Source organism: Vibrio sp. 10N.222.54.E6, assembly GCF_041473955.1.
Lineage (GTDB): Bacteria > Pseudomonadota > Gammaproteobacteria > Enterobacterales > Vibrionaceae > Vibrio > Vibrio tasmaniensis_A.
The window spans coordinates 1-41,259 of the sequence record NZ_JBFRTD010000050.1; the positions used below are offsets into that span (position 1 = coordinate 1).

29 protein-coding genes and 5 pseudogenes are annotated in these 41,259 nt (G+C 42.5%); 20 read left to right on the top strand and 14 right to left on the bottom strand.

What is annotated here, in order from left to right; genetic code table 11:
* A pseudogene (locus AB4513_RS23145) lies at positions 1-611 on the top strand (IS5 family transposase); the annotation flags it as partial.
* A gap of 99 nt (positions 612-710) precedes the next feature.
* Here AB4513_RS23145 and AB4513_RS23150 read toward each other — a convergent pair.
* The 6 genes from AB4513_RS23150 to AB4513_RS23175 are packed head-to-tail and all read right to left on the bottom strand — an operon-like array spanning position 711 to position 6,575.
* Positions 711-1,556, bottom strand: coding sequence for a DMT family transporter (locus tag AB4513_RS23150; protein WP_016800130.1), 846 nt, complete (start codon positions 1,554-1,556; stop codon positions 711-713).
* An 11-nt stretch (positions 1,557-1,567) separates the two neighbouring features.
* Positions 1,568-2,842, bottom strand: coding sequence for an opine metallophore biosynthesis dehydrogenase (locus AB4513_RS23155; RefSeq protein WP_017100974.1), 1,275 nt, complete (start codon positions 2,840-2,842; stop codon positions 1,568-1,570).
* Positions 2,839-3,618, bottom strand: coding sequence for a hypothetical protein (locus tag AB4513_RS23160; protein ID WP_016800128.1), 780 nt, complete (start codon positions 3,616-3,618; stop codon positions 2,839-2,841). Before AB4513_RS23160 ends, AB4513_RS23155 begins: the two co-directional genes overlap by 4 nt.
* 8 nt (positions 3,619-3,626) lie before the next feature.
* On the bottom strand, positions 3,627-4,394 hold the full coding sequence (locus AB4513_RS23165; RefSeq protein ID WP_017100973.1) for an ABC transporter ATP-binding protein: 768 nt from the start codon (positions 4,392-4,394) through the stop codon (positions 3,627-3,629).
* The gene (locus AB4513_RS23170) at positions 4,394-5,458 is read right to left on the bottom strand and encodes an iron ABC transporter permease (RefSeq protein ID WP_016800126.1); all 1,065 of its coding nucleotides are present in this window, start codon (positions 5,456-5,458) and stop codon (positions 4,394-4,396) included. The genes AB4513_RS23165 and AB4513_RS23170 overlap by 1 nt, the downstream gene beginning before the upstream one ends.
* Positions 5,451-6,575, bottom strand: a complete 1,125-nt coding sequence (locus AB4513_RS23175; protein WP_016800125.1) for an ABC transporter substrate-binding protein — start codon at positions 6,573-6,575, stop codon at positions 5,451-5,453. Before AB4513_RS23175 ends, AB4513_RS23170 begins: the two co-directional genes overlap by 8 nt.
* A 193-nt stretch (positions 6,576-6,768) precedes the next feature.
* On the opposite strand from AB4513_RS23175, the pseudogene AB4513_RS23180 reads away from it, so the two are divergent.
* The 12 genes and pseudogenes from AB4513_RS23180 to AB4513_RS23235 all read left to right on the top strand — a co-directional run bounded on the left by AB4513_RS23180 (position 6,769) and on the right by AB4513_RS23235 (position 19,922).
* A pseudogene (locus AB4513_RS23180) lies at positions 6,769-7,337 on the top strand (transposase).
* Between the two features lie 1,178 nt (positions 7,338-8,515).
* The gene (locus AB4513_RS23185; protein ID WP_102258042.1) at positions 8,516-8,947 is read left to right on the top strand and encodes a hypothetical protein; all 432 of its coding nucleotides are present in this window, start codon (positions 8,516-8,518) and stop codon (positions 8,945-8,947) included.
* Between the two features lie 51 nt (positions 8,948-8,998).
* Positions 8,999-9,484 (top strand): DNA repair protein RadC, encoded by a 486-nt coding sequence (radC, locus tag AB4513_RS23190; protein WP_016800123.1) that lies wholly within the window; start codon positions 8,999-9,001, stop codon positions 9,482-9,484.
* A 99-nt stretch (positions 9,485-9,583) separates the two neighbouring features.
* Entirely contained in the window at positions 9,584-9,847 is a 264-nt protein-coding gene (locus AB4513_RS23195) for a DUF1640 domain-containing protein (protein ID WP_102258136.1), read from the top strand.
* A gap of 472 nt (positions 9,848-10,319) precedes the next feature.
* The gene (locus tag AB4513_RS23200; protein WP_240798315.1) at positions 10,320-11,186 is read left to right on the top strand and encodes an IS5 family transposase; all 867 of its coding nucleotides are present in this window, start codon (positions 10,320-10,322) and stop codon (positions 11,184-11,186) included.
* A 719-nt stretch (positions 11,187-11,905) separates the two neighbouring features.
* Positions 11,906-13,597: a 2-isopropylmalate synthase gene (leuA, locus tag AB4513_RS23205; protein WP_048666152.1), complete on the top strand. Its 1,692-nt coding sequence runs from the start codon at positions 11,906-11,908 to the stop codon at positions 13,595-13,597.
* Between the two features lie 39 nt (positions 13,598-13,636).
* Positions 13,637-13,987, top strand: coding sequence for a cupin (locus AB4513_RS23210; RefSeq protein WP_048666151.1), 351 nt, complete (start codon positions 13,637-13,639; stop codon positions 13,985-13,987).
* A gap of 38 nt (positions 13,988-14,025) precedes the next feature.
* Positions 14,026-14,943 carry a diiron oxygenase gene (locus AB4513_RS23215; RefSeq protein WP_102258137.1) on the top strand — a complete coding sequence of 306 codons (918 nt, stop codon included), beginning with the start codon at positions 14,026-14,028 and terminating at the stop codon, positions 14,941-14,943.
* A 14-nt stretch (positions 14,944-14,957) separates the two neighbouring features.
* Positions 14,958-18,404, top strand: coding sequence for an amino acid adenylation domain-containing protein (locus tag AB4513_RS23220; RefSeq protein ID WP_102258138.1), 3,447 nt, complete (start codon positions 14,958-14,960; stop codon positions 18,402-18,404).
* A gap of 59 nt (positions 18,405-18,463) precedes the next feature.
* A complete protein-coding gene (locus tag AB4513_RS23225) occupies positions 18,464-18,946 on the top strand; it encodes an SRPBCC family protein (RefSeq protein ID WP_080968033.1) in 483 nt (160 codons plus the stop codon).
* Positions 18,947-19,002: 56 nt separating this feature from the next.
* Complete coding sequence (locus AB4513_RS23230; protein ID WP_048666148.1) at positions 19,003-19,491, top strand: SRPBCC family protein; 489 nt, start codon at positions 19,003-19,005, stop codon at positions 19,489-19,491.
* Positions 19,488-19,922, top strand: a complete 435-nt coding sequence (locus tag AB4513_RS23235) for a 2Fe-2S iron-sulfur cluster binding domain-containing protein (RefSeq protein WP_057620393.1) — start codon at positions 19,488-19,490, stop codon at positions 19,920-19,922. Before AB4513_RS23230 ends, AB4513_RS23235 begins: the two co-directional genes overlap by 4 nt.
* Here the strand turns inward: AB4513_RS23235 and AB4513_RS23240 are convergent.
* Positions 19,874-20,686, bottom strand: a complete 813-nt coding sequence (locus tag AB4513_RS23240; RefSeq protein ID WP_080968032.1) for a helix-turn-helix transcriptional regulator — start codon at positions 20,684-20,686, stop codon at positions 19,874-19,876. The genes AB4513_RS23235 and AB4513_RS23240 overlap by 49 nt on opposite strands.
* A gap of 100 nt (positions 20,687-20,786) precedes the next feature.
* Between AB4513_RS23240 and AB4513_RS23245 the strand changes: the two genes are divergently transcribed.
* On the top strand, positions 20,787-21,506 hold the full coding sequence (locus AB4513_RS23245; protein WP_048666147.1) for a 4'-phosphopantetheinyl transferase: 720 nt from the start codon (positions 20,787-20,789) through the stop codon (positions 21,504-21,506).
* A 567-nt stretch (positions 21,507-22,073) separates the two neighbouring features.
* Here AB4513_RS23245 and AB4513_RS23250 read toward each other — a convergent pair.
* A pseudogene (locus AB4513_RS23250) lies at positions 22,074-22,299 on the bottom strand (ISL3 family transposase); the annotation flags it as partial.
* A gap of 1,046 nt (positions 22,300-23,345) precedes the next feature.
* Between AB4513_RS23250 and AB4513_RS23255 the strand changes: the two are divergent.
* Positions 23,346-23,705 (top strand): hypothetical protein, encoded by a 360-nt coding sequence (locus AB4513_RS23255; protein ID WP_016800120.1) that lies wholly within the window; start codon positions 23,346-23,348, stop codon positions 23,703-23,705.
* A 17-nt stretch (positions 23,706-23,722) separates the two neighbouring features.
* On the opposite strand, the gene traI is transcribed toward AB4513_RS23255, so the two are convergent.
* Positions 23,723-29,392 (bottom strand): conjugative transfer relaxase/helicase TraI, encoded by a 5,670-nt coding sequence (gene traI, locus AB4513_RS23260; protein WP_372193423.1) that lies wholly within the window; start codon positions 29,390-29,392, stop codon positions 23,723-23,725.
* A 72-nt stretch (positions 29,393-29,464) separates the two neighbouring features.
* Entirely contained in the window at positions 29,465-30,988 is a 1,524-nt protein-coding gene (locus AB4513_RS23265; protein ID WP_102257494.1) for a hypothetical protein, read from the bottom strand.
* A 405-nt stretch (positions 30,989-31,393) separates the two neighbouring features.
* Between AB4513_RS23265 and tnpA the strand changes: the two are divergent.
* Positions 31,394-31,596: pseudogene (gene tnpA, locus AB4513_RS23270) on the top strand (IS200/IS605 family transposase); the annotation flags it as partial.
* 139 nt (positions 31,597-31,735) lie between these two features.
* On the opposite strand, the gene AB4513_RS23275 reads toward tnpA, so the two are convergent.
* Both AB4513_RS23275 and traD read right to left on the bottom strand, forming a co-directional pair.
* Positions 31,736-33,994 carry an endo-beta-N-acetylglucosaminidase gene (locus AB4513_RS23275; RefSeq protein ID WP_102257495.1) on the bottom strand — a complete coding sequence of 753 codons (2,259 nt, stop codon included), beginning with the start codon at positions 33,992-33,994 and terminating at the stop codon, positions 31,736-31,738.
* A gap of 189 nt (positions 33,995-34,183) precedes the next feature.
* Positions 34,184-36,283 (bottom strand): type IV conjugative transfer system coupling protein TraD, encoded by a 2,100-nt coding sequence (traD, locus tag AB4513_RS23280; protein ID WP_102257496.1) that lies wholly within the window; start codon positions 36,281-36,283, stop codon positions 34,184-34,186.
* Between the two features lie 560 nt (positions 36,284-36,843).
* Here traD and AB4513_RS23285 point away from each other — a divergent pair.
* The 4 genes from AB4513_RS23285 (at position 36,844) to AB4513_RS23300 (ending at position 39,538) form a co-directional block, all read left to right on the top strand.
* The gene (locus tag AB4513_RS23285) at positions 36,844-37,101 is read left to right on the top strand and encodes a helix-turn-helix domain-containing protein (RefSeq protein WP_016800114.1); all 258 of its coding nucleotides are present in this window, start codon (positions 36,844-36,846) and stop codon (positions 37,099-37,101) included.
* 426 nt (positions 37,102-37,527) lie between these two features.
* Positions 37,528-38,115, top strand: coding sequence for a hypothetical protein (locus tag AB4513_RS23290; RefSeq protein ID WP_229648121.1), 588 nt, complete (start codon positions 37,528-37,530; stop codon positions 38,113-38,115).
* A gap of 401 nt (positions 38,116-38,516) precedes the next feature.
* Positions 38,517-38,969: a helix-turn-helix domain-containing protein gene (locus AB4513_RS23295; RefSeq protein ID WP_017098630.1), complete on the top strand. Its 453-nt coding sequence runs from the start codon at positions 38,517-38,519 to the stop codon at positions 38,967-38,969.
* Positions 38,969-39,538, top strand: a complete 570-nt coding sequence (locus AB4513_RS23300) for a PIN domain-containing protein (protein ID WP_017098631.1) — start codon at positions 38,969-38,971, stop codon at positions 39,536-39,538. Before AB4513_RS23295 ends, AB4513_RS23300 begins: the two co-directional genes overlap by 1 nt.
* 375 nt (positions 39,539-39,913) lie before the next feature.
* On the opposite strand, the pseudogene AB4513_RS23305 reads toward AB4513_RS23300, so the two are convergent.
* A pseudogene (locus AB4513_RS23305) lies at positions 39,914-40,240 on the bottom strand (glyoxalase/bleomycin resistance/dioxygenase family protein).
* A gap of 27 nt (positions 40,241-40,267) precedes the next feature.
* A complete protein-coding gene (locus AB4513_RS23310) occupies positions 40,268-40,732 on the bottom strand; it encodes a cupin domain-containing protein (RefSeq protein ID WP_102257497.1) in 465 nt (154 codons plus the stop codon).
* Positions 40,733-41,259: the final 527 nt, after the last annotated feature.

The following is a 41,259-nucleotide window of genomic DNA, read 5'->3' on the forward strand; positions in this document are numbered from 1 at the left end:
CTCATTTAAGACAAAAACGAAAGGAGCGATACAGCACCTAGCCATTGATGCGACTGGCCTAAAGGTTTATGGCGAAGGTGAATGGAAAGTCAAAAAACACGGGACAGATGGCAAGCGTAGAGTCTGGCGAAAGCTTCATATTGCCGTCGATACAAGCACTCATGTAATTATTGCAGCCGAGCTAAGTTTATCGACGGTTAGAGATGGGGAAGTACTCTCGAACTTACTGAAACAAACACGCCGAAGTATCCTTGAGGTGTCTGGTGATGGTACTTACGACACGAGAGCATGTCACGCTGCTATTAAGATTAAGCGAGCCGTTGCGCTTATTCCCCCAAGAGAAGGGGGCTGCCTTCTTGGAGCGTGGTCATCCTCGAAATCTCGCAGTGGGTTGCCAGAAGTTATACGGCTCAAATAAGTATTGGAAAGAGCGGTATGGATACCACAAACGTTCACTCTCAGAAACAGCGATGTATCGAGTTAAACAGTTGCTAGGAGGGCAACTGAGCTTAAGAAATTACAATTCACAGGTAGGTGAAACTTACGCGATGATAAAAGCGTTGAACAAGCTTACTGGGTTAGGTATGCCTGAAACTTGTCGTATTGACTAAAAAGTATGCGAAACGGGGTGCATCTATCTCTAAATTTAATTACGCAACAAAGCCTTCCCTACTCTCTTTGATTAGTTTGTTTTCTAGGTGGTACTCAGATCATTGAATAATATTTTTTTTCTTTAGCGAGAGGGAAATAGATGTTGTTATTATTATAAGAACGCCACATGTGCTCATCCAACTAGGGATTTCATACCAAAAAATAACCCCCCAAAGTATATTGAAGACCAAGCCGATATAGCGGGTGACTGCAACTACAGCGGCGTTTTCATGACTGAATGCCTTTGTTAGGAAAATTTGCCCAATGAGCGAAACAAGACCAATGGCAATTAGATAAATCCACGCAATTCCCTGTGGAACCACAAACTCATCCCTCATCAAGTAACCGGATACCAACATCGAAGTGAAAAGAAAATAAAACACAATCTCGTAAATATGGTGCCTCTTACTCAGGTGGCGAATAGTGATAGAGGCAGCCGCCGCAAAAAAAGCACTCGCCACCCCTGAGAGGGCATACAAATTAAATGTATCGAAGCTAAATGGATTTACAATTAAGGTAACTCCAACCAAAGTGAGCGGAAAAAGGAATGCTACTTTTTTAGGGGCTTTTTCTCCCAAAATTAGGTTGGAAAGTAATATAACGAAGAACGGGGACAGGTAAGCCAAAATCACGGCGTCCGCTAGCGGCATGTGGGTAATCGCGTACACAAAAGCGAGCAGATAAAACGCCCCAAACAGGCCACGAAGCAAAAGCATTGGTATGCCCGTGGTAGAAAACCTGATACTCGCTTTCCACATTAAACCTAAAATCAGAACGGTTCCTATTGCGCTTCGGAAGAAGACAATTTCAGAGCTTGGAATCGTCAAACTGGCCGCTTTAATAAGTGCGTTCATGACACTAAAAATGAACGCAGAAAATATAGTTAACGCTACACCGTTGTTCATGATGGGTTTCTTTAAAGGTCGTATGATAGACGCACCCAACCAAGGTATTGGTGCGCTTGAGTGCGGGACTCTTCAATCAAATGGTGAGGGAGTTGAGAGCTACTTAACCAAGATTCGAATATACCTAGCACACGGTTAACGCTCGGTAATGCAATCCCATGCGCTCTGCCTAAGACTTGAAGCCAGTAAAGATTCTGTATATCTTCTTTAGGTATTCGAGGTAAAGACAACTTGCCTTTTTCCACCTTACCTTTGGCATAGGGCACGGCAGAGAAGTTGAAGTAGCACCCATTTTCATCCGGCTTAGAAAAAGGATCGATCAGAATCGCGCTGTATCGTACGTAAACCAAATATTCCTGCGCTATTGGAGTGAGCGACATAAACTGCTCAATTTGACGACGACGAATGGTTTCTGGATGCACAGGGTAGTTGTCATCATTGAGAAATTGTAACAAGTTAAATGGTGTTCCGTTAAAGTGAAGTATCAATCTTGATATATCGCGCCATAGCTCAACCAAAATGTGGATGGTTTCGGTTGTGATCGGTCCCTCAGGGAAAAGTTTGTACATGTACTTAACTTCTCTCGTCTCACTTAAGATATGATTGAGCGAGAAAGGGGTCATAAAAAATGCGGGATGAACGAAAGAGGTAATGTTTCGTCCTTCTACGCTAAACCCATTTTCCAACTCGACAACTTCAACACCGATATCCGCTAAAGTTTGAGTCAGTAGCTCTAGGACAGGGCATTTTTCTTTACTTGAGTAAGCATAAATACGTTTTTTAACCGCTTTGGTAAGGACACGAACGCCAGCTTGTTCCGTTATAAATTTAGTGGCCGCAAAGTAATTGGAAAATATCAGTACGTTGGGGGTTAAATTCAGTTCTGAAAACAAGCCTTTTACAATCCGGTGCCCACCAAATAAGGATGAAATGAGGACTACTATTTTTGTGGAACTCAAACACGATTTAGGTAAAGCCAATAGAACCGCTGAATAAGCATGAGATGGGGTGCCCAGAACCAACGTATCCCATTGTCCGCTTACATCGCGTAAATCTTCAAAAACCGCATCAAATATCACCTGCCCAGCCATTCGCTTCAAAGAGGATTTGGCAGCGAAAATATGCGCAATACGTTCGTTGTGTAAGCTTTCGAACATCGGCTGCCAGCGCTCTGATGAGCGGTTTACTAACCCAAGTTGCTCGCACTGGTTTCTGATGATTTTTGCTGTCTGAAATGCGGCTGGCCCTGTGCCAACGATTAACACTTTTCCTAATGAAAGAGTCATTTTGCGCGCTCCATCAAGACGGTGTCATATATCGCTGCATCGTTATGGATCTGTTGTGTTTCCCACCCATCCATTAGGTTTGGGTTGAAAGGGTAATTGAAGGCGGACTTTAAACCATTACCGAATCGAACTAATACTCGGTGAGAGTGGTTAAGATGAGGTCTAAGCTGTCTGAGTTGTTCCCATTTATGTTCCACTAAAGAGGCTACTACAACATGAGTTGGCCGGAAAGAGGCAAACTCAGTGATTAGATCTTTGCAGCTAAAAGTGGTTGACAAGTTGAGTTGGTTGGCCATTTTCACTGCCTGCTCATCAAGATCTATACCGTGCACGAGAGCGCCTGTGCTCTGAGATATAGTGAAAGCAGAAACCGGATAGGACCCTGAGCCAATAAACAGGACTCGAGAGTTGCTTTCAATTCCTGCTTTTTTTAGTTCAATTTTTGTGTTTTCAGAAAGTTGGTATAAATATTCGCTGATGTCGATTTGATGCTCTCTGGCACACTGAGACTGATGTTTTTCCAATAAACACAGAGCTTTTACAGCAGTTTCACGAAGCTGCTTGATTAAACGATCGTACTCAGGGGTCATATCAAAATCATCGCTAATGGTTTTAAAATTTTCTTGCAAAATCCAAGCGCAAAACTCATCAATTTTTTCTTGCAAAAGGACAAAACATTCACAATTTTCAAGGCTGTAATGAGTCAGGGTTTGAATTTGAGATTCAAACGTGGATAGAGAAACTAATAAGTGATATTGCCTTTTATTCATTGCCATAAGAATGCCTAATCTGTTTTAAGGGCTCGAACTGGGGTGACGTGGGTATGTCCATGAACGCAACAACCTACGTCCACATGAATCTGATAGATTTTCCCCAGCCTTTCAGAATCGAGCACGTCTTCTGGTTTACCGCAATATTGAACTTCACCATCATTCATTAAGAGAAGATGGTCGCAGTATCGAGCAGCGAGAGAGAGGTCGTGTAGGACCGCAATTGTGATGATATTTTTGGCTCGGGTATATTGACGAACAAGGTCTAAAATTTGGACTTGATGCTTGAGATCTAAGGCGCTTGTTGGTTCATCTAAGAGCAATACCTTGGGCTCAGCAACAAGAGATTGCGCCAGTGAAACCAGCTGTTGCTGACCACCGCTTAGTTGAGAAAACTGTCTAAGGGCGAGATTTCTCAAACCTAGATAATCAAGGATGGCGTCTGCTTTTTGTTCTTGTTCACATGTGATGTTCCAGCTCAGTTGATGAACCAAGCCCAGTAAGACAAACTCAATAACCGTTAATTGACAGGGAGATTTGTTGAGTTGACATAGGTACGAGAAGGATTGTAGCGGTAATCTCAGCCCGTCCTCCCCACTTGAATTAATCTTCCCATCAGAAGGAATGATGCCCATGATAGCTTTGAGCAATGTCGTTTTTCCTGCGCCATTGGGCCCTAAAATGGCGGTAAATTTGCCACCCAAAAAGTGGGCATCTACCTTCTTTAAAACGAGTTTTCTTCCAATTGGAACGGCAAGATTTTCTATTGAAAGCGACGTCATTAGATAAACCTCCTGCTTATCAGAAAATAAAGAAGGATCGGCACACCGACTAAGGAGGTGACGATACCAATTGGTATGATAGTGCCTGGGACAATCAACTTAGCAACAAGAGACGAGGTACATAAAAGCAACGCTCCCATTAATGCCGCCAAAGGTAAGTAGAAACGCTGATCTTCGCCTATTAGCATTCTTGCTAGGTGAGGAGCAACCAAACCAATGAAACCAATGGTTCCGACAAACGACACTGCTCCTGCAGTTAATAAGGAACACAGTAAAAACATCTGTAGTCTTAACTTGCTGGTCTTTATTCCCAAGGCGAGTGCACGCTCTTCGCCTAAAGTGAGGGCGGTGAGTGCCCATACCTTAGATAACGCAAAGACCAAACCGAACAGGAAAACGGCTCCTGAAACAAAGAAGGACAACCAACTCGCCTTCAGTAGACTGCCAAATAACCAAAAAACAATTTGCTGCAGCACTTCTGGTGATGCCAAATATTGAATTAATGACTGTAAAGCCTGGAAAAAGAAGAGAACGACAATACCTGCCAAAATCAGGATTTTTGCGTCCATATGTCGGCTGCGACCAATTATATAGATCGCCATACTCGCTAATCCAGATGTCAAGAAAGCGGCAAACGGCACGCCTAACCAATGCAAACCAAATACTGAAAAACCGGTTAAAAAAGCTATGGCTGCACCAAATCCAGCAGCAGCAGAGATACCAAGGGTATACGGACTGGCAAGTGGGTTGGCTAAGAGGGTTTGCATTAGACCGCCAGCGAGGCCGAGTGAGGCGCCAACCATAAGACAGGTGAGAGTGATGGGTAACCGAAGTTGCCAGACAATAAGTGTTGATAAGCTGTCACCAGAGGGACCACCTAGGAGGGCTTCAACAACTTGTTCAATGCCTAGCCACGATGAGCCAGTACCAAGATCGAATAAAGCGGAAAAACTCGTTGCCAGAAAAGCGCCTAGCAAAATCTTAATTCTTTGCTTCTGCATTCTTTGATAAATAGCGCCGCTGGAATGATTCAGGTCAGACGATGCTTTCATGCTTTCATTCATGAGTTACGCCCACCTGAATCATGAAAGTGCCTTTGAGCGCTTGCGGCATGTAGTTCCTAAAAAATTCTTGGTGCAATTTCTTAGGTTCAATATCTTTAAATGCTTCTGGGTAAATAGACTTTGCTAGATACAACAAGAAAACGTGGTCGTAAATAGTACGTGTTCCTGAGTGGTATATACCGTAGACGTCACCATTTTTAACTGCCGTCAGTTGATTCCAGCCAGCACGATTTAGGTAGGGGCGGTATCTAGTTTGCGCTTCTTCCATTGTGCTGTTGAAACCAAGCAGGGCGCTGTCGTTATGTTTAACCCAGTGAGCACCGGATATAAAGATCACTTCTGGATCTTGACTCAAGATATATTCAGGCGTTAGGTGGGCAGAACCTTCAAACATCCCATGGGCAAGGTTATCGGCCCCCGCCATTGTCAAAAGGTTGCCCCACATTGTCGTCGAGTAAGATTTACCGTATTCATTTGGTCCACCTGTACCTGCTTCCACATACACACGGCGTGCCGTGTGGTTTTCCAGATGCCTCGTAACACGTTGTTTAACCATGTTTACTGTGTTTTCGTATTCCGTTGCAATCGATGAAGCGCGTCCTTCTGTCCCCATTACTCTGCCTATAACACGTGTGCTAATGACGTGTTTTTCAAGCGTTTGAGCATTGAAGTCTACAACGACAACTCTGATACCATTCTTTTCAAGTATTTCAACTTTTTCACCAAGGGATTGATATTGCCACGCCGCAAGAAGTGCAACATCAGGTTTAGTTAACAAGAGTTTTTCGAAATCAAAAGTACCTGTATAAAGAGAACCTGAATCAATAATCGTTTCTAACTCAGGAATGATTTTTTTATAGGTGGTCCATTGAGATTGACGGTAATCTTTCCAAGAGTGTCTTGGGAAAATAGCCACTTTTTTGTAAGCATCTGGTCCAGCGATCGCTAGGTAATCCTCAAAATAAAAACCTAGGAAAATTTTTTCTGCCGGCTTTTCTAAAGAGATGTTTCTACCGAGCACGTCTTTGAACTGAAGAGCTGTAGAAGCAGAGGCCATGTCACCCAAAGCCAAAGTTGCCAAAAAAAGTGCTTTTACTTTTAAAAGGTGTCCTTTCATTCCCTCGACCTCAAATAGAACACTAATTGTTATAATGTAACAATGGTTCTAGGGTTGAAAAGATATATATTTATTATTTATATCTATTAAATATAAATAATAAAGCTAGGTGGATTTGTTGTTGCGTAATTCAATGGAACTAAATCAAGAACCTACGATATGAGCAGCTACGTCCACTCTCTCTCGTAGCTCTATGTCTAAACCTCGTTACAAAACAACCAACAGGAAGCAATACAACCAATCGCTCATTAACCGTGGCTCTCTGACTTTTTGGATTGATGAAGAGGCAATAAGCGGTTGGGCGCAAAGCAAACAGAATAAGCGCGGTAGGCCACGTCGATTCAGTGATTTAGCTATCACGACAGCACTCATGAAAAGTCAAAAAACACGAGACGGATGGCAAGCGTAGAGTCTGGCGATGGCGCGTACGACACGAGAGTGTGCCACGCTGCTATTAAGATTAAGCGAGCCGTTGCGCTTATTCCCCCAAGAGAAGGAGCAGCCTTCTGGGAGCGTGGTCACCCTCGAAATCTCGCCGTGGGTTGCCAGAAGTTATACGGCTCAAATAAGTATTTGAAAGAGCGGTATGGATACCACAGACGTTCACTATCAGAAACAGTGATGTATCGAGTAAAACAGTTGTTAGGAGGGCGATTGAGCTTAAGAAATTACAATTCACAGGTGGGTGAAACTTACGCGATGATAAAACCGTTGAACAAGCTTACTGGGTTAGGTATGCCTGAAACTTGTCGTATTGACTAAAAAGCATGAGAAACGGGGAGACTCTGTTTCTAAACTGAATTACGCAACAAAGCCAATAATTATTGCGAAGGTGTAAATAATTTCTTGGCTTAATTAAAATTGATTTACGCTAGAAAGGCATTGTGTCATTAACGCACTATAACTAAATATCTTGATATAACTACTCTAAGTGGCAAAGGGTAGAGCACACATATGAATAATTTAATAAAGCACCGCACGGTTTTCATCACCGTTTGATTTGGATTTACATGGCTCGCACCACGTATAAAGGATTTTGATATTTCTTTGTTGCGTAAATCAGTTGAACTAAGTTATCGGGACCGATTAAGAGAAACGGATGTGCTATTTGGAGAAATAGTACATCACAGCGCTGAAGTGATGACTAAGGTGAGGTCTCAAAAAAGTGAGGTAAGGACGATATCTGTTTTTATTCCTACTGGAAAATACGACAAGTGTTTGCCTTACTTATAGACGTATATACATTAACTTAGAAACTGGCTTGACTGATTTGGGGCTAACTCTAACAAGTTAGAGCTTAATCGAGCGCTTGAGACCATTAATGCTCGTTTTGAAAAAGGGACGCTGACCTTTGGCTCTCAAAAGGGAGTTACAGTGAGCAAGGTGGCAGTATCGATATACCCATTCTAGTGACTTACTGACGGGTAAATGTATTTAAATAATCCTCATTCTTGGCTTCTTATCTCTTAGCTTATTGCTTCTTAGTTTTTTACGTGGGGTGAGAAATAATGAGGTGCTCTTTCCTTAGGCGTGATCCTTCGGGCAAGGCTTTCTCTTGGAGCTTTCATCTATGGCCTAGATTGGCATCACCCTAGTGAGCCACTGCGTGCCGCACCAGAAGGTGCTTCTCTACAAGCTCCTATCGTACAACCCTAAACGCCTGCGCCTCGTCAGTCTTCCTCGTTGCTGTTCGTCGTACCTCCTCACTCATTTCACTGACCTCCATTAAGTTCGAGTAAGGGCTTGTTGCCTTATGTGCCGATTTCCCTTTCGACTTGCATCATTTGATGGGGCTCGCAGGCTGTTTACCGTGCTCGCTCAGAGCCCCAATAACAAGGGTATATGAACGCTTCGCGCCCTTGTTATTGAGAACCATGAGCGCTTGCCGGACAGCCAAGCGGCTCCATAAAAGTGATACTCAAACAAAAAGGAAACTCCTCATGGCACAACGAAACTCAAGCCCAACTCTCTCTAAATCGATGTTCAGCGACCAGCGTTTCGCCGCTGGGCACGAAAGCTCACCAAAAAATGATATCTCCTGCCAGGTCGTTGAACGTGCAGTGCGTTCGACCGTTTCCGCGACTGTTTCAAAGGGACTTATTTGGGTGAATTCAACGGACTTTAATTCGAGCGTTCGAGCGGTTAAAGTGCATGAGATTTTACTTAATGAGTTTGGTTATACCGACTCTTTGATCTTGGAGGAAGGAAATAAAGGAAAAGGGGTGAGTATTGGCGTATGTGATAGAGCTACGACTGTGAAACAGATGCGAGAAGATTACGCCTATGCGAAAAAAGAAGAGAGAAACGTTGAAACGACCGCTAAGCATCAAGCGAGAGCGAAAGATCTTCTGACTATCTTGTATGGCCAATAACACGGACTGAGCGCCGCCCATCACGACTTTAAATATTAAAAGGGATCTATTATGTCTGTACTTGCTAACTACTCTAATCACAGCCTTTTCTCTGTAGAAGAAAAAGATATCTTGCACCATGCCGCGAGCATTTTAAAATCTAAGTTGTTTGTGTCAGAGCAGACGCCACTCAATTCCCCTGAATTGGTGAAGTCATTTTGTCAGGCTTCACTTGCTTCCAATGAAAGCGAAGTGTTTGGGGTGATCTTTCTTGATAGTCAGCATCGAGTTTTACGCACAAAAGAGATGTTTAACGGCACCATTGACACCGCATCCGTTTACCCGCGTGAAGTGGTCAAAGAGTCACTGGCCACAAATGCAAGCGCGGTCATTTTTTATCATAACCATCCCAGCGGTGATGCCACACCCAGTCAAGCCGATCGACGTATTACTCGACGACTGACCGACGCGTTAGCCTTGGTTGATATTCGAGTTCTCGATCATTTCGTGGTGTCTTTTGAAGATGTGGTGTCGTTTGTGGAGCGTGGTTGGATATAGCCATTAGTGAAACATGTCTCTCATTTACGCCTATTCTGGCGTGAATGACTTCCTCATCATAATGCTATAAACTGTAAGCAATTAAATAAGGTTTCTACTATGTCTGAATCAAGCAAAGTCACATTAAGCGTTGAAGAGCTGATCAACCTAACCGCTCATGCTGCCACTCAAGAGCAGTTAAATGATACGCGTAAAGAACTCGATCAGAAGATCGAAGCGGTTCGTCATGAGCTTTCAGATAAAATCGACACAGTTCGTAATGAAGTGAGTTCCCTTAAAAATCTCATTATTGCAACAGCCTTCGCTATGATTGCGACGGTAGCCGGTGCCGCGTTTTGGGTTGGCAGTCATATCAACGTTTAATATTCAAATATGTTTTCTTAAATGCCTCTTATCCTAGAGGCATTTTTTTTGTCCGAACGCTTCAACGCTCGCGCTAAAAGAATTTGAGCCAAAGGCTCGACCGCAAGCGGTCGCCAATACCGCTCTCAGTACCACAGTACGCCTATTTGCTCGATGTTTGATTCTATTGCTTTTTCATGGTGTCACTTTGTGGGTTTGTGGCTGATAGGTGGCTTTTTATGATGAAACCATTACTTTACCTTTCTTTGCTATCGCCGTGTTTCGGTTGGGCTTTTTGCTTTGATGAGGCAGGGAGATTTTATAATGTCGATCCACAGCTTTTAAAATCCATTGCAACGGGGCTTTGTTGCGTAATTCAATGGAACTAAATCAAGAACCTACGATCTGATCAGCTACCACCACTCTCTCTCGTAGCCTTATGCCTAAACCTTGTTACAAAACAACCAACTGGAAGCAATACAACCAATAGCTCATTAACCGTGGTTCTCTGACCTTCTGGATCGATGAAGAAGCAATAAGTGGGTGGGCGCAAAGCAAACAGAATAAGCGCGGGAGGCCACGTCGGTTCAGTGATTTAGCTATTACGACAGCACTCATGGTGAAACGAGTTTTTTCTATGCCACTGAGAGCGCTGCAAGGATTTATCGACTCGATATTTAGGTTAGCCCATGTGCCGTTAAGTTGTCCGCATTACACCTGCATCAGTCGTAGAGCCAAGCAAGTTGAGGTCTCATTTAAGACTAAAGCGAGAGGAGCGATACAACACCTAGCCATTGATGCAACTGGCCTTAAGGTTTATGGCGAAGGTGAATGGAAAGTCAAAAAACACGGGACGGATGGCAAGCGGAGAGTCTGGCGAAAGCTGCATATTGCAGTTGATACAAGCACTCATGAGATCATTGCCGCCGAGCTAAGTTTATCAACGGTTACAGATGGTGAAGTACTCCCGAACCTACTGAAACAAACACGTCGAAGCATCCTTGAGGTGTCTGGTGATGGCGCTTACGACACGAGAGCGTGTCGCGCTGCTATTAAGATGAAGCGAGCCGTTGCGCTTATTCCCCCAAGAGAAGGGGCAGCCTTCTGGGAGCGTGGTCATCCTCGAAATCTCGCCGTGGGTTGCCAGAAATTATACGGCTCAAATAAGTATTGGAAAGAGCGGTATGGATACTACAAACGTTCATTGTCAGAAACAGCGATGTATCGAGTTAAACAGTTGCTAGGAGGACGATTGAGCTTAAGAAATTACAATGCCCAGGTGGGTGAAACTTACGCGATGATAAAAGCGTTGAACAAGCTTACTGGCTTAGGTATGCCTGAAACTTGTCGTATTGATTAAGAAATACGCGAAACGGGGTTGTTCTATCTTTAAATTTAATTACGCAACAAAGCCGTTTATTAGTTAAAACTACTGAAACCCAAAATCGCCGAACGTTAACTGTCTCATTAAGCAATTTGTTAGCGGCTGATTCTGGGATATTAGACCAGCCAACCCATACGTGAGCCTTGGGTTGAAAATATCGTCATTATACATGTTAGTTGGCTTGAGTTTGAATTTTACCGTCGAAGGTTCATCTGGATCCTATGCTTGACTGTTCTATATAAACTAAGAAAGGTAGCTAACTCTTGCTTGGGTATAGTTATTTTAAATAATTTATCTATTAATAATTTAAGGTATTACCTCCTGTCTGAGAATATTTTTACTGACAGGGAGCATGGCTAGCTCCAACAATTAAGGTTAAATCAATGCGATAAGTGGGTATAAAAGGAATTTCGATAATGGCCAAGAAAAATATTTTAATGGTTACCATCTAAAGCATAACCCTCTATTAACGCAAAGATTAGGATAACGCAAAGATTAGGATGGTTAGCTATTGGATTATATTGTTTAGCGACTGCTGTGTCATCCGTTTGGGTTAACTATTCATTCTCGACTTTTAATTCAGAGGCATTAATATTTTTTACTGTATTGGTTGCTCAGCTTTCATTCTTTACATTAGCGAAAGAAAATTCAGTTCTCAACTTTAAAATGAAATGAACTAACGCGAGGTAGCAAACATGATTTCTGAACCATCTCAAAAATATACACCAGCATCTATTGTATCTAATCCGGAACGAGTATGGCCTAGCAAGCGACTTGAATCAGCACCTCGTTGGTGCTCAACCGACCTACGGGATGGAAATCAGGCCCTAGCTAACCCTATGGATCACGATAGAAAACTTATGTATTTCGACCATCTTGTGCAATGTGGTTTCAAAGAAATCGAAGTCGCGTTTCCTTCTGCGTCAGATGCTGAGTTTCAATTCGTCCGTAAGCTAATAGAAAAGGACCACATACCTGATGATGTTTGGGTTCAAGTAATTACTCAGGCACGTCCGGATCTGATTCGAATGACGATGGATTCTTTGAGAGGAGCAAAACAGGCAATTGTTCATGTCTACAATGCCACCGCTCCCGTATTTAGGGATGTGGTTTTTCGAAATTCAAAAGAAAAAACCATTCATCTTGCTTTAGACGCTGTTGAATTGATTAAGCAGTTATGTGAGGAACAACCGGAAACTACATGGTGTTTGGAATACTCTCCGGAAACCTTTTGCTTTACAGAGCTTGAATTTGCCTTAGAGATCTGTGAAGCAGTAAAAGACTTATGGTGCCCTAATGAATCCAGACAATTAATACTAAACCTACCGACTACGGTTGAAGTCAACACTCCGAACGTGTTTGCCGACCAGATCGAACTATTCATTAGAAATTTTAGCGATCTCAATAATGTAACTATCAGTATCCACCCACACAATGACCGCGGTACTGGCGTTGCTACTGCTGAACTTGGTGTTCTTGGTGGCGCTCAGAGAATTGAAGGCTGTTTGTTCGGCAATGGTGAAAGAACAGGGAATGTTGATTTAGTAACACTGGCCATGAACCTATATAGCCAAGGTGTTAACCCAAACATTAAGTTTGAAAATATCAAGAAAACCGTGGAAGTAGCTGAATATTGTAATCGAATTCCGGTACATCCTAGGCACCCATATGCGGGTGAGTTGGTCTTTACGGCATTTTCAGGTTCACATCAGGATGCCATTAAAAAAGGGTTTGCAAAGCGGTTTGAAACGGGGCAAGTCACTTGGGATGTCCCATATCTACCAATTGATCCCATTGATATTGGTTGTGCTTATGAAGAGGTAATTCGGGTAAATAACCAATCAGGTAAAAGTGGTGCAGCTTGGCTCATAGAGCAGAACCACGGATTGAGGCTTCCTAGGTTACTACAAATCGACTTCAGCGAAAAGGTTAAATCATTTACTAACCACTCAGGTTGCGAAATGAACCTGAATGAAATTTGGCGGCTATTCCGAGAGTCATATGGCGTTTTAGATAAACCAGATCTTCAACTGATAGATTATGAAAGCAAGTCTGAATCGGGTGAGCTATGCATCAGTTCAACTTTAAATCACAAGGGGCGCAGAGTTGATGTTGAAGGGCTTGGTTCTGGAATCATGAGTGCTTTGGTTAATGGCATAAAACAAGCCTTCGATATCGATATAAATATCAAAGATTATTCTGAGCATACGCTGGGGCTTAGTACTGAAAGTAGAGCCGTCACTTACGTTGAGATCCAATCCAATTTACAGCTGAGTTACTTTGGCGTCTCAATTAATAGTGACTCATTAAAAGCTCTTCTGCAGGCTACTCTAAATGCGGTTTCTTCATTTTTGGATCAGGACGAATCCTTTAATCGGCTCGACTAAGCAAGGCCTTCTTTTTAATACACACTGAGTTTGGAAATTATGGAAAAAATCTTAAATATCCCTTCAGAGAATTGGACTAGCCCAACTAGTTTTGACCCTGGCATCGAACAGATCATTATCGAAGACACCCTAGATACTGAAAAGAAAACTGGGATAAGAACTCGCTTTGTTCGCTTTAACCCTGATGCTGGGACCAAGGAAGTATTTCTTCATGATTACCATGAAGAGGTATATCTGGTTTCGGGTGACCAAATTCTTCTCGATAAAGACACCTTAGAATTAAAGCATAAATACACAGCAGGTGAATACTTTATAAGACCAGCAGGTACTCATCATGGACCGTTCAAAAGCTACGACGGGTGTGTCCTTCTAGAAATTCACTATTACTAAACAAATAAACTAACAAGGCAGTTGAAAGGGAACATAAAATGGCTTATCAATCACACGCAAATTCATGGGAACAACGAGCGACAATCCGGACAAGACCAAGACGCATTATTGAGGATGATGAACTTTCATTTTACCCAAAGGAAAGACAGCCATTGTGCTTTGATCCGGTAATTGAGAAGTTGGGTTTAGAGGTACAAAATACGATTTTGCTTCAAAGCCTATACAAATATATCAATGATATTGTAATTTTTGAGACTGAAATTGTTAACAAAACGGCACTAGATATTGCTAAAGGTCGTTTTCCTTTTGAGTTTTCATTCGAGGCTAGATATGACGCAATGTCAGTTGTTATTGATGAAGACTACCACGCATTTGTTGCAATGGATTTCCAGAATAAGATGGAACAACAAACTGGTTCAAAGCCCTTTCAGGTATTTAATGAAATTGAGCTTAGTCGAGCAATCCCGAAAGCAATCGCCTCATTAGATGACGCTAACCATAAAGCCGGCGTTGAACTGATTGCTGTGGCCATCTCTGAGAACACTGTAACTTCTGACGTTGCTGCTTTTGCTAGTGACGACAGTGTTAAGCGCTCAATTAAGGGTCTTATGGCAGATCATCTTGCAGACGAAGGTCGCCACTCAAAGTTTTGGACAGAGCTAGTCAAGATTTACTGGGCCGAGATTGATGAATCATCTCGATTGGCTATTGGGTCTGCATTGCCAAAATTTCTTGAAGAATATCTTACAAATGATATCCAGAAAGAATTTGATACAGCGTTGATCAACCAACTATCCCTTCCAGGTGTCGTTAAAGCTAAAGTACTTGAAAACCTTGTTGGTGGGTACCCTATTACTGGACAGCACCCTATGGTTGCAAATATCCGCCGATTCCTAATTGCGTCAGGCATTTTTGAGCACGCACCGACCCGAAATCTTCTTGCCCAATATTCATAGATCATGGAAAGACAATGAAACTTTATTCTATTGCACTTGATAGCAAGTGTCCTTGCTCGCATGAACTAGCCAATCTTATTTACGAGCTTGGTCATAATATTATTTCATCAAAACCCGACGAAACTGTTTCTGAAACTGAAGACTCAATGAAGGTCGATTTCACTCTTAAGCGTTACCATCCTGATGACATCGATTTAGGTTCAAGGTCGTCAGTGTATATTAGCGTGGCTCATGAGAGTGATAATGAACAATACATTGTTTCTACATTAGCACCATTTGACGGGCAGTTGGTGCTAATTACTAAGTCAGTCATAAAGAACGGATTCACACATAATGGGGCAGATATTCACAAAGAAATTTGTACAGTTGTAGAACAGTGTGTTTCTTTGACGCTCACACGCTTGTCACAAGGTTTAACCAAAGATAACACAATTCCTAGTGATGAATTAGTGCACTATTCAGAGGTTGACCTTCATGAATTAAAATTTTGGCACAAGTCTAATGAGACGATCGAGAACGGAAAGTATTATCAAGGTTTATACGAAGCTTATGAAAATACGGTTATGTTGTTCCCCCAAAAGGCAGCGGTCAAATTTGGTGATACCTCGATCTCTTACAAAGAGCTGGAAGGTAAGGTTGAAAGATATGCGTCAAATATTCAAAATCTCCTGTATTCAGGTAGTTGTGCAGAACAACAAGTCATAGCAATCGCATTACCAAAGTCCATCGAATTATATGCAACGATTCTGGCAGTGTTAAAACTAAATGCTTGTTATGTGCCCATCGACCCCGAGTACCCAGAAGACCGAATTAAGAACATATTGAAAGGCTCTAAACCTCAATTATTAATTGGAGCGTTAAATTTTGAGACAGAAACGCGAGCTACTTCAATAGATGCCCTAGAGCAAAATATTGATATCGGAACAACAGCGACGTCGTTTAAATACGAAGAAAACACAAGTCAAAATGCTGTGATGATCTATACGTCAGGTTCAACGGGTGTTCCAAAAGGCGTGCAACTCACTCATCAGAATGTGGCTCATTTCTGTCACTGGTATATCACAGAAACGAATCTATCATATGATTCTCGTTGTCTTCAGTTCACAACAGTTTCCTTCGACGCATCTCTATTAGATATCTTCCCTACATTTACAACTGGGGGGACACTTATTGTACCTTCATCAGAGCAGCGACATGACTTCGAACAACTAAACAATTTAATCTTAGAAGAGTCAGTCACACACTGTTTCATACCACCAGCAATGTTATCGGCAATGCCGCAGTGTTCATGGCCATCTATGGAATACATCATCACCGGTGGCGATGTCTGTGACAGTGCAGCGATCGATCATTGGTCCGGACAGTCAAATTTGGTCAATATATATGGGCCTACTGAATGTACTGTGCTGGCTACCTTTAAACGACTAGATCAAGGCTGCAATAACAAAGTCATTGGACAGCCAATCAATAATACTCAGGTTTACCTGATTAATGAAAAAGGCGATCCTTGCCAGACTCTGGAGCAAGGTGAGCTGTATATAGCAGGGAAAGGAGTTGGGCCTGGGTATGTACGAGATATTATTCAAACTAATGAACGATTTGCCCCGATTGAATCGAACTCAAAAGCAGGCAAAACGTATCGCACGGGTGATATTTGCTTTTGGGACAATAATGGTGAAATTAACTTTATTGGTCGTCGGGACAATCAGCTTAAAATTCGAGGATTTCGAGTTGAGCTTGGTGAGATAGAAAACACGATTCTTCGATTAGACCTTTACACTGGGTGTGTAGTTATAGCCGACGATAAAAAACAGATCAGAGCTTTTGTTAAAGGTCCGAAATCTAATGTTTCTACCGACCAATTACGTGTTGAGTTGGGCGAATGCTTACCAGATTATATGATGCCAGTATTAATCAAAGAGCTCCAAGAATTTCCTTACACGGTCAACGGTAAAGTTGACCGTAAAAAACTTGCAGAATTCAAAGTGCGTTCGGTTGGTACCACCAAAGATGAAGTTTGGACTAAATTACAAACGGAATTGAGAGAAATATGGGCTGAATCACTCGACGTTGACCCTGAGGACTTATCTCTGAATTCATCGTTTTTTGATATGGGAGGTCATTCATTACTTGTATCAAAAATGCTCCTCACGGTAAGGAATACCTACGAAGGAAGCTTTACATTAGCTCGCTTCATGGAAAAACCAACGATCGAAGCACTAAGCAAACTTTTAACGTCGGACCACCTCACGAAAGGGGCGCAGATTTCAGACCGAATATATGCAGATTTGGTACTGGATCAAAAAATCGCCCCCTTTACTGAAGAGAATCTTAACGCATTTAATCCCCGTGCAGTTTTATTAACAGGGGCTACAGGATTTTTAGGTGTTCATATTTTGGAGCAATTGGTTCAAAAGACTGATGCGATTATCTATTGCCACATCCGAGCAAGCTCTCAAGAATATGCACTCAAGAAACTGGCTGAAAATTATAGAAAATTCGGGGTCAATGACTTTAATCAGAACCCTCGAATCAAAGTGGTATGTGGTGATCTAGCTGCCCCGCAGCTAGGTCTAACTGACAGCGACTACCAAATGCTATGCGGAAATGTTGATGTCATTTATCACAACGGTGCGCAAGTGAATCATATCTATGATTACACTTATCTTTACAATGCTAATGTTCGCTCGACCATCGATCTACTACGTATGGCTTGCACTGGTCAGCAGAAGCAAGTGGTCTATGTCTCAACATTAAGTGCTGCAAGTAATCTAAATGAACAAGGACACATTGTGGAAGAGGGGCCAGCAGGGCAGCTACCGGCTTTCGTAAACAATGGATATAACCTCACCAAATGGGTTTCTGAACAATTGGTTTGGCAAGCTTATGAACGAGGCGTCCCAATAACACTTGTTCGACCAGGGAACATTACTGGGCATTCTCAAACTGGCCATTGTTTCCCTGACCAGAATCGAATTTTGTTGCTATTAAAGGGGGCTGCACAAATGGGGGTCGCCCCAAATTGGGATTTACAGTTCGATCTGTGCCCCGTCGACTTTATCGCCCAAGGTCTTGTGGAAGGTTCATTAGATAAAGTTAAACATACACCTGTTCTTCACTTTCATAACCCGAAACCACTAACTTGGAAACAATATGTGGGTCGGCTAAATCATCATGGGATACCAATTAAATTTATATCGGATGATCAGTGGAGAAGCATGCTGCTAACACTAGATGAATCAAATGCTTTATATCAAGTAGTGTCATTTTATCTCGATGAAAATTCAGAGGATATTGGTGACATCTCAAATATAGATTATAAAAAAACCTTAAACCGTTTAAATCAATCTGGATTGGATTATCCGGAAAAAGACAACAAGTTGATTGACGCCAATTTAGGGTATCTCATTTCAAGCGGATTTATTGCAGAAACTGTAAACATCAAATCAGTAACTTCATAAACCCAAGTAACCTGTAATTTTCAGATATTTTTCAGTTTTAATACCTTAAGGATATATAGATGAATTATTCAGAAAAACGCTCAACACTAATTAATGTTCCAAATACAAAGACCATTAGTACCCCCGTTACTATTAAAGCATCGGCTGCTGAGGTTTGGTCAATTGTGGGAGATTTCTCAGGCTTCCATAAATTTGTTGATGGATTAGAACGAATTGAAATGACTGGCGAAGGGGCACGTTCCGTTCGTAAAAAGTTATTTGAAGATGGGCATGTCGTTATAGAGCAGCTCAATCACCGTGATGAACAAAGTATGCTAATGGACTGGAGCTTGATTTACACAAATATGGATATTGGAAATCTATGGTCATCAATGCGTGTTAATCAGATCGATAATGACCACTGTGAAGCTATCTGGGATATTGCCGGTGAACCTTACAATAACGAAACCAACCAAACTGATTTTGAATCGTTTGTCGAAGGCTTTGCCCGAAGCTGTTTGAATAACGTTAAAGAAATCGCTGAATCCACGAAAGCAGCATAACAAAAGCCAAAAATAAAAACCAGATGGGTTCTATACCCGTCTGGTAGGGAGAAAACATGGAAAATACTATATGTCATCGACACTTCTATCCTGCCATTCCTCAAACAAAAACCTTAAGAATGGAAAAGAAGATTGAGGCTCCAGCCGGTGTTGTCTGGAGTGTTGTAGGAAACTTTTCAAGATTTGACCGATTCACTGATGGGCTAAATAAATGCCAGATGATAGGTGAAGGATTAGGTCAGGTTAGGGTTAAGACATTCGATTCGGGTGATTATGTTGTTGACCAAATCTCGTTTAGAGATAACTCCAACATGAAAATGCACTTCAATATAATTTCCACTTCTCTGAACCTCAGAAACCTTTGGGAGCTCATGAGAGTTGAAGAGCTTACTGATTCGTGTTGCAAGGTAGTGTGGGAAATGGCAGGAGAGCCAAAAACAGGGGCTCAACAGGAACTGGAAGTATTTTTATCGGACTTTGCTAATGCTGCGTTAGCTAATGTCGAAAGCATTTGCAGTGAAAGGTTAAATGAGGTCAGTTCATGAGCACTTTATGGTTTTTAGCTGCCATTGGGGTGCCTTGTATTTGGGGTATCTATGTTGCTGATATGACCAGTAACCTTCTAGCTCTGAAAGTTGAGCCGAGTGACATTGCCACAGAGCATTTTTCACTTATGAGTCAAACTCCTTTGGCACAGGAAACCCAAATTAAAGTTCATCTAGATAATGAAGTGCTTTGTGATAAAGCAAATGGCGAAAAATCAATACTGGAGTTGGCCGAAGATGCTGGTGCTTACATCAACTCAGTATGTAGGAATGGTTTATGCGGCGCATGTGTGGTTAGGGTGGAAGGGAATACTCGAGGAGGATGTACCGACGTATTAGAAACGCATAGTATCGAGAAAGGGATAAGGCTCGCTTGTTGCACTTATCCAATTGATGATTGTTCTGTGTTCAGTGATACGTCACTTTCTTGAACCAGACTTGGGAAGGCAACGAATGAGTTTGGTGAAATGCTAGTACGCTTCTTAAACATTGTGCTGAAAGCACTGTGGCTATCGTAACCAACTGCTACTGCTGCATCCGTAACAGAATAGCCACTAGCCAGTAACTCCATACTTTTAAGTATCCTAAAATGTCTGAGCCATTCTCCAAAGCTCAAACCAGTCTCTAAGTGGAATTTACGGGAAATAGTTCGTGCCGACACATTCAGTGAGAGCGCAACATCGGCTAGTTCCCAGGGGCGCTCTAAATGAGCGGTCACACGTTTACAGAAAGATTTAAGTTCTTTCGATGAAGGCATGGGTACATTAAAGTCTGTGAGGTGAATTAAGCGCAACTCATCAAGAATAAGTTCGTTGATACGTTCTTCGCGTGAACCTGTTGTAAGATTATCAGAGAAATCAGAAGCTGCATTAATCAGCTCTCTAAGCAGCGGGTTAACTTGAAATATACCTAACTCATTACCAAGATCAGCACGTGCTAAGGGATCTATGAAAAGAGTTCGTACTTCAACTCGGCCTACCGCGACTAAGCTGTGAGGTACCCCTGCTGGAATCAGCAGGCCCCGAGATGGAGGAATGACCCAACAATTATCTTTGGCATAGACTCGAATTGCCCCTTCCAGTATGTGTAAAACCTGAATAACCTGATGGTCATGAACAGGCTCTTTAATACCGTTTTGGTAGGTGTACTTAATAGCCCGAATTGGTTTTTTGGGTCTGTCAGTTTGGTAAAACATACTTAATTCAATCAGAAAATAAAATTCATCTTAAAAAAGGGTTATTGATACGCAAGATGTTTTATATTCACTTTTGCTATAACTAAATCAAAGTGATGGAATGTTCAAATCTATGAAATGCACGCCCATATTTCCATTTATTACTGCTGTCGAAACGTTAGAATTCGATGGCATTCCTATTGTTTGTCTTAAATGTCATTTTGACCCTATCTATTATTCGGATACCTTAGCAGTAAAACTGTTAGGGAGGGACTTATACAAGAAAATATCAGGCTCAGTACATAATAGAAAGGCAGAATTTTTGGCTGGTAGGGGACTGGCCATTTCAATATTAAAGCAGCTCGAACATACGAATACGATAGTTGGTATTGGTAATCAAAGAGCACCTGTATGGCCTGAAAGTGTAAAAGGGTCCATAAGCCATGCCGACCAAGTAGCAGTTTGCGCTATTTGTAGAGACAGTTTGTATAAACGAATAGGCATTGATATCGAATCGCTGAATGCTGAAGTTTCGGAAAGCTTGAAACAATCAATTATAAGCCCGCCCGAAATAAATCTATTAAATAAATGTGGTTTTGTTAAGTCAACTGCATTCTCTTTAGCTTTCTCGGCCAAAGAGAGCCTATTTAAAGCCATCTTTCCTGAAGTTAATTACTATTTTGATTTTGATTCAGCAACTCTTACCTATATAAATACAAATGAAAAAACACTTAAAATATCTTTAAATGTAGATTTAAATGAAACCTTTAAAAAAGGGAAGGAATTTTATGGGAAATATATTTTTACGGGAGGATATATTCTTACATTGATAGTTGATTGATTACTATTTTAGTGAAATGAGTTTTTACGATAGCGCTAGTTATGTCACCAAAAGTCTAGTTTTTCGAGGATAATGCACAATACGTTCTAGTGTTATCCAGTAGGTTTTTAGCGTTAGTCCGGCGATCTTCTGTTAAATGGCTCTGCGAATAATATTACTGGTTTGATAAAAAAACTTATTATAAAAACTTTAGTAGAGCTTATTTAGCGAAAAGACGGGTACACTTATGCATGATTAAAATGAGGCTACAAAGCGAGAATAAGCTAATGTTTCTACCGGGCTTCTGCTGTTTCTGGCTTCGGTGGCTTAGCTATGGGTCCTTTCAATATTGATTAAATTGGGAACAGCTTAATCAAAGTAAATTAATGCTGGTTTTCATTTATCCCTGATTTCAGATAATAACTGCGACACTCATGGAAAGGCGTAGAAGAGGAAGCCAACTGCGAAAGTGGTACGCTCTTCTCGCCAAAGAAACAAGCAGTACTACCATGAATTTTCTGCTTTGCCGTCTTTGACTGAGAGTTATCTTCGACCAGAGTTTACAATACCTAAATGGCTCTTCTCCGCTTAGATGAGCTTGATTTCTGGGTAAATGGTAGAGTGAGTTTCTAGGATTGAGGTTTGTCTAATCTTCAATTTAAAGTAATCAGTATCCCTGACTCCTCGGGCTAAGGCCTATCGATACATTCCCAGCTTCCACTTGGGCATTCGTCAGCTTATATTTTGCATAATTGCAGCTCCCAACTCTTCTCTCCCAGAGCGCGTCTGCAAAGTTGATGAGAGATAAGATCTGAACCAGATTAAAGAGACAGTCGATTTTGCCATCCATGAAATTGTCCTTCATCTCGTTGATTCAGGTAATCTTTTCTACGTACCTAAGTCTTGTTTTTCCTTGGATAACGCCTTACCGCCCAACGCCATGACAACCAGAATAGTTAATGACTTACAATGACTATAGTAATTTGCCAACCTTTAAGCTTCGTCCTCATGAGAAAGTTGATTTGATACTAATTATGTTTACTTTAGGGACTGCTGCTCCTTTTCTCTTCAGTGAAAATAGTTTTATTTGTCTTTCCATGACGAATTCCATTATTGTTTTGTTACTGATTGCCAGAGTAAGTAGATAGTTACGTATTCCTAATTTATATTTGTTAAGGGTTTATAATGAAAATCATAATTAGATACTGTTCACGAAATGCCTCCAGTATATAATGGATATTTGATTGATTGATTGATTTGATTGATTTGATGCGATGGTGCGTTCTAAAATTTTTTCATTTCTAGCCTGTATTTTTGGGGTGAAAGTGCCCCTGTATAAGAGTAACTTGGCGTTAATGTAAAAACAGTGTGGTCAAATCTACACCCCAACCCCTTCCAATAGGGGCGTTTTTCATCGATAATTTAGCCTCTTAGCGAAAACAAAGACTAATTGGAAAGCGCCCCCAAGATGCCCCTGTATTTTCAATTCTTCACCACACACCACGCTAAATCGAAAACGATTTAAATGGTTGTCTGCTTTAAACATAAAGACAATACAATCAATAACTTATGATATAAATAGAAGAGTGAATATTTTGGGGGGGAAATTTTCAAAATTTCAACTAATTAGCCGCTGAAATCCAATGTAGATTTACATCATAAATGCATCAATTGTACTTAATCCCTTTTCGAGAAAGGTCTGAGAGCTTGTTTAAAGTGGAAGTGATGTACTAGTGATTTATTAGCAATTAACTCGATGTTTTTAATGATAAATAGTGAGCTTTTTTGCAAGCATGTGATTTAATTGTAATGTAGGTAAAGTGTTGTTTAGAGGGAAATCTAAGAAAGGATGGTGGGATTATGGCGAAAGCTTTTTCTGTACAGAGTTACATTCGGGGTGAATTGGAGCAAGATTTTAAGGTGTTCAGAGACAGAGAAAAGTTAGGTGATGCGGAAGCCGTCAGGCAACTTCTCACGCTGGCATTGAGGATCAAACTGAACGATAAGGAAGATGAGCGGCCGTCTAACCGCGAGTTGATGGAAGAGATGTATCGACGGATCAGGATGATCCAAGGGACGGGTAATTTAACCCACACACAAAGTTTTGATGGTGTCGCGTTCCATGAAAATAAAAAAGATGCAGTAGAAATGCGTAATTTGGTTTCCGCTGATGTGGATAAAAAAGTGGATGCTTATCTTGCAGGCGAAAAAAAAGGGTAGCAGCAGCTACCCTCTTATTATCGCTCTAACTCTCTGTCGATTTCTCTGTCTTCCCAATGTCTCTCTTTCTCTGATTGATTAAATTCCATCTCTTGTTGAGGTGAATATTCTTTTGGCTCAAAGTGGTCGAATGATTGGCTGTCGAGTTCTGTTTTCTCATTATAGTTGAAGGTGTCTAATTCCCTCTCCTGATGAGACGTGTGCGGCTCACTTAATTCAAGGTTATGTGCACTGTTATCTCGCTCTAGTTTATCAATGCACGATTTGATGTCCTCTTTAAGGTTATCATTTGACATGAATTGGATGTCTCGGCCATTAAAGTTCTCGACGATTTTTTCAATGTTGTTCGGGTTTAAATCGTGATTGCCATGATTTAATACAATAATGATGTTCTGTCTTAGTTCATCGGTAGAGATGTTTTGAATGTCGTTCTTATGATTGAGGTTAATAATATCAATCTGTCCTTGGGTTTGGTCTCGAATTAGAAACGATTGTTCAATCGATGTGCTGATGATGGTGGTGTTTAAATTCTCCCCTTGATGGAATCTTGTTAATTGTTTGGATTTCGTCCCTAGGGTTCTTGGGTTAATGTCTAGGGAGGTATCTTTATTTCCTTGAGTGTCTAAATAGGTCACTTCAATGGCTTTGGTTTCGCCTTCTTTATTGTGGATGTTGGTTAGCATTGCAGGGTGAAGGGATCTATCTTCGGATGAATAGACCGCCGGGTGGAATTTTACATGGTTGTTTTCAATGTTATTGACACCGAGCTTGTTTAAGTACGTTTGGGCCAGTGTGTTATCCATCGGTAAGCTTTGATTGATATAATCCTTAGCCCGTTCTTCAAACTGCGCAATATGCCTTGGGGTGGTGCTCAGTAATTTGTCGTGTTTACTGTTTTCCTCCAGTTGATATTTTTCCGGTTCGTTGATCATCTTGTGCGCTTCATTCATCGCGGCTTTATAATTCATTTCCTTATGACTCATGATTAGGTTAATCAATGCGCCTTTTTCGCCTGTGGTGTAGTCTTTGAAATACCCGCGATGCTCTCCAGTTAAGGTGACTTTAATGGCCGATTTTCCAATACCAAAGGTTAAATAATCCCGGTCTGATTTGGATTGATTCGGCTGGCCTAATAACTGAATGGCGAGGCTTTCGGTGTATTTTGGTAGCTGCGTATTGATGTGCTCCCTAAATGTGTTGTAGTCAAAGTCACCGCTTTTATTTTGGAACCGGACGTCCTCATGAGGGAGTGCATTACGGTTAAAGTAGGTGGTGTCTTTGGGTGGAATTTGGTTGAGGGTTTCTATCGCACTGGCTTTATGGCTCTCTTTAGAAAGCCAGCTTTTGACCAATTGTTTTGTGTTGTCGGTATAGAGCCGAATGTGCTGACTGGCACGAGTCACATCGATACCGGCGCGTCTTAAGTTGGTCAGTGCGCCTTTGCTTTGTATCGCGCTAATGACGTGTTGATAGGTGGACCCTTGCGCCATGTCTGCGGTTCGACTGTAAGCGTAGTCCCAGTGCCCGTCTTTAAGCGCATTAGGGTTAAGGTTGAGTGTTTGTCCTGTCTTAGATTGAGCGATAACACGGTCTGTAGTCGCTTGCGTGATGCGGTACTCCACGTTGGCTTTGATACTGCGCTCTTTATCGGTAAAACGGGTGATGATTTTATCGCCCGTTGAGAGTGGTTTTTCTGACGTAGAGAACAGGGTGGTGAAGCGGTGGTCACGGTTGCGCGGTAAGAATGGCCTAGTCTTACCTGTCGCTGCGTCTTGAAGTGTCACCACGCCATGCTCTGAGTCAACGTGAGTGATTGTCGCGTACTCACCGGGTCTGGTGCTCAATATCAAGCCTTTTTGATACGGCATCATGGTAGTGAGCTCTTCACCCGTGGCGCCGATTGAGCGTAGCCGGGTTGCGACGACGTTCTCTTTGCCTAACTCACTCTGTTTCATCAAACCGACACGGATGTGTTCGGTGATGGTGTCTCGCTCCTGGTTGGTGTACGCGATAATCAGTGTGTTGTCTCGCGTTTCGGGGGTGCGCTCTAAATAGTCTTTGGCGACCATGTAGGGCAGCTTCTCTGTGGCGGTGAGCTGCGCTCTGCGTCGGTCTTTGTCGTTTTCATCCAACGTGGAAATGACATGTTGACTGTTGCTTTGAGTATCAGGGGCTTGCTGCTGGAGTTTATCTAGGGCGCTGAGTGGCTGTTTATCAATGGTGTTTTGCTGTGCATTGTGCAGGGTGTCATTTTGTGGACGTACCATATCGGTCATGTAAGCGGTATCGATGCGGCCTTGGCTTATGGCCAGCTCAAAGGGTTTACCGGCACTGAGTGATAAAAGCTGCTCTTTATCGCCCAATTTGGCTGTTTTGGACTGACTGTCATTGACCAGCTTTGTGAACTCATCGGCTTGCTTGTTGCTGACCATGGAGCTTTCATCGAGAAAGAACAAGGTGTGTTGATAGTCACTGGCTTCTCGATTGCCTTGTCGGATGTCAGAGAGCAAGCTTTCCAGGGTTTGCGCTTTCACGCCTTTGCTTTCGAGCTCTGCTACCGCTGCGTGAGTGGGCGCAAGACCGATGACGCTTTGCTCTGGCTGCTGGCTGGCTTCTTTGACTAACTGGATAAGTTCAATATTGGATTCAAGCATGGTGGACTTACCTGTACCGGCTAACCCTTGGATGGCCACAAAGCTGTCCTTGGTGGTTGAGATAAGGGTGATGGCGTCCTTTTGCCCTTGGGTTAAGCGAGGCTTGGTATCGAGAAAGTCTTGCACCTGCTTAGGCGTTGCAAAAGGTTGATGTTGGCCTTTACCATCATCGATGTTTTGTAAGATGCGCTTTTCAGTCTCCAGCGCGGCTTGCGTCGTCCAGCGTGTGCCGTCACTGTACTCTGCAGAGAGGGTGTTGCTGCGTTTATTCAGCTCTGTTTCAACCTGCTCTTTGGAAATAGAGCCTCCGGCTTCTTCAAAGGCGTAACGCACCGCTTCCACTACTAAGGCTTTTTGGCTAAAAGCCGCTTCTCGCTCTGAGAGGTGGTTCAGGGCAAAGCTGACCGCTTTTTCGATGAGTGGGGCGTTTTGCGCTTTGGCTAGTGCTGACAGTGCCTGACTGACATCCTGCTTTAGCAAATCTTGGGTGGCGTCGTTTAGGTAGCGGTCGTTGACGTTTTGCGTCTGCAGTACACGCTCAATGGCTGACGGGGAGACCTGCTCTTTTTCAAGTGCGCTTTGGGCTTTTGGCTCAATATGGTGGGCGCTATGAACGTAGTCGTATTGCAGCGGCGCGTCTTTTAGGCTCTCTAAGTTGACGCGCTGCGTTTCCCCTTTGCTCTCAAGCGTGAGGCTTTCTTTGTCAATGTGAGTGACAAGGTAGCTTTGGTTCGCGTCCAAGCCAGCAGGGAAGTGTTTGCCTAGCGTTTGAAGGCGTTCGCCTTGGGCGATATTGAGACTTTGCGGTTTATTGATTTGCATCTTCATGTGCTTAAAGGCGCGACTGGACGGGTCAAAGGTGTGTGATTGTCCATCGCGTTTGCTGAGTGCGGTCATGGTGTTGCTCTCTTTGTCGATACTGGCGATGACAAAACTCTGAGGTTTGTTTTTCTCCCAATGGGTGAGTGTCATGCCTGGTTTGTAGTGTTGAACGAGGGGTTGTTGCGCTTTAGAGAGGTGGTGAGGGGTTTGAGTGAATAGGGTGGTTTCGTGTCTGGCGAGGGCGCCGGTATTTTTGAGCTGGCCCCGTATCGCTTCGGTTAACCGCCGCTGCTCGACGCTGGAAGTGGCAATCACTTGCGTGTTGGCTTTATCGGGGAGGTCGGCGTACACCCGCGCTATCCTATCGGTATCATTGTCATGCAGTTTTACGTTGGTGTTGCTGGCTCGCTTGCCAACCCAAGAATGACTCTCCACATTGCCTTTTTGATACAGCGAGATAGCGTTATTGGCTTTAAATCCCTGACGGCTTGATACGCGGTTAAGCATCACCACTTTACTGCTCGATTGTTTGGCTTTATCGGTGAGGGCCAACAATTCATTGGCGCTCATCTTATTGGCGTCATCGATGAGCAAGACATCTTTATTGGTCAGCGGCGTATCGCTTTGCAATAAGCTGTGGGTGGTGTGGCGCTGCTCTTCTGAAAAGAGCTGACCAACCCAAGCGCTGAGTGTTTGACTTTTGCGCTGTACGCTCTCCATGCTATCAGCCTTGGCTTTCACGCTTTGGGAGACCAATTGGACACGTTTACCGCTGTGATTACCTACATTGAGTAGTTGCTGCGCAATATCTTGTGATGAGCCATGCACATTGACCACGTGGAACTGTTTGGTGGAGTGGTACAGGTCGGTCAGTATACGCTGCTGGTTTTCAGAGATAGCGAGCTTGTTGAGCGTGCTGGATTCAACGTGGGTGCGCATGTGATGCGCACGACCTTGGGTGCTGTCGATAAGCGCTTGTTCGTTATCAATTAAGCCTTTGGTGGTGTATTGCCCTTTGTGACTGAGTCCTATCAAGTCGCCCTGCTTAATCATTTCATCCGCGACTTTTTTGATATCAAGGGCGTTGAGTTGCACGCCGCCTTTGGTGAACTCTGAGGCGGTGAGTTCAATGATTTTTTCAAGGTGTAACGCGGTGCTGTATTGCCCTAGATGGTCAATGGCTCTGCTGATGGCGGCTTTGGTTTCACCAAGTGGTGGGGTGTTTTGCGCTTCTTTTACTTGTTGCGCCATGGTGACAAGCTCTGCGGGTTCATACCCTTGCTCTTTTACGGTGCTTTGCCACTGTTTGTTGAGGTTGTCGTTACTCTGGTGGGTTTTGCTTTTACGAGTGTCGAGGGTCGCGACATCTCGCGCGGCGCGAGAGTCAAAGCCTAAATCGAGTGTGCGTTGATCAATTTGCTGTTTGCGAGTGGACGATGCATCAAGAATAGGCTGAGGGACACCGCTGATTTCGAACTGACCGTTGCCGACGCCTCGCGTGGAATAACCGAGGGTTTCTGCCTCCTTAGCTAATTGGCTCTGGTACAAGATACCGTAGTATTTTTGGAAGTTGTAGATGCGCTCGCCTGTGCCGTTAATGACGCCCCCTTTTTGTTTTAAGCTGGTTGATAAAGCGCGTAAATCCCCTTCTTGGTCTCGAGTCATGTTAGCTGCGAGAGCGTGCGAGTGCACTTGCATGTCGTTTTCACGGCTGGTCTTGTGGCGCACGACCGCAAATATCATCGAATCCGTATTTTCGTATTCTTGAACGCCTTTCTTATGAGTGACTTTGACTTGTGCAACGTCTTTTTCAAGCTCTGTTAAGGCGAACTTCACTGCGTTGTTATGCGCTTCTATTAGGCGGGTGTCCCCGCCAATAAGCGCGAGAACACTGATGGATTTAGGCGCAGAAAACGTCAGGTCGAAGCCTGATTTGTGTTTCCCCCTTTTCCCTTTAATAGTTTCATCACCAAGACTGCCTGAGAGGACCGATTCTAAGGTGGCTTGCTCTACGGGTTTGCCAGCCAGTCCCGCTTCGATGGCCAGCTTGCCATGCCAGAAGGTGTTTTCTTCTTGGTCTTTTTCTTTGAGGTAATAGTTATCACCGGCATCTTTTTCTAAAGAGACGTCAGGTAGGTCTTTGGGGGTTTCTTCGCTTAGGTAGTACTTTGCAGCGCCAGAAGCGGATTTAAGAGGGCTGATAGAAAGCATGACGGTGTTCCCTTGTGTAATGCCAATCACCAATGATGGCGATGAATTGAGTGGTGGGTGCTGTTACTGCGGTTACAAAATGATCCCAACACAAGCAAATGAATTGCTAGCGGTTAACGTTCTTTCTTCGTGAATGGTGACGCCATTTTCATCAAGGTGAATGGACGTAATGCCCGCTTTAAATCGGTCTAACGCTATTATTTCTTCCTTGGTTAAATGCTTGCCATGAGTCAGGCATTCTAGACGGTTAAAGCTATATTCATCGGCGGCCATTGCTGGTTTCGAAGAATCAGAATGCTTCATGCACTCATTGCCATACAGCCAATCTTGAGCACACTCTATATTTGGCTCTAACTGGTAAGTCATATGATGGGTGACGCTTGAAAAAGAATGGGACCGGCTTGTCCATTTGTAGCTCACTTGAAAGCAATCAACCTCATCGGGAATGACGGCATACCAACCTCGACTTTTGGGGGAGGTATCTAAATAAACAGACACGTAGCGTTTGTTTGGCCAAAAGCGCTTTGTTTTTGGATTGCCGTTTGGTTTAGCCCAGTCGGGTCCTATAAATTCAAAATGAATGTCTGTTACCTTGTTGCTGGTAAGCTCAGGTGTCAGAAATATTCTGGGCGTAAATTGCAGGTATCGTTCTTTGGGATACAGAGGTAAGTTGATGTTGAGTTGGTGTTTAAGAGCGGAGCGGATCTCAGAGTGCGCTTGAGTGTAGCATTCTGACCATTCAAGATTTTTTGCCGCCTCAATGGGGGACATTCCACGTGAATATAAATAGATATAGGGTGTCCAATCTATTTTGATGTATCGGTATGGGATTTTTTTGATATGAGCTACAAACGCCTTAAACCATCCTTTCCATTCAGAGTCATATTCGTTGGTCATTTTTCCATTTAAATAATTGAAACCTTTTTGTGTAAAAGATACGCATGTTTGCGTGTCGTTGAATTCTAGATACCCCTCTGAAACCAGTTGTCCTAAGATGTCCCTTACTAACATGCCAGAGCGCGGGTAAACATCTAATGAGCGCTTTTTTACTTGTGGCTTACTCAAGTTAATTCGCTTTTCTTTCACGTGCTCTAAATAGTGATTATTTATAGGGGCCACTTGGTGATTTTTGGTGGTAGGCCAGAGCCAATCTAAAAGGTCGGAAGCATAAACAGTATTGGGACCTAGTTCTAATGTATAGGACGTCGGGGCTTTGGGTAAGGGTGGAAGATCACCTTCCTTGCCGTTCATGGCGTTTCGCTCTTCGGGAGTTAAGTTCCTTAGAATGACACAGGCAAATCCTTCAATGTTGTCGATGTGCTCTCCTAGACTTACCCTCACGCTCTGAATAAAAGGGATAATGGACACTTGGTTAAATACAATGTTATGGGCTGAGACGTGGTGCGTTACTGTCTGCGCTTTTAAGTCGTCCCAGTCGCTATAACCTATCGCTTGAGCACAAATCGATAACCATGTGTTTTTTTTAATTGGGCTGTTTGAAATAATTTCAGCATCGGTAAGTTGATTGAGAATAGTGTGTAATTGTTTTTTTAATATCGGTAAATGGTCAGAATTCAAGATGGTCTTACTTGACATGGTAATTCCTTGATAAATTAACGTAAAAAAGCCTTGCAATGGCAAGGCTTGGGACGGGGGTTGAGTGATTAATCGTGATGATAAGGCTCTAGGGTGTAACCTCTATGTTGCGTAAGCTGGATTAGTGAGTACAAGGGGTCACCAGTCGTTGCCGTCGAGCATATCGAGAACAAAGAGTGATTCGGGTTGTTTTTCAGGGGACATATCATGGTGGGTGTTTTAGTTTTTTAATCGCGCACTGTGTTGACGTTTGTGTCGGAATCTTGGTTTCATTGGTGCTCTCCATTGAGGGAAACAACGTGAGGCAAGAGTGGGTGAGGCTCTCCAAGTAGTACTAGCGTTGGAAATTTAAGTTATTAAAATGCAGTGTTTTTGATCGTTCCATTCTGCAAATTTTCCCTATTAGTCTTGTTATCATATCCGCCAAAGTTGTCAATTAGCGTGATGGTGAATAACCTCAAATCCATATCATCAAGAATGCTTAGATTGCAGGATACCCACCTAACAAGGCAAAGCAAAAGCGCTGCTTATGGTCGCGATATTACTTTGCTTGTACAGCAGGAGGGGCAACAATAGAAACTCTTAAAGCATATGTAGAAAGCCAATAACACCTAACACCAGATTAAGCCGCTATCGCGACTGACGCCTTATATCCCCGCCCGATCGAGCGAGGATATAAGGCGAAATTGCTAACCTTATTGGGATCCCTTAAATTTCAATTTAAAGTCCTTCTTGACCCTAAAAAAATTATTCACGAATACGTATAGATAAGGTTCTGTTATCATCATAATCAGATGATAAACCAAGAGAATCATTGCTCCTATAACCAGTACATTCCAAATTTTGTTGATTATCGGTAAGGCAATAAGAAAACTCATAGCCGGGTAGGAGCAGCTTTATTGAAGAGATCCCTCCCCTAAAAATATCAGGGAAGTTCTCATTCGTCCCTGTCAGCAAAGGATATTGAGGTCCATGTAACTGAAGGTCCATGTAAGCGAGGCCTATAACATTATTCAAATCACGCTTTTCAATAACAAAAGAGCGATAAGAGTCATTTCTTAAATCACCAAAATAATTACTATCAGCATAGTAGATATCACATGTGCCCTCTAGGTTAGATTGAAGGCAAGCTTTCACTTGATATTGTTTATCGTGCAACCTAAGAGAAGAACTAGTAATACCTACATCCCCTAGCTCTGAAGCATTGTAAACATGGTTAAGCTGGAGCATTTCAAACAATGGAGGCTGTTGGTCTCGATGAGCAAAGAGTGTCGCTAAAGTTAATTGCGGTTGGTCAATTATCTTAACCCCACGTGTGACGTCATTGTCAGAGGCAGCTACGAGTTTTACCGTACCAGTATAGGGAAATTGACAACTGTCTTCCGTCCTTGTATTACAAAGGAGTACTTTTTTCCCTGGAGGCACAACCAAAGATGAAATTGATCGATAGAATGCCCTGTCGTAAATGTCAGTTGTATCGTAGAATGCGTTAGTTCGATCAAGAGTCAACTTTTGGCCTTGAAAGTACTGATCAGTATAGAAAACAACATTTTCTGGGTATAGTTCAAGCGGACCAACCTCAAGATGGACAATAGAATCGTTCATTTCTTCGCCCACAAAATCAAGATCCAGCCCCCATACAGTCAAACAATTTGAATAATCAGTACTTTTACATAAGCGAACGTAACTTTTTGGCCCTACCTTAATCGACGAAATCTCTCCTATAGCATTTATCTCTTCAGCAGAAGACCTTCCGTAATTAAGATGGGTCAAGGATCCTTGAAAATTAATATCCTGATAGGCAAGAACAGGAAAACGTTCTAGCTGGGCATCTGTACTCCGCTTCTTAGTATATTGAGAAACACCATTCCAATTATACTCCTCTGATTCTTTACGCTCATCGTTACCCAACATTCCTTCCCAATATTGCTTGGCGACTTGTTCCGCATTGTTTCGGGCACCTACTTCTATAGTATACTTAGTTGTCTGATCTAACTGCCCCCAATAAGAAGCATTGGGAAACATAAGATATTGCTTATTTGAATTGAACTTAGCAGGATTTCTGATCTCGTTTAAAGCTTCTGCACCATATTCACTAATGAGATAATAATCGACTTCATTACTATGAGGAGATGCTTTCATTCTTGGTTCTATAAAGCCATTTGGAGTAATATCGGCGTCTGATATCCAACCACTATAGCCCTCTGAACCAATATATTTTATAAATTCTATATTTTTTTCTTGTTGTAATGTAGTAATCCTACTGTCACTTAGCGCTGAATCAATTTGATTAATACAGGTTTCTCGCTGTTGCTCCCCAGAAAAACTTTCAACATTTAAAAACCATCCTTCAAAATTCAGTCCGTCAGCCAATTCAATGAGCTTTGTCATCAAACTGACTGTCCCTAAATCTCGACAATCTTGAAAATTTCCTCCATGGGAGAGACTAGGCAAAAAGACGCTGCCATAAATCTTGACTCCTTTCACATGAGCTTCTTCAATCCATTGAGGGTCAGGGGCTAAAATTGTGCCTTCTTGAGAGCTTCCTCCCCAAAAGACCATTCCTTCAAGATAATCCCAATAATCAAATCGAACACGGTCAGGGCTAGTGATAGCGTCAGGAATTCTTTCTAATGTAGCCCTAGGACGGACTAGGGCGGTATAACGATGATTTAGCTTGTTTAAGGCAGTATCTGGATCTAGACGATCTTCTATTCTAGCCCAATGATAAACCCAAGGTTGAATAACCCCATCAACGAGAATACCAGTCTGTCTTTCTTTCGTATTTTTACTCAAGTAATCTTCATCACTCAAGATGTCATTTACAGTTAGATCCTTCAAGGAAGGAACTGACGAGGTTGCATTATTTGGCTTATTGATAAACCAAGTGTAGGTTTTTTTCCCTTGGGCATAGGTTTGTGAACTAAAAATTAACCCTCCGATAAAAAAGATGAAAACACTCTTTATCCAAGTTCCCCATTGACGTCGTTCTCTTTGCTTTTCCATATAAAGACCTCTCTATAATTTACCCTGTACTCTGACTGAGGTTAGATTTAAGGTGGTTTATGATTTATAGAAAATATAATTACCCCTATTTAGACGCCTTAAAAATAATCTTATATATTAAATTATTCATTATTTATATAAATTGCTCTTCTATCATCTCATGGTAATATTTAGCTAGTTTCCCTTTCATCATTCAGATATATCGTCCATCCCGATATCTTGAGATATCGCCGACTCTTCGAGATCTTGTTGAGCGCGCTTTTGATAGTGACCGTCTGATTTGAGATTTTCTGCATCATCATTGACAAGATTTTTGACTGTTTTGCTTTGCGTGGCTTCTTTGATTTGGGCTGTCTCGAGCTTCATCTCTTCTGCAGTGTCAAATTGCTCTGATTGGCGGGTTGAGAGAGCATTACGCTCTTCTTCACTAAGGAAAAGCCCTGGAGCAACACACTCACAGTAAACGGCTTCTTGGTATGCTTTAATCATCGCTGGAGATAGGGTGTGTTCACGTTTGATAAAGGCTGGTGTCACATCTCGCATCTTATCAAAGTGCAACTCTAATTGAGTGATAAAGCTGCTTCCTGGTACGCGAAGGTAACATTGTAAATCATCCATGGCTTGGATTTCACTGCTAGAGACAACAGGGCGGGTGACGGTTTGGTGACCAATCGATACCCCATCACGCAACGCATTTGCACCGTAAGAAATGTTCTCTCTTGAGACGTCCACCTCTTGCTCACCCAAATCTTTGGATGAGATTTGCGCCATCTGCGCTGAGGGGGCGCGAAAGTAAAAGCGAGAGTTGAGTAAATCAAAAATAACGTCCGCGGTATTTTTTCCGTAGGTTTTCACGAGCTGCGCATAAGACTGGAGACCAATCACATAACAGCCCCCAAACTTACGCACTTCTGAAATGATGTTATCCAGCTCAGGCAGTTTATGCAGACTAGGCATCTCATCCATAATCACCCAGATACGGCGGTCTTCATCGGCTTTGAGTCCCAAAATAGCGTTAGAGGCAATGGCAAGCCAAGTTGAAATTAAAGGACGCAGTGAAGCGTGTTGCTGCGCGTTACTCGATAAGAACAAAAAGCCTTTTTGTTTATCATCTTGTACCCAATCGGTGATGGAAAACGGTTTGCGTTTGGGCTCTCCTTTCGCGTCTTTATCATCCAAGCCATCTAAAAAGCGTAGGCTCTTAATGTAGGTGGCGAGCACCGACTTAATGGAGATGGCCGTCTTTTTGATGTCTTTAGAGACCAGGGAAGCAGACTCTGTGCCTTGCAGGAAATTACCCAGGGTTTCAAGTTCAGACGTGAGTATCAGGCTAAGCAGCCTTGCGGTCGAGCAGGGCTTGTCATCTTGGCTCATGCGATACGCCGCACTTGAAAAGATAGTCCGTGCGGAATCAACCCAGAACGGATCACCTTCACCATGTTGCGGGATAAGCGCGTTCGCAATGTTTTCAAAATCAGGGGCATCCTTAGCATCACACCAGACATCCCAATTGGCGCAGCGTTCATCGAAGGGGTTGAGTAAGGTATCTTGGCTAGGGTCAAAGAACTTACTGGTAAAGGTGCAGCCTTTATCATAAATAATGGCTTTATCCCCACGTTTACGTATCCAGCGCAGGAGTTTACGAAGCATGACGGATTTACCTGCCCCTGTGGTGCCGTCGATGAGCATATGCTGAACTTCAAACTCACGCTTAAACAAGGCCAGCCCATCCACTTTGAAATCAGAAATCCGTCCGTTGCCTACACCCTGTCTTTTGAGTTTCTTTGCCCGTTTTTTCAAATCATTTGTGAGCACTTTGGGTTCGGCGTATTGAAAGCCTCGAACGTGGAAATCTTCACTTTGCTTTTCGCCTTGTCGTTTAAAGAAACTCATGGCGAGCATCAAAATAGCGAAGGCAATACCGATGGCAATTAAGAAGTTGATTTGTATTTGGTGTATCACGTTATCGTAAAGGTCGATGAGTTGGGTGTTTTCCAGTTGGGAGGCGAGCGTACCAACGTAGCGTTTCCCGCTCCAGAACGTCGTGACTTCGCTGTTAAGATTGTGCCCAAAGCTGGCATAGATATGATTGCGCCAGTAGTAGAACACAGACCAAAAGGCGTTATCGGGCGCGCGTAGCCAGGTAAGAACGCCAGTGAGCGCTATCACCGACCAAATGGCGGCGTAGACTAAGGTATTGTTGACTTGAAAGAACATCCGAATGGAGTGAAAAGTAATTTGTCCGCCACGGGTAAAGTGGTTGCCGGACGCGCGTTTAGGTCTAGGCATCGTGGTTCCTTGAGAGTGAAATGCAGTGCTTTTTTAGGTAATTACCTGCGTATGCAGATGAGCTGGCCAACAATTGAACGGTTGTTGGCTAATGGTATTGCGGTGTAGGGCTCTGATATGAAAAAAATTTACGCATGCCGAAGGTAAGTCACGGATGTTCACCTCTCCGACGGGGTGGGGGGCTAGAGCCCCGACATGCTGGCAAAACTTGGGTGGTTTATTTCCTTGCGCTGATAATCCTCACGGTCTCGAACGTGGTCAGCGTTATGCTCGAAACCTTCAAAGCAATCCTGATTACTCTTTTTAAGAAGAAAAGCGAAATTGGTCTCTGTGTAATAGAGATGGTGAGCTTTATGTTGATGATGGGCATCACCGGACAGGGATTGGTCGAGTGTTTTTAGAAACGAATGGCTTTGAGCTTATGATTAAAAATGTCCTCGTTGCTTATTGCGCTGGACAGTTATCCATCGTATTCGTATTTTCCCGCGTCGGCTGATTTCAAGGCGATTTCATGGTAAATTTGTCAGAATGATAACGTTCCTTAATGACCTTCAACTTCTATGAATGACCAACTAACCCCAATCAACAAAGACCATTTAAAAAAACTTATCCGAGCAGAACTGGAACCGACATGGTTTGATAAACAATCAGTTAGCCCTGATATGTCTTGGGTGACTCCTGCTGTGTTTGAAATATTGTTTACTGAGTTGATAACTCATACGCGCGGTAATCAGTCTAAGGCTGCTAGGGTTTTAGGGATTAACAGAGGTAATTTCACCAAAAAGTTAAATCAGATCACAACTCGTGAATTTGGATAGGATGAGAGCTTATAAGTAGGTATCCGCCTATTGGTACCCTAACGAGGGTGCAGAGATTAACCAACCCCCATGACCTCTCAAGAAATCAATGGCAGTTGCTCTAATTTTCGCTTCAAGGAGCACTGGCGGTAATCTACTCCAATTGCAAAGTAACCATCATTGGGCTCTTTTAGAAGTCAACGAATATACCCGCCTCTTAGTGTCGCGATAAGTTTTATAATTGGCGCTTTTTACTTCAATTTGAAAACAATTATCGGCATTTTTAGGTGATTTCGATCTATTTGGTACCATGAGCATAAACTCAACCGACGAAGGTTTTAGACAGGTTACGCCCCAACTTTGTGGATAACTGCTTTAATTTGTTATAAAAAAATAATGTTAGGTTGGAATTTAACGAAGCAAGCAAAACGGAAGGCCAAATTAACCATGGAAAAGATAATTCACTACGATATTCTCAAGGTTAAAGTTAGAAGCGATAAAGAAAGCACTCGACTGACCAGCCAATGGGATCAGGTTCTACAAATCTGTCGTGACAAACCACTCGGAGAGATCGCGAGAGCAAGATTAGCGTTTAACCTTGTCGATTACATCACAAGTGAAGATCTACCTTTTCGCTTATTCATCACACGCGCACCACAAGCTATGGCCACCATAGGCGAGGAAACACGAGTGTATAAAGAGCATCGAGTTATTAATGGTAAACAAAGCGGAATGATTTACGCCAAAAGCGAACAAATGTTACCAAGAGAAATCCACTATACGAATGAGTTTGTGGCAACCCGCTACGTTGCTGGGACAAAAACACCACTCTCTGCCACCTCCCTCGTTGATTGCCTCAAGGCTGGAGATGTCATAACACCACTCGATGGCATCTTGTTTTTAGGCTGTAAACGAATCGCCAGTGATATAGCACGTCTTAAAAAAATCGAACCCACCATGAACATCGAAATGAAACGTATCGAAGTATCAGACAACTTCACAGGCACAACAAGAAAGATGGCAAGTTACGAATGAATAACGAGGCGTAAACGATTGCCGCATGCTTTAACATGACAGATATAACTGAAACTAATCTTCGGACAATTCCGAGTTATGAATCATAGAACACTCTGACCTTTCGAATTACTTCTAATATTATAATCATTCAGCTAGCCTACATCTGGCTGACCAATTCCTCTCATACACTACATATTGAAGTACTATGATTAAAGATAGTTAAGCATGCGTTGATAGACCTTGAACTAGGCCGCCTACGAGCACTAAGTCCAACGATAATGTGACACTCTCTTTCTTTCGAATATTTCGAATATTTCGAATATTTCGAATGTTGACTTTTTTCGAATATTTCGGATAATGTCATGGTGAGAAGATTTGTATACCATGACATCAGAAACTAAAAACTAGAGAGAAACACGATGAATACTGCTACAAAATTGCCAAGCGCTGAAGAAATGGCACTGGCTAAGCTTGGTAGCCAAGAGTTGTCAGCCGTTATAGAAATTAATGGTGAAGCTCAAAGGATTAACGTTGTCGATAAGTCTGGTAAGACTCACGAAGTAACTATTCCAGCAAGCGCATTAAATATGATGATCGAGATGCTTACTCAATTAGGTCAAGGCAACTCTGTTAGCATCACACCTATTCATGCGGAACTCACAACGCAAGAAGGTGCTGAGATGCTAAACATGTCTCGTCCTACTTTCATTAAGCTTCTTGATTCAGGTGATATTCCGTTTAGCCGTACTGGCAACCGTAGAAAGGTAGCTTATACTGATCTTATGGAGTACAAGAACTGCCTAGAAGAGAACAGACTAGCTGCTCTTGCTGAACTATCTGCATTAGACCAAGAAATGGATATGGGATATTAATGGCGTCATATACGGTAATTCTAGACGCATGTGTAATGTACCCAGCTCCACTCCGAAGCTACCTAATGTACTTGGCCAATACTGGCCTGTTTAGAGCGCGATGGACAGAACAGATACATGATGAATGGACTCGAAATCTACTGAAAAATAGGCCAGAGCTAAATGCAGAACAACTGCAAAGAACTCGACAGTTAATGAACGCAAATGTTCCAGACTGCTTGATTGAAGGGTATGAGTCTTTAATTGATGGCCTTACTTTACCCGATGTTGATGATAGACATGTTGTAGCTGCCGCCATTAAAGGTCAGGCTGAGTCTATCATTACGTTCAACCTAAAAGACTTTCCTTCTTGCGAACTCGAGCCTTTAGGTCTAACAGCAATACATCCAGACGAGTTCCTGTGCGATATGTTCGAATTGGACAGTAGCGCATGCGTTAAGGCTGCTCAGCAACAAAGAGCTTCATTAAAAAGGCCACCAATGAGCCAAGATGAGTTCTTAGCTTGCTTACAAAAGCAGAGACTCCCAAGCTTCATCTCACACTTAAAGAGCTTCAAATTGATGCTTTAACTTTGAATTAGTAGATTTTAAACTAGGCCGCTGATTGCGGCCTTTTTGTATACACTCATTCGCGTCTGAAATGTGTTTACTATTTAGCTGTACTCTCCCCGATATTTAAGAGAGCATCATTCGATGTTCTCTTATCTTTTTAACACTTTTGGCATATAAGAAAAAGTACGGTGATTTCAGTAGCGTGATCTGCTACTGAGTAATTACGTTAACGCAGAAAAGGGCACTTTCGAGTTAGAAAGTGCCATAGGTAAAAATTCAGCCTGTGAAGGTTTTGGACAGAAATGAGTTTCGGAGAACCAAGTATTAGCAAATCACGAATTAGCATAAGTATGGAAAGTCACTAAGCTCCCTGTCCAGTATTAATGGTGCACATCAGTTGCCAAACGGGTCTTCGATTTGACACATAAAAAGCCTATTTTCAATTGCCATTGGGCCTCTATACAGTTTTGCACCAAGCTCTTCAAAATGATCCAGTGCTTTATCCAAGTTGTTTACCGACCAATATAAAACTGTCCCACATTTACACGAGCCTACTTTTTCGTCTGCTTGTACTATCTCAAGAGAAAAACCGTTCAAATTGAGCATGGTAAAGTCGAAACTAGGATGATAAACAGATACAGCTGTAGGAAAGGCTTTTTGATACTAATCGATGCCCAATGCGACATTTTGAACATGAATAAGAATCGCTGTTGGAATCATAGTCTCCCTCCTACTACTTAACAGTCACTAGTATGGTGTGCCGTTCTTTCTAGAGGGAGTCCATTCACCAGAACTTTCAACAACCCATTTGAAATCATCATCTGGATAATGGGCTTCGTCTTTTGCAACTCGGCTCCCTATAACTATAAATTTAGCTTGTTCGCTACTACGGTTTATTAAATGATGTCCATTTTCGACCCTAGCAGGGAAGCCAATACACATTCCTGCAAATAATGTCTGCTCACCGTCATCACTGACTAAACATAGCTCACCATCGAGTACATAAAGAAACTCATCTGACCTTGTGTGCCAATGGCGAAGAGCCGACTGCGCATTCGGTTCTAATACTTCCAGATTCACACCGAACTGAGTGAGCCCAAAAGAATCACCTAAACTTCTGCATTCAGATTGACCAAGGCGAGATTTAAATGGCTCTGGAAATGGGTTAAACGTATCACCTTTTATGCTTAAAGCTTGTTTCGCTTTCGTCATTAATTGCCCCTGTGCATAACGCTTTTCAGTCGGGATATAGTCATTTACTTCTGTCCATCTTGCTCAATCTTTTTAAGCAACTCAAGTCATATATTATGGTTATGTGATTTTTGTACGCACACGAGTGATGGGTTACGAAAAAAACACCTGCACTCTAGGGTTGTTAGTTAGCATATGTATTACAAAATCAACTCACCATTAATTAGTCAATCATCGGTCGTGATACACTTTGGGGCAGATCTGAGCTAGTTGGCACTTTTTGAGAAAAGTGCCACGAGTAAAACTTCAGGTCTATGAAGCCTCTGGACAAAAGTTTGTCAGCGACTTTACTAAATTAGCAATTAATGAATAACTGCAAGTATGGCAAACGGCTTAAATTCAGGAAGTCCAGTATTGTTGATGTAGGTTAGATCGCACAATTTACTTATATAGAGGCATCGGGCTTGTTCAACAATCGGATTAAGCGCTGGCTTCGCAGCGTTAAATTCTTATTTGTTATGCTGCTATCGTATCCGCCCCATGAACCC

Bases quoted from the DNA above. Each gene is read 5' to 3' on its own strand.
- AB4513_RS23295 (WP_017098630.1), top strand. From the start codon at position 38,517: ATGAATACTGCTACAAAATTGCCAAGCGCTGAAGAAATGGCACTGGCT.
- traI (WP_372193423.1), bottom strand. From the start codon at position 29,392: ATGCTTTCTATCAGCCCTCTTAAATCCGCTTCTGGCGCTGCAAAGTAC.
- leuA (WP_048666152.1), top strand. From the start codon at position 11,906: ATGATTTCTGAACCATCTCAAAAATATACACCAGCATCTATTGTATCT.
- AB4513_RS23185 (WP_102258042.1), top strand. From the start codon at position 8,516: ATGGCACAACGAAACTCAAGCCCAACTCTCTCTAAATCGATGTTCAGC.
- AB4513_RS23290 (WP_229648121.1), top strand. From the start codon at position 37,528: ATGGAAAAGATAATTCACTACGATATTCTCAAGGTTAAAGTTAGAAGC.
- AB4513_RS23220 (WP_102258138.1), top strand. From the start codon at position 14,958: ATGAAACTTTATTCTATTGCACTTGATAGCAAGTGTCCTTGCTCGCAT.
- AB4513_RS23225 (WP_080968033.1), top strand. From the start codon at position 18,464: ATGAATTATTCAGAAAAACGCTCAACACTAATTAATGTTCCAAATACA.
- AB4513_RS23165 (WP_017100973.1), bottom strand. From the start codon at position 4,394: ATGACGTCGCTTTCAATAGAAAATCTTGCCGTTCCAATTGGAAGAAAA.
- AB4513_RS23235 (WP_057620393.1), top strand. From the start codon at position 19,488: ATGAGCACTTTATGGTTTTTAGCTGCCATTGGGGTGCCTTGTATTTGG.
- AB4513_RS23275 (WP_102257495.1), bottom strand. From the start codon at position 33,994: ATGGAAAAGCAAAGAGAACGACGTCAATGGGGAACTTGGATAAAGAGT.
- AB4513_RS23210 (WP_048666151.1), top strand. From the start codon at position 13,637: ATGGAAAAAATCTTAAATATCCCTTCAGAGAATTGGACTAGCCCAACT.
- AB4513_RS23245 (WP_048666147.1), top strand. From the start codon at position 20,787: ATGTTCAAATCTATGAAATGCACGCCCATATTTCCATTTATTACTGCT.
- AB4513_RS23265 (WP_102257494.1), bottom strand. From the start codon at position 30,988: ATGTCAAGTAAGACCATCTTGAATTCTGACCATTTACCGATATTAAAA.
- AB4513_RS23240 (WP_080968032.1), bottom strand. From the start codon at position 20,686: ATGTTTTACCAAACTGACAGACCCAAAAAACCAATTCGGGCTATTAAG.
- AB4513_RS23255 (WP_016800120.1), top strand. From the start codon at position 23,346: ATGGCGAAAGCTTTTTCTGTACAGAGTTACATTCGGGGTGAATTGGAG.
- radC (WP_016800123.1), top strand. From the start codon at position 8,999: ATGTCTGTACTTGCTAACTACTCTAATCACAGCCTTTTCTCTGTAGAA.
- traD (WP_102257496.1), bottom strand. From the start codon at position 36,283: ATGCCTAGACCTAAACGCGCGTCCGGCAACCACTTTACCCGTGGCGGA.
- AB4513_RS23230 (WP_048666148.1), top strand. From the start codon at position 19,003: ATGGAAAATACTATATGTCATCGACACTTCTATCCTGCCATTCCTCAA.
- AB4513_RS23175 (WP_016800125.1), bottom strand. From the start codon at position 6,575: ATGAAAGGACACCTTTTAAAAGTAAAAGCACTTTTTTTGGCAACTTTG.
- AB4513_RS23310 (WP_102257497.1), bottom strand. From the start codon at position 40,732: ATGACGAAAGCGAAACAAGCTTTAAGCATAAAAGGTGATACGTTTAAC.
- AB4513_RS23170 (WP_016800126.1), bottom strand. From the start codon at position 5,458: ATGAATGAAAGCATGAAAGCATCGTCTGACCTGAATCATTCCAGCGGC.
- AB4513_RS23215 (WP_102258137.1), top strand. From the start codon at position 14,026: ATGGCTTATCAATCACACGCAAATTCATGGGAACAACGAGCGACAATC.
- AB4513_RS23195 (WP_102258136.1), top strand. From the start codon at position 9,584: ATGTCTGAATCAAGCAAAGTCACATTAAGCGTTGAAGAGCTGATCAAC.
- AB4513_RS23300 (WP_017098631.1), top strand. From the start codon at position 38,969: ATGGCGTCATATACGGTAATTCTAGACGCATGTGTAATGTACCCAGCT.
- AB4513_RS23160 (WP_016800128.1), bottom strand. From the start codon at position 3,618: ATGGCAATGAATAAAAGGCAATATCACTTATTAGTTTCTCTATCCACG.
- AB4513_RS23150 (WP_016800130.1), bottom strand. From the start codon at position 1,556: ATGAACAACGGTGTAGCGTTAACTATATTTTCTGCGTTCATTTTTAGT.
- AB4513_RS23285 (WP_016800114.1), top strand. From the start codon at position 36,844: ATGAATGACCAACTAACCCCAATCAACAAAGACCATTTAAAAAAACTT.
- AB4513_RS23155 (WP_017100974.1), bottom strand. From the start codon at position 2,842: ATGACTCTTTCATTAGGAAAAGTGTTAATCGTTGGCACAGGGCCAGCC.